This is a genomic window from Flavobacterium indicum GPTSA100-9 = DSM 17447, assembly GCF_000455605.1.
Classification (GTDB): domain Bacteria; phylum Bacteroidota; class Bacteroidia; order Flavobacteriales; family Flavobacteriaceae; genus Flavobacterium; species Flavobacterium indicum.
The window spans coordinates 1,614,803-1,672,473 of sequence record NC_017025.1 but is presented as its reverse complement, the minus strand read 5'-3'; the positions used below and the strand labels follow the sequence as shown (position 1 = coordinate 1,672,473).

The window sequence follows — 57,671 nt, the reverse complement described above, 5'->3', positions numbered from 1 at the left end:
TCATTTTACAGAACAGCAATGACAGGAGGTCATAGAGATTTGAATTCGGCCTTTGGAATTACAAATGCATCAAGTAATGATAACTATGCAATGGGTTTAAGTCGTGAATTTCCTATTGCTGGAAGAGGTGGTACTAAAACAAAAAAACAAGATAATGGTAAGCCAACTTTTTCTGCAGGGTTAGGATTAAGTTTGAATCTTGGAGGTAATAATTCTGAAAATCAATCTTTTATTGATATAAATGGTGATGGATTAGTTGATATTTTTAATGTGGAAAGCGGTAATAAAATTAAATTTAATTATGGAAATTCATTTAGTTTATCAAATGAGAATTTTAATTATGTATCTCCTGTTTTGTCTAAGCCTTCTCCATTAAATGCCCCATCTATCAACATTGGTTTTTCTGGAAATGGAAATATTCCTTTTTCAGTTTCTGTAGGGATGTCTTCAACTTCAGGTAATACAAATAACTTTTTTATTGATTTAAATGGTGATTCATTACCTGATTTATTGACGTATGATACAGCAACTGCTTCTGTGAGATTTAATTTAGGGAATAAATTTTCAGATACTCCATTAAGTATTAAATATGATACTATTTCACCACTTCTAAGTATGTTAAATAATAATAAATTAACATCCCTTTCTGCGCAAGGAAGTTTTTCAAAATTTTGGGGTAGATGTATTTTTTATTTATGGATTCCAATAGGATGGTTTGTTATACCAATTCCGTTAGTGTATTTTAAAGCAGGTTTTACAATAGGAGGTAGTGCAAACTTATCAATTTCAGAAAACAACAAAGAATTTAGAGATATGAATGCTGATGGTTTCATTGATTATGTTCAAAATAATGATAATTCAATTACTGTATATAAATCGAGAGTTGGTAGAACCAATAAACTTAAAACAGTAATTAATCCATTAGGGGGTAGTTTTACAGTGGATTATGCAGTTCAACCTGTAAGTTTTGATAATCCACATGCAAAATGGGCAATGTCTTCAGTTACTGTTAATGATGGAAGAGATTTGGTAAACGATGGAGTTGACAGTTTCACTAAAACATTTAAGTATGAAAAAGGTAAATACGATAGAAGAGAGCGTTCGTTTTATGGTTATGAAACAGTTGAAACTCATGAAGTTTTAGATGCATATACTACAAGAAAATCGGTAGTAAAATATCATAATTCTAGTTATTTCTTAGAAGGATTAGTAAAAGAAAGTGCAGTTTATAAAGTTTCCAACAATGTTTCTGAGTTATATTCTAAAACAGAAAACACGTATCAAGTAAAAGCTACTAATTCTAGTGGGTTATTAGATATAAATGGTACTTATTCTTTAAATTTTGATGTTGGAGGAAAAGAAGGTCGAAGACAAGCGGGGGTACTTTTGACAAAAACAGTTAAAAAAGTTTATGAATTTGGTTCAACACCATTAACTTCCGAAATTGAATTTAAATATGATGGTTATGGTAGAGTTGAAGAGTATATCAATAAGGGAGATATTACAAATTCAAATGATGATTATAAATCGGTAATAAGCTACCAAACAGGTTTAAATAATAACCTTATTACTATTCCTAAAAAAATACAAGTATTTACAGGTGGTACATTCGCCAATTTAGTAAGAGAACGAGAAATAACTAATGTGAATGCAAATACAGGAGCAATTTTGTCTTTAAAGAGTAAATTGAATAGTACTGATTTTGCAATAACCAATATGACTTACGATGCTTATGGTAATTTAAAAACTATTTCAGGTCCTTCTACAAGTTTTGGTCAAATGACTTATACTTATACTTATGATAATATACTTAATAAATATTTGATAGGTGTTGAAGATGCTTTTGGTTATCATTCTTCTACTCTTTATGATTATAATTTTGACACTGTATTAAAAAGTACCGATATAACTGGTAATGAAATAAATTATACTTATGATAACCTTGGACGTTTAATTAAAATAATTGCACCAAAAGAAGCTGGAAATACAGATCCTTACACTATTGCATTTGAGTATATGCCAACGTACTCACAAGTTGAAGCTAATGAATTAGATAGTTTTGTATCAACAACTAATTTTATACCTTTTGCTGTAACAAAGCATTATGATGCACAACATCCAACGGATCCAATTGAGACAATAAATTTTGTTGATGGTTTAGGTAGTAATATTCAAGTTAAAAAGGATATTGAAGTTAATATAGGAACTTCACAATTGCCTGAATACGAGCAACAAATGTCTGTTTCAGGTTATGTAACTAAGGATATTCGAGGTAGGGTAATTAAAACATATCAACCAAGAAGTGAAGGTAAAGATGAAACAATAAATTATTTGATTAATCAAGCGGCAACTCCAAACACTTCATTTAATGAAGTTGAGTATGATGTTTTAGACAGAACAACTAAAACTATAGATATGGAGGGTAATGTAAGCACTATGAGTTTTAGTATTGAAAATGATCCTTTTGGAATTTTATCATTTAAAACGAAAAGTATTGTGGATCAAAATGCAAGTGCGCAATTAATTAATGAAACGTTTACTGATATTAATGGTAGAAATATTTCTACATTGAATGCAGGTACTATAAAAACGAAATTTAATTATGATGCTATTGGACAATTAACGTCTTACACTGATGATCAAAATATTAGTACTTCATATATTTATGATTTAGCAGGAAGAAAAATACAAGTCAATCATCCAGATAACGGTACAACTAAATATATTTATGACGTAGCTAGTAATTTGGTTAGATTGCAAACAGCTAATTTGATAGCACAAAACAAATCTATAGAATATACTTATGATATTAATAGAATAATACAAATTAAATTTCCAGATTTATCTGGTATAGATAATATTGCTAACGTAACTTATAGTTACGGATCGTCAACTAGTGGTAATAGTGCAGGTAAAATTATTGAACAAAATGATGCTACTGGTAAGCAAGAATTTTCATATGGTAATATGGGAGAAACTAATGGAATTAAAAGAACAATTGTAGCTCCAAACTTGCCTACACGTGTCTTTATTACAAAATTCAATTATGATAGTTTTAATCGTATTCAAGAATTAACTTATCCTGATGGAGAAAAAGTGGAATACTATTATAATTTAGGAGGTAATTTAAATAGAATGTCAACTTTACTTAATGAAGAAGGATATGATTATATTAAACAAATTGATTATGATTATTTTGAGCAAAAAACCTATATGAAGTATGGTAATAATACAGAAACATTTTATACCTATAGTCCAGCGCAGAGACGTTTGCAAAATTTAAATGTAAAAACGGCAAACGGACAAAATATGTTTAGCAATAATTATAGCTATGATAAAGTTGGTAATGTTATAAATATTGATAATTTGGCTACCTACAATACAGGAAATAAAATGGGTGGTGTATATCATAATAAATATGAATATGATAATTTAAATAGGTTAACATACGCGGAGGGTAATTTTGAAGGTTTTATTTCAAGAGGTACTGGTTTTAATAGAAAGGCATATAATACTTCAATGGTTTACAATACTACTCATGGTATTGTTAAAAAACGACAATTACATACTTCGCATGGATATATGCCAATTTATGACAATAGTTATACCAATAATTATGACTATCAAAATGGTTCACATAAAGTAATTAGAATTACAAATGTGGAAAATAATACTTCAGAGTATTTTAAGTATGATAGTAATGGTAATATGATACAAAATCAGAATGATAGTAGCTACAGAAGAATGTATTGGGATGAATTTAATCGATTGAGAGTAGTTTATGATAATGAACAATTGATGCAACATTATATATATGATGCAGCAGGTGAGCGTGTCTTAAAAGCAAGTTCAGAGGTTGAATCAGTTTTCGAGAATGGTCAAATAGATGGAGTATCTGCTACAATGGGATTATATACAACTTATGTTAGTCCTTATGTTGTTATTGATGCCAATCAACACTATAGTAAACATTACTTTAATGGTACACAACGTGTAGTTTCAAGATATGGTGAACAACATGTTAGTATCTTTGAAGAAAATAATTTACTTTTAGCAGCGCCAAATAACTTAAGTGAGAAAAATAAAACCTAAAGCGCAACTAGTTTTGATGATTTAAAAGCCAAACAAATTGCTGATTTTAATTATTATTTAGGAAAAGATTCATCGTCTTCAAAAAAGAAAGTCAAAGTACAATATAAGGACTATAAGAAAACAGATCAACCAATAGAAAATAATACAGAAAAAGTAGCAGAGCAACAAATACAAGCTGCGCCTACTTATGTAGAAATGTATTATTACCATAGCGACCATTTAGGAACAGGAACATTTTTATCGGATACTTATGGAAATCCTTATCAATTTTTCTTAAATTTACCATTCGGAGAAACGATGATGGAACAACATAGTTATACAGGAGATTATACCAATAGGTATAAATTTAACGGTAAAGAACTAGACGATGAAACAGGATGGTATTATTACGGAGCAAGATACTACAACCCACGCACGAGTCTGTGGTTAAGTGTTGACCCACTAGCGGAGAAATATCCAAGCTGGTCGCCGTACTGCTATACAATGAATAATCCTATAAATTTAGTTGATCCTGATGGACGTGAACCAAAAGACCCTCCGAAAAGAGGCGTGCGCATTGTTTTGAATTTAGGTGGAGGTGCGTTAATAAATGCTGCAGCAGATACTAGAATCGAACAGATAAAAAAGAATAATCCTCATGATAAATTAATAGTAATAACAGATGACAATTTAGGAAATCTTAAATCAAATGTAGCAAGTGAACTTGCTAAAGCAAAAAAAGAAGGTTTTGGACAGACTTTAGAATTAGCTGTTTTTTCTCATAGCGCAGGAGATGGACCAATTGGTGGTTATTATGAAGATAATTCTAAAGATTTAAGTAAAGAGCCCGGAATGACAATAACTGAAAGAGGTCAAATGAGTAAGGAAAATTGGGGTGCAGTAGATTTTAATTTTAATAAAGATAATAGTATTGCGACTTTTTATGGGTGTAATTCTGCTTCTTGGGCAGAACAATTTTTCAATATTAATACTCAGGTCAAGCATACAGCAGGCAATTCAGGTCCTGCAATTGGAATGGAAACCACAAAAGGTGAAGTTGATAAAGCATTTTTTACAAATCAAGATGTTTATTTAAGAAGTTTTGATGATGAAACCAATCAAGTTTTACCAATGTTTTTATATACAAGAGGTCAAAATACTGAAAAAGAAGTGTATGGTAATCCAACAGTTAAAAGTAATCCAAAAAAATAAGGCATGAAAAGTTATTTTAAATTTTTACTATTTGTTACATTAATATATTTAAGTGTTTTTTACTTAATAAGTTTGAAATACGGTTTACCTCCATTTAATTTTGGATATACAATTGGATTTCCTACAATGTATTATCAATTTGAAACAAGAAATGATACACATCATGGTTTTATGGGCTTAATGAGTGTTTTTTGGAATATCTGTATTATTTCTGTAATCAGTTATTTGACAATGGTGATAAATAAAAAACTAAAGAAGCAATAGCACCAGATAACTATGGTTTTAGCAAATAATAAATGTTAAAATTTTGCTTTATTTTTTGCGAATAATTTAATAACTTTAAACTAAACAATAAAAGCAAATGCCACGAAAGTGGCATTTTTGTTTTATAACGGATATTTATCAGGATCTTGAGAAGTATGAAAAACAGAATAAATATACACTATATTTTCATTTTCATAAACTTCAAAAAACACTAGAAAAGGTAGTGTTTTAAATGGAATGGCTCTAATTTTTTTATATCTAAACTGAAAGAACGGATTTAGTTCTAAAGTGTCTAAAACTTGATTAAGTTGTAGTTTAAAGTTATATTCACCGTTTTCAGATTTACTGCTGTAGTATTCAATAGCTTTTTCAATTTCTTTATCTGCAATATCAGAAAATCGAATGCTATAAGTTGTATTTTCTTGTGATGTCATCTCTAGAAATAAATGTTTTTTTGTCTTGTTCTAATGCTTTATCTAATACTTTTTTTTGTTCTTCAGAAACTTCAAAAAAGTCTTCATTTTCATTAGGGATAATAATGATTTCAACACTTTTAGCGTTAAAATCTTTTGGAAGCGACACATAAAACGAATGGTCTTTTACTTCTATAAATTGTCTGATAGCGTTCATAATATTTTTTTTAAACTGAGAAAGCTTGTTTTGTTTTAAAGTTTTGGATTACGTTATCTACTAAAAAATATAAATGCTCTTTAGTGTTTTTATCCAATTTGTCTATGTCTTCTATGCGTTTCATTACTTCTTTATCGTAAGAAGATAATTCACCCTCACCAATTAAATAATCAACCGTTACATTAAATGTTTTGGCTATTTTAATTAATACTTCAATAGATGGTGTATTGGTGTTTCTTTCATAATTACCAATAATGGTTCTAGAAACATTAATCTTTTTAGCAAGTTCATCTTGCGAGAGATTAAATTGTTTTCTTAACTGTGTTATTCTTTCTCCAATGTTCAACATACTTGACTAAAATTAAGTTAAATGATGAATTTTGAACAAATTTAGGTAAAATATTTTGACAAAAGAAATATGTATTTGTTGTTTAAAAGAAAAACAATATATACATTTGCCAAACAAACTTGACAATGTTAAATTTTTAAAAAAGTTTAAGTATGGAAATATCAGAAATAAAACAAAACTTAACCATCGCCAACGTATTGCATTATTACGGCTTAAAAACCGACAAACAAAGTCGTTTAAATTGTCCGTTCCACCAAGACAAAACCCCAAGTTTTCAAGTGTATTACAAAACACAAACGGCATATTGTTTTAGTAGTAGCTGTAAAACCCACGGCAAAAGTATGGATGTGATTGATTTTATATTGCACAAAGAAAATTGCACTAAAGCAGAAGCCATTAACAAAGCCAAAGAAATTTTAGGACATCAGGAACCTAATAAAAAAGAACGCTACCAACAAGATTTAAGCAGAGAACAGTTTTTAACGAATATGTTTCAATATTTTAAAAATGCCATTAGTAACTCAAAACCAGCCAAAGAATATCTACAAAGTAGAAGTTTAGATTTTAAAAAAATAGAAGTCGGCTATAATGGTGGTCAGTTCCATCACGGAGCAAGAAAAGACGAAACCTTAATCAATCAGTGTTTAGAATATGGATTACTAATTGATAAAAATATTTTAGGTCGCACAGGCGAGAAAGCGTACGGCGTTTTTGGTAAATGGTCAATCTGTTTTGCTTTAAGAAATAGAGAAAATAAAGTAGTATCATTATACTTTAGAAGCACGTTAAACGATGATAAAGCCAAGCATTACTACTTAAAAAATCGACAAGGTTTATATCCCAATTATCCAAATGTAAATACTAAAAAACTGATTTTAACGGAAAGTATAATTGATGCAGCTTCATTACTTCAGATAAAAAATATTGAGGAAAATTACAGTTTACTAGCGTGTTACGGAACCAACGGACTAACGGAAGAACACATCAAAGCTATAAAAGAACTCAAACAATTAGAAGAAATCATCTTTGCTTTTGACAACGATACCGCAGGAAAAGAAGCTATTACAAAATATGCCAACCTACTTTTAGAAGAAGTACCAGGAGTAAAAATAAGCGTGTTAGAACCTATAAACAAAGACATCAACGAAACACTACAACTACACAACGAAGAAATATTTATTGAACTTTTAGACAAAAGACAACCATTTATTTTTTCAAATGAAAATAAAAAGGAAGAAATATCCACAAAGTTAGAAACTCCCCCTTTGGGGGTTGGGGGGCTTGACTTCTTAAAACGAAAACATCTACTAAAAAACTTAAATATAGAAATCGGCAAAGCAGGCATCGTTGGAGAAGAAAACAGCAGAATGTTATTATTTTTAATCATCATTAGTTATTTAAACAAAAGCCCATTACACGCACTAGTTCAAGGTTCCAGCGGAAGCGGAAAAACACATATAATCTCAAGAATTGCAGACCTTATGCCTCAAGAAGACGTGTTAAGATTTACACGAATTACAGAGAGTAGTTTATACAATTGGGGTGAGTTTGACTTATTCCAAAAGGTAGTAATTATTGAAGATTTAGACGGTTTAAAAGAAGATGCACTATATGCTTTAAGGGAATTTATAAGCAATCAAGTATTACGAAGTTCTGTAACTATCAAAGACAAAAAAGGAAACAATAAAAGCAGTCATAAAATAGTAAAAGGTCAGTTCTCCAGTTTATCAGCCACAACAAAAGGCGAAACCTACGAGGATAATATGAGCAGAAGTTTTTTAATTGCAGTAGATGAAAGCAAGGAACAAACCGCAAGAATAATCGAATACCAAAACAAACGCAATGCTGGAGAAATAGACCCAAACGAAAGTCAAAAAGCAATAGGATTTATACAAAGTATGGTAAGAAATTTAAAGGTTTATGAAGTTATAAATCCATACGCAACACAATTACATTTACCTGAAAAAGTCCACAAAATAAGACGATTAAACGAAATGTATCAAGCGGTAATAAAACAAGTAACCTTCTTAAATCAATACCAAAGGCGGATAGCATCCGCAGGCAATTATTTAATTACTGAGATTGAAGATATTGAACAAGCAACGGAAATATTATTTGAATCTATAGTTTTGAAAGTAGATGAATTAGACGGCAGTTTAAGACAGTTTTTTGAGAAGTTAAAGAAATATTTAAAAGAGCAAAGTAAAGAATTTACTCAAAGAGAAATAAGGCAAGAATTTAACATCAGTAAAAGCCAATGTTCAAGGTTTTTTATTCAGTTGGCAGAATTAGAATATATCACGGTAAAATACAGCGGAAATCTTCGGTTACAAAAATATAGAGTTGAATACTGGGACAATCATCAAAAGTTAAGAGCAGAGATTAAAGACTTCTTAATGAATCAGATACAGCAAATAAAGAATAGTGATAGTAAATGAATATGATTATGAGTTGGGACAATGTGAGACAATCTTGGGACAATAATTTTATGTTTAATATTTTTATTTTCAATTGATTACGTTTAAAAAAATGTGATTGTCCCAAATCCCAAAATATTGAGTAAGCAAAAGCATCATAAACCTTAAAAACATCGTAAGTATGGGTGCTCCAAGTAAACACAAAATCTACACGGAATACTACCAAACAGAAGCCATAAACTACAAAAAACATTTAGATATTTTAGGATTAAATCCCGAAACCACACAAGCAAGATATTTATATCTGAAGGAGTTTTTTAGTTGGTTAGAGAATGTGAAAATATTTGAAATAGAAAAAGTTACACCAAAAGAAATAGCAAACTATAACAACTATTTAAAAGAAAAAATTAGTCAAAGAACTAAACAAAAACTAAAGCAGAAATCTATTCATGATAATATGCGAAATCTTCAACAATATTTAGGGTATTTATTAGAATTAGGAAGTATAAAAAGCAGTCCAGCATCACATTTAAAATTTACTCCAATCAATGAAAAAGTAGAACGATTTATTTTTAACCAGAACCAAATACAAGAACTCTATAAAATAGCCAATTTAGAAGAAAAAGCGATATTAAATATTGGTTATGGTTGTGGGTTAAGAGTACAAGAAATGAGCGACTTAAACAAAGAAGATATTAGATTTAGTGAGAATTTAGTAATAGTTCAAAAAGGTAAAAACAGCAAACGCAGATTAGTTCCTATAAGTGATAAAATCAAAACAGAATTAGAAGAATTTATTTTTTCAAATGAAAATAAAAGAAATGAAGTTTTTCTACATAGCAAAGGACAACGAATGCAGTCGGGAACACTCAACAAACGATTAAAAAAGCTTATCCATAAAGCAAAATTAAATATAGATGAAACTCAATTAAACACCATCGGAATACATAATTTAAGACATAGCATCGCAACACATCTACTACAAAACGGAATGAAACTCGAACAGGTTCAAAAATTTTTAGGACATAGCCACATTGAAACCACAGAAATGTACACGCACGTCAGTGCAGACCAAATAAAAAATGTGGTTCGTGAACACCAAAAAGAAAGCGAAGCCACTAAAAAACACAGTGAACAAAGTACAGAAATTTACACACATATAACTCAAAATCAACTAAACGAGCTTGTTAAGCGAGTGGAATCTTGAACACCTATAAAAACAATAAAAATGAGTAAAAAAATTAATAACATGAAATGAGAATTGAAGAATATCTACAGAAAAAATACAGCAAAAGCACCTTATCCAGTAATCTATATTTGATAAAAAGATTTACAGATTACTACGATAAAAAAGCGCCAAAAGCCACATTTAAAGACGTTTTAAATTACATTGAACACTTACGAAAGAATTACGATTTAAGTCCAAAAACATTACGACATTGCTTGTATGGAGTAAAAATTTACTTCAACTATTTATTAGAAATTGGACAAAGAAAGGATCATCCTTGCAGTGAATTATTTTTAAAAGATAAAATAGATAGACAAATACAAGTCGACTCGCTTTATAGCCCAGAAACACTAGAAACCTTTTTTGAAACCTACCAAATTAAAAAGAAAAAGTATTTAGAAAATAGAAATAAAATTATCATTAGTTTATTGATTTATCAAGCCTTAACCGTCAAAGAAATAGCAGAATTAGAAGTTGAAAACATCAATTTAGAAAAGTGTGAAATCTACATCAAAGGAAGTGAAGAAGTTACTTCAAAAAGTCCACAAGCAAGAACATTACCACTACAAGCCAAACAAATATTATTGGTTTATAACTACTTAAATGAAGATAGAATTAAACTGCTGAAATACAATAATAAAAAAGAAAGTAGCATCTTTATTTTAGGACAATATGGAGAAAAAATAAATGCACACGGAATCAGTAAAATGATAAACGAACAAAAACCAAAAACCGAGCAAATACAACCAATGAAAATTAGACAATCTGTAATTGCCAATCTTTTAAAAAAAGAAAACGACACAAGAATAGTACAAGTATTTAGCGGACACAAACGAGCAAGTACAACAATCCAATACAAACAAACTGAATTTGAAATCTTGCAAAATGCTGTAAACAATTACCACCCAATTAGATAGAAAATAATTAAAGAAATAGGAACACCGCCGAAAAAGGCGGTTGAGTTATTTAGTCCCGCCCGTCCTGACTTCCCACCGCCATGCTGTTTTTTTGCCCACGCTCCATGTCCTTGTTTTTCCCACAGTAAGCCAATAAAAAAAGGATTTTTGTTTTTCCATTGCCTCGCTCACAAAATCTCCTTTTTTTATCCACTTACTTCCATCCCGAAGTTTCGGGACAATAAAACAAGCACTTCCCGAACGAAAAACAGCCCCAAGCTATATTTACATAATGCATCGAGCATTATAGTTCATAAAAAAGTGTTTATTGATTTTTAAAGGATTTTTTATGAAGCTATAATTTGCACTATGTAAAATAGCCGCACGCCAACGCTCCCACCCTGAAAGCGGTAAGTATTTTCATTTGCTCAATCGTCGCAAAACCTCTATTCAATTGAAAATAAAAGATTGTCCAACGCTCGAAAATCCGAAGCTTTAAATCTTTTTTTTTTCAATTGAGTACCCTTGACTGAAGAAGAATAAACAACAGTCCTAAATTTTGAAGTTCGTGCCTTAAATCCATCGGAAAATCGAAATATAGAAATGAACTTTTTTTTCAATTGAAAAAGAAAAATATTACTTTTGGAACAAATGGGATGTTTACAGCTGACATACGAACCAAAATTGAAAATCGTTCACTCGCACGAGGCAAAAGTTGTGCAGATGTGGTTAAGTGTTGACCCGCTGGCGGAGAAATATCCAGCTCATTCTCCTTATAATTATTGTTTTAATAATCCTATCAGTTATATAGACCCTGATGGTAAAGATCCAACGCCATTTGAAGCAGCTTTAATGGCATCACATGTCTATGATGGAAAAGTTAAATTAGAGGGTGGGTGGCAAGAATCTTTTTTATGGCAATATAATGTGGATGGAAATAATAGAATTGGATTAAAAGCAATGATGTATGAACGTATAAAAGAGGATGGTGTGAGAGAATACGCCTTTGTTTTTGCTGGTACAGAGGATATTGAAAAAGATGGAGTTGAAGATATAAAGCAAATAATAGGTAAATCGGAACAGTATTTAATTGCTGCTTTATTAGCGGCTAAGATGTCTGAATATATAGGGAGTGATAATTTAGTTTTTGTTGGACATTCATTAGGCGGAGGATTAGCTAATATGGCGTCATATTGTACTGGACGCTCTTCAATTACCTTTAATCCTGCATGGTTATCAAATCAAATGAAGAGAAAAGTAAAGAAAGCGAAACCAAAAAAAGGTAGTTACAATATAAATTATATCCATGAAAGTGATCCATTAAACAAATTACAAAAAGAAAATGCGAAAGGCGGTATTATTTCGCCATATGGTACTAATAAAATGATAGAAGGAGGGTTCTTTTCGAATATATTAACAGGACATTTAATTGGTACTATGCTTGAAAGAATGCAAGCAAACGGTCAGAATAAAGTTCATAAAGGAAACAGAGAAGATGAGTTAATTCATGCTTCTCCTAGAGATTTTTAATATGGGGTTAATAATTTTTTTATATTTAATATTTGTTGCGATAATTAGTTTGATATCTTTTATTTCACTTGTTTTTCAGATAATTAATACTGGAATTAGACTGAAAGATGTTAGTTGTGGTTTGATTTTAGGAACAGTTTTATATTTTTTAATTCTATTAACTTATATTTCACTTGATAAGGTCTATGTGTTGAGTCCATATTTTGTCTTCCCCTTTTTTATGATAATAATGCCTTATGTTTTTGGTTTATTTTTGGTTTTAATAAAATTAAAGTTTAAAAATATTACACATCCGATAATTTTAAATTATTGTGTGTGTTTTTCAAGTGGATTTATTTTGTTTTTTCCGAAATATACATTTCATATAATAGATTTATTTAATTTATCAAAGTGTTACTAATACAATGTTCCAGCTCCGCAAAGAGTTCTAATAAAAACTGAACAACCCGACCGCTCGGATTTCTCACCGCAACGCTAGCGCAGATTTGAAATCTGTGCCCACAAAGTGAGGAAAAATGAACTAAAACCATTCAGAAATTATAAATTAAAATAAGATTAGTTAACTAGTTCGCAAAAAATTAAACGGCATTGCTATATGATTCAGAAATGCCGTTTTTTATTAGTAAAAACAAAAAATCCTAACCGTTGAAAAGTTAGGATTTTGTTTATAAAATATTAAATTTGACAAACGTTCTTAAAAAATTAGAAGAAACCGTAAGGTTCATCGAACACAGATAAAACCCTTATTATCCCTTTGGGTTAAAACATCAGAATTATAACATTGATAGATTAGATTTTGATAATTTCCCTGAAACAGGAGTTGAAATTGTTCCTACTGATAATCCAATGTACAAGTACAAGTTCAATGGAAAAGAGTTAGACGAAGAAACTGGTTTCTATTATTATGGAGCAAGGTATTACAATCCAAAGTTTAGTGTTTGGTTGAGTACTGACCCGTTGGCGGAGAAGTATCCAGATTTTAATCCATATAACTATTGTATGCAGAATCCGATTAATTTGATTGACCCTGATGGACGATATCCTAGAAACCCAAGAATTAGAGGTTATGCTATAAATGTAATTGAAGTAAAATCTTATATTAAAGGAACTCAAACACCAAATTCATATAAATTTTCATCTTCAGCATCGCATTTACTTTCATTAGTTTCAGGTGTTAGTGAAAAATCTATTCGCAATTCTACTTTAACTTTTAAAAATTATGGAGGAGGTGCAATGACAACTGGTGATGATGCGATGCATAGTAATATTACTTATTATCATGTAAAAGCTAATTCTAAATATTTTTTAGAGTTAAGCGCTCATGAAGTAGGGCATATACCTCAATTAGATGATTATGGTGGAGCATCTCACATTGCAAGGTCTGTAGGTGCATATATAGTTTCTGGAATAATGAATCTTGATGCTATTAATGAAAAGGACTATCAAACTATTGTACACGATGATTCTCCATTAGAACAACAAGCAGATGTAGGTTCTAAAGTTTTTGTGGATTTTTCTATGTTTGTTGATAAACATTATGGAAATGGTAAAGAAAATATGATACAAAAATTATTTAATAATAAACATAATAATGATAAGGTTATCAATAGTAGAATTGATAAATGGTGGAAAGCATATAAAAGTGAAAAATATGAAAAAATTGATTATTCAGATGTTCCAAAGGATTAAAGTATTAATGATATTCTTTTTAGTATTATCGTGTCAATCAACTGATATTTATTTTGATATCAAATCACAATCTATTGTAAGTTGTAATGACAGAATTTTAAAAAGATTAATAATTGAGTGTGATAGTTTGAATCCTAATAATTCAGATTGTGTTTTTGATTTATCACTAAAAGATAAGAAAACTAAAGATAGTAGAATAGAAATTAATGAAATAGTAAAATTGTATAGAGTTAAAAAGAAGGATACTATTTTTTATCCAAATAATTGTTATAAAATTACATTTATAGGTAGTGGAGATGATGGTTATACAGAATTAAAAATTTGGTTCGACAGTTATGGCAAAGTTTATAAAACAAATAAATCAAACTGTAATTAATATTGTGCAAATGTTGTGGTAAAGTATAAGATTTGTTGATGTATAATTATTTAATATAACATTTCGGTAATGTTTTCAATTAGGACATAGCTTTCACGTACACACCCGACAATCAAAACCAGTAAGTGACAATCATAGATAGCTTACTGCTCGTATAATGTAAATTAAAACAATAATCCTAACCGTAAAAAAAGTTAGGATTTTTTTAATTTTTTATAAGAAGTATCTTTATCTGCTAATATAACCCTATGGCACGGATTTGCAATCCGTGCTTTATTTTCTCGTATAATCTAAAACCAAACAAAAAGAGCTATACTATTACCATAGCGTCCATTTAGGAACAGGAACATTTTTATCGGATACTTATGGAAATCCTTATCAAATGCTTTGCATTCATCGAACGCCAAAAAATATTAACCAGTGAGATAATTTTTCTTAAATTTACCATTCGGAGAAACGATGATGGAACAACATGGTTACACAAGAGATTATACCAATAGGTATAAGTTCAATGGTAAAGAATTAGACGAAGAAACTGGTTTTTATTATTACGGGGCAAGGTATTATAATCCAAAGTTTAGTATTTGGTTAAGTGTAGACCCACTAGCGGAGAAGTTTCCGAATGTAAATCCATATGTGTATTGTAATGATAATCCAGTGAATTTGGTTGACCTAGATGGAAGAGCTCCTTCAGATTGGATAAATTTAGGAAGTAGATATTTTTTTGATCCAAAAATTACAAGTTCAACAGAGGCTGTTACTAAATATGGATTTGGTGCAGTACATATGGATGAAGGTTCTAAATTGGTCGGAACTGTTAGAGGTACAAATGAAGTAATTTATGAATATACTTTTCATGATAATGGTACCGTTACAGATGGATTAAATTTAACAATAAATAGTTCAACAAATTTAATAACTAAAGGAGGTTCTACAATTGAAGCTGTTAATTATGATATGGGCAAAGGTATAAATGATTTTACCAAGTATCATGGTCTTCTTAATAGTTTTCAATCAGGTTATCTAACCTATAATTATGATAATTTAATTAGAAATCCTGATGGAACATTTAATATTAATAAATTTTCAAAGTATATTTCTATTAGAAATACTACTCAATTTGTTGGTGGTAGCTTAAATGCATTAAGTTATTTTGAAAGTGCTAATGATTTTTATAATCAGAATTACTTAAAAGGAACAACAAGTGCGGTTCATAATACTATTGGAATATATGCTTCAACAACACCAATAGGTGCTTTAGGATGGTATATAGGGACATCATTTGGGGAGAATTTAATAAATACAGAATTATACAATAGGATTATTTTTGGAGAAAATTCTTCAACTTATAGAAGTAGACAGTACAATTGGTATAAGAGTAAAATTTTAAAAGAATAGAAATATGAAGTTATTTGATATTATATATTTTTCATTATATAATGATATTGTTATTAATAAAAAAAATACAAGTTTTGGAGTGCTTTTTTTTGCTTCATTTATATATATGAATTTAATAAGCACATTTTTAAATTTATTATCCATTTTAATAGATTACAGAATATTAAAAAATGTAAGCTATAATTTATTTATATATATATTAATTTTTATTATTAATTATATAATATATGAGAAATTTAATAGAATAAAATCAATCAAAATTAAAGTAATTAAATCTTTATTTATAAATATTTTATTTTTTGTTTCTGCTTTTTTGTTTTTTTTTACTATTTATTTGAACAACGAGGTATTTAATTAATAATCAATAGAAAAGCTTGCGGAGAAATAAGAGAATTTTAATCAGTATTAGAATTGTAATGATAACGAATTAAATTTTATTAACCCTGACGGTAGAAAAGTTATGAATCCTGGAGATAGGTTTAAAACATTAAGAGAGGCGGCCCCCGCTACCCCGCGAATCCTTTCGCGTGGTATTAAAACTAGTATGTACCAATCATAACTTACTGCTCGTATAATGTAAATCAAAACAATAAATCCTAACTGTTAAAGTTAGGATTTTTTTATTTTTTATAAGAAGTATCTTTATCTGCTAATATAACCCTATGGCACGGATTTGCAATCCGTACTGTATTTTCTCGTATAATTTAAAACCAGATAAAAAGAGCTATACTATTACCATAGCGACCATTTAGGAACAGGAACATTTTTATCGGATACTTATGGAAATCCTTATCAAATGCTTTGCATTCATCGAACGCCAAAAAATATTAACCAGTGAGATAATTTTTCTTAAATTTACCATTCGGAGAAACGATGATGGAACAACATAGTTACACAGGAGATTATACCAATAGGTATAAGTTCAATGGTAAAGAGTTAGACGAAGAAACTGGTTTTTATTATTACGGGGCAAGGTATTACAATCCGAAATTTAGTATTTGGTTGAGTACTGACCCACTGGCAGAAATGTTTCCAAGTCATAATCCATACAATTATTGTATGCAGAATCCGATAATGTTGACAGACCCTGATGGAATGTCGCCAAAACCGCCAAAACTTACAGCAATAACTAATATAGCCAATGTTCTTAAAGGCAAGCAATGGGTAGATTACAGAAGTACTATAACAATAACAAAAACATTTCTTGGCTTTGAATATAGTAGAGAAAATAAATCCACTAAAGAAAAAACATTTCAGTGTGCAGATTATAGCAGATTACAAGTAGAAAAAGGTGGAGATTATACTGCAGTAGGTGCTAAAAGTAGAGTTGATATGTATGTTGAGAAAGGTGGAGATAAATCAAAGTTAGATTTACAAAAAGGAATAGATACTATTGTGGAGAATTTAAAAGAAGGTAAAGCTGTAATGGCTGGAGTAATGTATAATCCAGATAAAGAAACAGGAAATGCAAATGGTGCTACTAATCATTATGTTACAATAGTTGGAATGGGAAAAGATGAAAATGGCAATACTTATTTTTCATATTACGATAACTATTCTGACAATAAAGGGAAAAGTGTTTGAACTGATACAAAGAATAATAGATTTACATTGCAAGTTGATAGTAAGGGTAATTATTATTTTGCTGATGCTGATAACAATATACCTTTAAATGGAAATCAAAATAGACCATTAAATAATAAAGAAGGAAGACCTGCAAGATATATTTTAACAGAAGTAAGAGATAATGAGTAGAATAACTTTTAAATTAGTTTTTTTTGTAATGTTTTTTTTGCTATCATGTAAAGAAAATAATGACATTGATATAGTTGGAAATTATGAAATTGATAAAGTAATAGTTAAAAATCAAACCAATAATATTTCAGATTACAGATTTTTAAAAATTTATGCTAACAATACATTTGAACTAAATTATAATAAAAAAGATACAATAGCTCAAGTAAAAGGAATATGGAAATTAAAAAGGATAAATTCTGAAAAAACTTTAGTTGAATTTGTTTATAATAATAAGAAAATAGAAGGTGTTTTAGATGGAACAATTTTTTATTTTACTTATCCTAATGATTTTCATAATGGTAAATATGAAAGTATTTTATATGTAAAGCTTAATAATGTTCCAAATTAAGGTTAATGTATCAGACGTGTTGGTGGATAATTATTTGAAAAAACATTTCAATAAAATCAACTATTTATATTATTATAGTAATAAGATTAAAACAACCTTCGGGTTGTTTTTTTATTATTTAACATTTTAAATCGAATAAAATGGTTTTAATTGGGAGTTTGTGTTGCAGATGTGTTGGTGAATTAAATACATGATAAAATATGGTAAAACAAAATCAGGTAATCAGCGATATAGATAATCTCCCAATTAGGACATAACTTTATACGTCCACAAAAAAACAACAAACCAGTAAGTCCCAATCATAGATAACTTACTGCTCGTTATGTAAATCAAAACAATAATCCTAACCGTAAAAAGTTAGGATTTTATTTTATAAAAATCATGTGAATTATAGTCCTGATGGTAGTGGTATTCTTTTTTTGTTTGGAATAAGCAAGAAAAAAAGATTTAACGGACAGCAGTAACGTGCGTGTACTGAAAAGCTGTATGTTTGCTTCTAAGAATAAACAAACTCAATTGAAGCTTGAAGTCGGGTGACTTAGCGTAGCTGGGATTATATACAACTTATGTTAGTCCTTATGTGGTTATTGATGCAAACAACATTATAGTAAACATTACTTTAATGGTACGTAATGTGTTGTATCAAGATATGGTTAGCAAGAAGTTAGTATCTTTGAAGAAAATAATTTACTTTTAACAGCACCAAAAACCTTAAATTAGAAAAATAAAACCCAAAGCGTAATACAAATAAACATAAAGGATAGTGAGTATTTATTGCTTATGTGTCAAATTTTAATTAATTTGTACAAAACTAAAGGTTATTTAGTTAAAGAAAAATTAATAATTTTAAAACATTTGAGATTTAATTATTATGAGCGATAAAAGAAAAATAAACATTTTTTTAATTGTTTTTGGATTAATAATTATTCTAATTTCATTTAATATAAACAAATCAAATTCCATTTTTGGTTATATTTTGACATATGTGGGAATATTTTCAATAACAGTTACAATACCTGATTGGAAATTTCTTAGTGTGATAAAATCAATAATATTAATACCTGCTGGAATATTAATGATAATTGGTCCACTATTCAAAATTTTCTTTGTTTTTATTTATGCATATTTAATGCCCTTGGCATTATTTGCACTATTTTATAAATATGTACCAATATATTTCTTTAATTTAGATTTAACTTATGCATCAAATGTTTATCTTACTTTAACTACTACATTTATTTTTACAACACTTTTTAGTGAAAAAATAATGATTTGGTCTAATAAAATTATAAATAACGATAATCCAGAAGAGTTAGTAAATCTTTATCACAATCTTGGAAATCATTTAATAAATAAACAGAGAACGAGATATTTAATATTTTTTGGTTTTTTTCTATACTTGATAATATATTCTATTGCTTCTTTAAATGAAATAGAATTATTTAATATAGAAAATACTAATGTTGCTATAATGCAAACTTTCGGCACTTATATTGCATTTGACAGATTGATTAGTAATAGAGCACTTTTTGATTTTAAACCTAAAACATTTTTACACAAAATATCAAAAATTTGGGTGTTTGACTTTAATCCTAATAAAGATGAAATTAAAAACAATAATGAAAATAATTAATTGATGGAAACAAACATTAGTGCAAATACTTTATTTTAATTTACATACAATAAAAATTCATTATTAAGCATTTTAAAAAATGGTTTATATGTTTGTTACAGCTTGGAAAACTTTGAGAGTTTAATTAACTATAAAGCCGAAATTGTATTTCCAATGACATGCTTTTGTGATATTCCTTTTTCTCATGTAAGAAGGCATACAAATACTTACGGAAAATATGCAATTGGTATATCTAAATCTTGAGGTGTAAAAAATCAGATTAATCCAATTATTTTCCCCCGTTAGCTTGAGCCTCAAACTCGTGCCTAGAAAAATAATCAATATATAAAGTTTAATGTATAATTTAATTTTAAATTTTTGATTAACAAGAGTAGAAAATATAAATTTGGAGAAAAAGTTGGAGTTTATTTTATTTCCTTTGCTAATGTTTATTGGATAGATGCTTTTACTCGAGTTGATTATTTTGACACCCAAATAGAACTATTATATTTTTGTAGGAAAAATAAATAAATGGAAATTTATGAATATTGTATAATGCCAAGTCATATACATTTAATTTTTCGCTCTTAATTAGGTGATCCATATGGGTTAATTAGAGATTTTAAAGGATTTACCTCAAGAAAAATGCACAATATTATTGAAGAAAACCCTCAAGAAAGCAGAAAAGAATGGTTGATTTGGATGTTTGAAAGAGCAGGAAAGATAAATAGTAATGTTAAAGTAAGACGATTGTGGCAACAAAACAACAAACCAATTGAAATTTAGTCATTAAAATATTTCAACAAAAACTAAATTACATACATAATTATCCGTTAAAATCAGGTTTTGTAAACGACCCAATTGATTGGAAATATAGTGGTGCTAGAAATTATGGAAATAATGATCAAACCATTTTGGAGATTGACATGAATTAATTTGGCACGTGCATGATGCTCCCTCTAGCGGGGAATTTAGAGAAAATGTGAAATTTATAAATTGTGATTTAACAGGAGCAACTTTTCCATCGCCAATTCCTTCAAGTGTACAATTTATAAACTGCATAAGAAATAATTAAGAGATGCCTATTGTATTTTATGGGTAATAGTGAGTTTAAATTAGCTGCAATATATAAAATTAATTACAAGTGGAGAGGTTGACCTACAGTTCTTCTCTTAAAAACCGCTTTTATACGTTGTTTTCCTACTTTTATGCCTTTTTTTTACCCTTTTACGGATAACCGTAAAAAGAGCCTATTACTTTTCTCTATTTTTGAGATAAAGGACTTGTAATTTATTCTATATTTTCTTACTTCCTATACCCTTTTTAACTAAAAAAAGTCTTGTTTGTAAGAAAAAATAGTAGTAAGTTTGGGGAAAATCTAATTTCAATTATGACAAATCAAAATCCTGAACAAATTGCTCGAGATGAAATAGATAAGCAGTTATTGGCTTGTGGATGGGTCATACAAAATAAATCACAAATTAACTTAGCTGCCAATATTGGGGTTGCGGTGCGTGAGTACCAAACCAATGTAGGACCTGCCGATTATGTGTTGTTTGTGAATCAAACACCTGTAGGCGTTATTGAAGCCAAACGCTCTGAGTTAGGACAATCTTTGTCTATGGTGGAAGAGCAAGGAGAAGACTATGCCAAAGCCAAACTAAAATACTTGAATAATGATCCTTTGCCTTTTGTGTACATTAGCACGGGAGATATTACCAAATTTACGAATTATAAAGACCCAAAACCAAGAGCACGAGAAGTATTCACGTTTCACCGACCTGAAACTTTGGCTTCTTGGATAAAAAATGAAAAAACGCTAAGAGCGGGTTTATTAGATATTCCGCAATTGCCGATCGATGGTTTACGGGATTGCCAAATTGATACAATTACCGAATTAGAAAAATCCTTTAAAGATTTCAGACCCAAATCATTGGTGCAAATGGCAACGGGTTCGGGAAAAACTTTTACAGCTATTACCTTTATTTATCGCTTGTTGAAGTTTGCCAAAGCGAAACGCATCTTATTTTTAGTAGATACCAAAAACTTGGGCGAGCAAGCCGAACAAGAATTCATGGCGTATTTGCCGAATGATTCTAATAGTAAGTTTACCGAATTGCATCCAGTGACCCGATTGAAAAGCAGTTTCATTCCGCAAGACAATCAGGTGTATATCAGTACGATTCAACGGATGTATTCCATTTTAAAAGGTAATGAAATGGATGAAAGTGCCGAAGAATTGAATCCGTATGAATATGTACAAACGAAAGAACCTTTGCCTGTAGTGTACAACGAGAAAATACCGATTGAATTTTTCGATTTTATTGTGATTGACGAATGTCACCGCAGTATTTACAACTTGTGGCGACAAGTATTGGATTACTTTGATGCGTTTCAAGTGGGCTTAACCGCTACGCCTGATAACCGTACGTTTATGTATTTCAATCAGAATGTAGTTTCGGATTATGGTTATGAAAAAGCGGTGGTAGATGGTGTTTTGGTGCCCTATAATGTATTTACTATTGAAACTAAAATATCCAAAGAAGGTGCTGCAATTGGTGTAGGCGAACAAGTAGACAAACGCGAACGCTTAACCCGAAAAAAGTTTTGGGAAACCGTAGATGAAGATATTGCTTATTCGGGTAGACAATTGGATAAAGATATTGTGAATCCTAGTACCATAAGAACGATTGTAAAAGCCGTTCGTGATAATTTACCGAATATGTTTCCTGACCGTTTTGACGAACATGGCAATTTTGAAGTTCCCAAAATGCTAATTTTTGCCAAAAGTGACAGTCATGCCGAAGATATTATTGACATTGTTCGAGAGGAATTTGGCGAAGAAAATAAGTTTTGTAAAAAGATTACCTATCAATCTACCGAAGACCCCAAAAGCATTTTGAGTCAGTTTCGTAACGAATACTATCCACGTGTAGCCGTTACGGTAGATATGATTGCAACAGGAACCGATATTAGACCGCTGGAAGTGTTGTTGTTTATGCGAGATGTGAAGAGTAAAAGTTACTATGAACAAATGAAAGGTCGTGGTACGCGTACTTGTACGTTAGAAGAACTACGTAAAACAGGAACGCCAACTGCGAAATTTAACAAAGACCATTTTGTGATTATTGATGCCATTGGTGTTGAAAAATCACAAAAGACCGATAGCCGACCTTTAGAAAAAGCCCCTGGTGTGGCATTAAAAGATGTGTTGGGCAATATTGCAATGGGCAATCGCTCGGAAGAAATGTTAACAACTTTAGCCAATCGTTTGATTCGTTTAGACCGTCAAATTAACCCAAAAGAAAAAGAAAAATTTGCCGAGTTAGCCAATGGTTTAGAGATTAAGCAAGTGGTACAAAAGTTATTGCAGGCGTACGACCCAGATGTAAGAGAGCAATTAGCAATTAGCTGTCAGCAAAAAATGTTAGGACAAGCGCCAGCCGTTATAGAACAAGCCATTGAAACGGAGCACCGTGCTATTATAGAACAAGCGGTTGCGGTGTTGCATAATCCTGATTTACGCAATTACATTATAGACGTACGTAAAAAATACGACCAAATTATTGATACCCTCAATATTGACGAAGTAACCAATATGGGTTGGGTAAAAGACGTTACCGAGCAAGCGCAAAGCATCGTAACTGCTTTTGAAACTTGGGTAGCCAATAACCAAGACGAAGCCTTAGCCTTGCAAATTTTTTATGATGAACCGTACCGAAGAAGGGAATTGACCTATAAAATGATACGCGATTTATACGAGAAATTGGTATTGGAACAACCTACCTTGAACGCACCTAAACTTTGGGATGCTTATGCTGAATTGGAAGACAACCAAGACAAAGACAAATTCGTAAAACGAATGCCGAGAACCGAAAAACCTAAACAAGATTTGGTACTCTTGGTTTCTGTGATTCGTAAAGCCTTAAAAATAGATGAGTATTTAACGGCTTATGACAAAACGGTGGATAGAAACTTTCAAGAGTGGATATTTAAGAAAAATGCGGGGCAACACAATACCTATACGGAAGAACAAATGCAATGGTTGCGCATGATTAAAGATTATATTGCCAACTCCTTCCATTTAGACACCGAAGATTTTGAACTGAACCCGTTTAACGCATACGGTGGTTTAGGGAAGTTTTACCAGTTGTTTGGCAACCAGTATATAGAAATTATAGAAGAATTAAACGAAGTATTAGCGGCATAGATTATGACAAAAACAGAATTTAAAAAACTGATTTCTAATTCTACGAACCCGACTTGGTTTAAAGAAAAAAAAATAGAATTAAATTCAGCAAATGCTAATGAATTTAAAATATCATTTAATGATGTGAGTTCATTCTATGATTTTTTATTTAATGAAGTTAAAAAATGGAATGATTTTCAAGGTGAAATACCAACTGAATTAAATGATTCAAAAGCTTATTTTGAAAGAAATAAAAAGGCAATTGAAAATTTTGTTATTTCTTTTTCAGATAAAGAATCAAATTATTATGATTTAAATTGGAATTCGGTTTCAAGAAATTTTAGTCTAGGCATTCCAATTTTTAATTTTGATACTATTGAAGTTACTTTTTTATTGGATTTGTATAATAAAAATAAAACATACTATCATGGTGCATATAGTTTCATAACTAACAATTTGAGAGAAGTAAATAGTAATAAAAATAATTTTATAGGTGCAACCTTAGCTAATGATTTTATAAATAAAGAAACTTTTTTAAAATATTCTAGAAAAGAAAGTGAACAAAAAATTTTTGGTAATTTAAAAAATGAATTTCAATTAGCAATTGAAAATGCTACTAAAGATGTTACAGAACATCTAACTAATGCCAATAATGATTACAAAGAATATGTAAAATCTTTAGATGAATTAAAAAATGAAAAAGACTCTTCTTTTCAACATTGGTTTGCTACTTCTAAAAATGCCTTTGACAATTTTAATACAACATCAGCAAAAAGGATTGAAGAATTAAAAAAACTATATGAAGAAGAATTAGCCCTTAAAGCTCCTGCACAATATTGGGAAGAACGTGCCAATGAAATGAGAATTCAAGGTCAATGGTGGTTAGTAGGTTTAACTTTATCAATTATTATTGGAGTTATTTGTTTATATAATCTTCTAAATTCAATAGGTGTTGGGGAATATGAAAAAATGTTTAAAAATACAGGTAGTTCCATAAAATGGTCGATTGTTTTCATAACTTTTATAACATTTTTAGCTTTCTTGATTAGAGCATTTACAAAACTTACTTTTAGTTCATTTCACCTGTCAAGAGATGCTCAAGAACGAAAACAATTAACCTATGTGTATTTAGCACTTAAAGAAAATAATGCGGTTTCTGATATCGATAGAAACATAGTTTTACAATCTATTTTTAGCCGTGCTGATACTGGATTACTAAAAGAAGATTCATCGCCAACTATGCCTAATTCAATTATTGAAAAAGTAGTAAAACCAAGTTAATGAAATGTGTCAAACAGAATTACCAATTTATTAGCAATACATAAATAAATTTATAAAAGTATTAAATGAATAGTTAGCGGCGTAAATTATGGCAAAATTTAAATTAAGGAAATCTTATCAAGTTGGTTCACCAGATGCTGAAACGGATGAATATGTGTTAAATGCATTTATCAAGATTGATAATCTGGATGAAATTCTAGACACAAAAAATCAAAAATCAATTTTATTAGGGAGAACTGGCTCTGGAAAGAGTGCAATAATAAAATATATTAAGAATACACAAGAAAATGTTTGTGTTATTGAACCTGAAGCTATGTCTTTGAGATTTTTAAGTAATTCAACTATTCTGAGATATTTTAACTCAATTGACGTTAATTTAAATCTTTTTTACAAAGTGCTTTGGAAGCATGTATTTATAGTTGAATTGTTAAAAATGTATTTTGATGAAAATTTAAATTCATTTAAACAGAAAACATTTTTTGAAAGAATAAAAGAGAAAATCTCAAAGGATAAAAAGAATTTTTCCAGAAAAGAGAGGGCTGTAAAGTACATGGAAACATGGTCAAATGATTTTTGGCAACAAACTGAATTATTGGTAAAAAGTTTTGAAGAAAATATTCAAAGAAAATTTGCTGACTCTGTTAATATTGATATTGAAGCAATCAAATTAGGATTGTCAGATGAGAAATTCAGAAATGAATCTTTTGTTTACGAAGCTAAAAATAAAGCAGAATCAATAATATCTAATTCACAAGTTATAGAGTTATTGGATATAATTGACATTATGAAAACTGATTTATTTAATAATCACCAAAAAAAATATTATATAGTTATTGATGATTTGGATAGAGAATGGGTAGAAGATTCTATTAGGCTTGATTTGATAGGAGCTATGATTGATGTTATTAAAGAATTTCGTCAATTATTAGGAGTAAAAATTATTATTTCTTTAAGGGAAAACTTAAATGAGATTGTTTTTCTTAAACATGAACATAAAGGTTTGCAAAGAGAAAAGCTTAAACCATTATATTCAAATTTGTCATGGAATGAGAAAGAATTAAAAAATCTAATAGATAAAAGATTAAAAATTTTATCTGAAGACCAGTTTAATGTTAAGGAAGCATTTTATGAAGAAAGGCGAGGTCATAAAAAAGGGTTTGATTATGTTTTAAAAAGAACATTTTACAGGCCTAGAGATATTATATCATTTTTAAATCATATTATAGAGAATTCAAACAATAAAGCATACTTTACAAATGATATTATTTCTAAAGCAGAACCATCATACTCGTTAGACAGATTTCAGGCTTTAGAAGATGAGTGGAATGAAAATTACGGTAAAATTTCTTACTTATGTAACTTCTTAAAAGGAAGTCATAATGGATTTAATTTAAAATCTGTTAGTGAAGAAAAATTTGCTGACATATATTTAGAAGATAAATATAAAGATTTTTTTAGAGGGGATTTAAAGAAAGCAGTTAATGATTGGAAAAGTGATTTAATTAACTTTCAAAGTTTTCTCAAAAAAGTGATATTTATTTTATACAGAATTGGTATTATTGGTGTTAAAAAAGGACCAAGTTTTCAGACTGCATTTTATTATTCAAAAGAGATTCTAATAGAAAAGTCAGATATATCTAATAACAGTAAATTTTACATACACCCATCTCTTTACTCTTATTTTAAAGTTAATGTAATTGATCAATTACCAGATGATTATGAACAAAAATAAAACATGGCAAACAAAAAAACTTGGAGAAGTTTGTTCAATACAAACGGGTAAATATGATGCAAATCATTCAAAGCCAAATGGTAAATATAGGTTTTATACATGTGCTTTTGATTATTTATACTGTGATACAAACAGGTTCAAGGGAGAATGTATAATATTACCAGGGAATGGGGCGAATGTTGGTGAAGTTTTTTATTACAATGGTGAATTTGACGCATATCAAAGAACTTATGTTTTAAATGAAATTAAAACAAATGCCAAATATTTATTTTATCATTTATATGGTAATTGGAAAACAAGAAATAAAGACAAACAATTTGGCTCGGCTACGAATTATATTCGTATGGCAAATTTCACTGATTATGAAATACCCGTTCCCCCACTAGAAATCCAACACGCCATCGTTTCCAAAATAGAAGAACTTTTTAGCGAGTTAGACCAAGGTTTAGCCGATTTAAAAACCGCACAAGCGCAACTAAAAGTGTACCGCCAAAGTGTGTTAAATTTATTGGCAACAAATGAAAATCTAACACCAATTGAAAAAATAATTAGCAAATTAGACCAAGGCTGGAGTCCCAAATGTGAAAATAATGCATCTGTAGATAAAACTCAATGGGCTGTAATAAAAACAAGTGCTGTTCAAAAAGGATATTTTGTTGAAATTGAAAATAAAATATTACCAAATAATTTAATTCCAAAAGAGCAACATGAAATTGAAGTAGGAGACATTTTAATTACTCGTGCAGGTCCAAGAGTTAGAGTTGGTATTTGTTGTATGGTTAAACATACAAGACCAAAATTGATTAATTGTGATAAGGTCTATAGAATTAAAGTTAATAAGGAACTTATTCTACCTGAATATTTTGAATATATAATCAATACGCCAAAATATCAGGATATAATAGAAAAAATGAAATCAGGGATTAGTGATAGTGGTTTAAATTTAACACAAAAAGTTTTTGTTAATATTACAATACCACTACCACCAATCGAAGAACAGCACCTTATCGTTCAAGAAATTGAAAGTCGTTTAAGCGTTGCCGATAAAATGGAGGAAAGTATACTAGAGAGTTTACAAAAAGCAGAAGCTTTAAGGCAAAGTATTTTGAAAAAGGCGTTTAGTGGGGAGTTGATTTAAAAAATAAGATTATGAAAGTTTATTCATTTCCACCAATATCTAATAAAAATTCTAAAATTTTAATTTTAGGAACAATGCCAGGTATTACTTCTTTAGAATTGAATCAGTATTACGGTCATCCAAGAAATGCATTTTGGAAATTATTGTTTGAAATTTTTAATGAACCATTTTCTACAGATTATGAAATCAGAAAAAAAATGGTTCTAAAAAATAATGTTGCTATATGGGATGTTTTACAAGCTTGTGTAAGAGAAGGAAGTTTGGATAGTGCCATAGAACAAGAAATTCCTAATGATTTTACTAATTTTTTAAATGAACATCCAAATATTGATACAATTGTATTTAATGGACAGAAAGCAGCAAAGTTTTTTCAGAAATATGTTAAGGTTTCAAAAACTATTCAATATGTAAATTTACCTTCAACAAGTCCTGCAAATGCTGGAATTTCGTTTGATAAGAAGTTGGAGGAGTGGAGGAAGTTTTTTAATTAATACTCATTTAATTTATGTATTATTATTACTATAATAAGTATTATCCTCAAGATGTTTTAGTTGTAATTGAGGAAGTTAATTGGAAAGAAAATTACATAATTTTTGATTTTTTAGATTCTGAAGAATTTTTAAAGTTTGATACTTTTTTAGAAATTCAGCATTTAGAATCAAAAACTTCAATGGTAAAAATAGTTAACTACTCACAAAAAAGAGTAAGAGAAAATACTATTTATGCAATAAATAAAGAAGTTTTTTCAAATTTGAATGATAGTATAGAGATTATTGAAGATTCTTATTTATTTGGATATACCATCAATCTGTCTCAAAACAGTATTCCATTTTTTTTACAATCAGTATCTTTTAATATTGAAGAGAAATTTAATATAGGAGCTATAGCAAGAGGAAATCTTTCAACAAATTTTCTGGATATAAAGTTAAAAGACAATATTGAAGTGAATGTTAGAGATGTTGGACAAGGTAACTGGAACGAAATTATTAATGATAAAATAGTTAAAGTTGTATATGATGTTGGAGCTCCTATGAATGCAAGTAAAAGCATAGTCAGAGGTTACATTGGAAATAAAACAATTGAATATTCTCAAAATAAGCCAATTTTAGTTTTATCTCATTGGGATAAAGATCATTATCATTCATTAATTGGTATGACAAATTTAGAACTTCAATGTTTTTCTAGTTTTATATGTCCGTCGTTTCTTCCAAATATTACGAGTAGAATATTATTTTCAAGAATTGTTTCAGCTATTGGTATAAATAATGTACTTACTATCCATAATCTACCGAAACTAAGAGGAATCCCACCAATTTTAGATTTAATTTCACCTCCTAATAATAAATTGAAAATTTTTAATTCGACTGAAAATAAAGATAGAAATAAATCAGGTATTGTACTTGCAATTGTTACTAGTAAATCAAGTATAATTATGCCTGCTGATTGTCATTACGAATTGATTTCAAATTTTATATTGCCGTTAATTAATCATACAAATTTACACAGTTTGATAGTTCCCCATCATGGAGGAAAAGCTGGCTTATATAATTATAATTTATCACCAGGTTCAAATCCTAATCTTGCACTTATTTCTGTTGGTAAAAATAGATATGGACATCCAATGGCACATTATACAAATTCTTTAACTTTAGACGGTTTTAAAGTTATATCAACACAAGATTTAACTAATGATATCTTAATTCAATTATAAAATGAGCAACACAAATTCCACTATAGTAAGTAAAGTATGGGCCTTTTGTCAAACCTTAAGAGATGATGGTGTAGGTTATGGCGATTACCTGGAGCAGTTAACGTATTTACTGTTTTTAAAAATGGCACACGAGTACAGTTTGCCGCCGCATAACCGTAACTTAAATATTCCAACCAATTTAAACTGGGAAAGTCTTTTAAACAAAAGCGGAGAAGAATTAGAAGTGCATTATACGAAAATGCTACGTGAGTTGGGACAAAGCAAAGGAATTTTAGGTCAAATTTTTACCAAAAGTCAAAACAAAATACAAGACCCTGCCAAGCTTTTCAAACTCATCAAAATGATAGATGCCGAAAACTGGGTCATGATGGGCGTAAAAGACAAAGGTGACATTTATGAAGGCTTATTAGAAAAAAACGCAGAAGATACCAAAAGTGGGGCTGGGCAGTACTTTACCCCTAGACCATTAATTAAAGCGATGGTTACGTGTTTGAATCCGCAACCTATGAAAACCATAGGCGACCCCGCTTGTGGTACAGGAGGTTTCTTTTTAGCAGCTTACGACCATTTAACCGAGCAAAACTTAGATAAAGAACAAAAGCAGTTTTTAAAATACCACACGTTTAGAGGTAATGAAATTGTAGCCAGTACGCGTCGTTTAGCACTAATGAACTTGTTTTTACACAACATTGGCGATATCGATTCGGATAATTTTATTTCCCCAAACGATTCGTTAGTAGCCGATAATGGTGACCGTTTTGATTATATTTTAGCGAATCCGCCTTTTGGTAAAAAGAGTAGCATGACCATTACCAACGAGGCAGGCGAACAAGAGAAAGACGATTTAACCTATAGCCGTCAGGATTTCTGGGTAACTACGAGTAACAAGCAGTTGAACTTTGTACAGCACATTAGAACCCAATTAAAAGAAGACGGTAAAGCGGCAGTAGTACTTCCTGATAACGTTTTGTTTGAAGGAGGTGCAGGAGAAACTGTGCGTAAGAAGTTGTTAGAAACGACTAATCTCCACACGATTTTACGTTTGCCAACGGGTATTTTCTATGCCAATGGCGTAAAAGCGAATGTGTTGTTCTTTGATGGTAAACCAGCGAGTAAGGAAGTACAAACCAAAGAAATTTGGGTGTACGATTACCGTACCAATATTCACCATACGCTTAAGAAAAATCCTTTAAAATATAGTGACTTACAAGAGTTTTTAGACTTGTATTTAGAGGGTAATACGGCTAAGAGAAAAGAAACCTTTTCCGAAACGAATCCGGAAGGTAGATGGCGTAAATTTTCGTATGATGAGGTGATTGCAAGAGACAAAACCAGTTTAGACATCACGTGGTTAAAAGACAAATCCCTAGCTGATTTAGATAATCTACCTGACCCTGATGAGTTAGCAGAAGAAATTGTAGAAAATATTGAAGCCGGTTTAGAGAGTTTTAGAGCAATTATTGCGAGTTTTAAGAATTAAGATAAAGACATTATTAATCTTTTGGACTTTCTATTTAATAGTTGAAGACTTACTTTTCTACAAGTTAAAAAGCAAAAAACAACGAATAACTTGTAAAAATGATTGTTATTTCAAACAAAAACATTAATTTTGTTTGAAATAACAATCATTTTTGTATGAATGCTAAAAAGCAAACTATTTTTCCTAAGTACAATTTAGTATTGGAAAAAATGGGAGAAAACATAAAAATAGCACGTAAAAGACGTAAATTAACCACGATACAAGTGGCTGAGCGTGCGGATATTTCTCGTTCTACATTGTACCTGATAGAATCGGGAAATCCTAGTGTTGCAATGGGAGCTTACTTTAATGTATTACGAGTATTAGGACTTCAAGATGATTTTTTAAAATTAGCTGCCGACGATGAACTAGGTAGAAGATTACAAGATCTAGAACTTTTAAAGTAGTAGAAAATGGCACTTAATAAAACGGATATTTATGTGTATGCTCATTGGTTAGGAATGCAAGAGCCAAAATTAATTGGCATATTGTCAGCGCAACAAGCTAAAGGTAAAAAAGCATTTAGTTTTCAATATGATGCGCAATGGCTTAAAACAGGACAAAAGTTTTTGCTTGACCCAGATATTAGTTTGTTTTCAGGTTCTCAATATCCAAATCAAAAAGAAAACTTTGGAATTTTTCTAGATAGTATGCCTGATACATGGGGAAGAACTTTAATGAAACGAAAAGCAGTACAAGCGGCTAAAGAGAACAACACTAAAGCACCAACACTTTACGATATCGATTTTCTTTTAGGAGTTTATGATGAGAGTAGGATGGGAGCATTGCGTTTTAAAATAGACCCCGAAGGTGATTTTCTAGATAATGATAAAATTACTTCAACACCACCTTGGTCCTCAATTAGAGAGCTTCAAAATGCTGCAGAAAATATTGAAGACGATAAAGATAATGATGAGGTTAAAAAATGGTTGTCAATTTTAATAGCACCAGGTTCTTCACTAGGTGGAGCTAGGCCCAAAGCCAATATTTTAGATACAGACAAAAGTTTATGGATTGCCAAATTTCCATCAAAATCAGATACAATAGATAAAGCAGCGTGGGAATATTTAGCTTATGAATTGGCTATTAAAGTAGGAATCAAAATGGCGCCATGCAGAATAGAGAAAATCATGGGAAATTATCATACCTTTTTTACGAAGCGTTTTGATAGGGAAAATGGAGAGCGAATCCATTTTGCATCAGCCATGACTATGACTGGAAATAACGAAGAAACAATAAAAAATCAACATCCAAGTTATTTAGAAATAGCTGAATTTATTAGCAATCATGGAGTAAATATTGATGAAAATTTACACCAATTATGGAGAAGAATTGTTTTTAATATTAGTATTTCAAATACTGACGATCATCTTAGAAATCATGGTTTTATTTTAACAAATGAAGGGTGGATTTTAGCTCCAGCGTATGATTTAAATCCATCTATCGACAAAGACGGTTTATCATTAAATATTGACATGGACAATAATGAATTAGATTTTGAATTGGCTAAAAGTGTTGGTGAATACTTCAGATTAAATGAAATACAAATGAACGCCATAATTGATGAGGTTACAAGTGAGGTAAGTAAATGGAAAGATATTGCAAACAAAATCGGAATATCAAGAAGTGAGCAACAATTAATGCAAAAAGCATTTAATTTCTAAAACTTAGGAATTTTCATTTTTATAAATACTTCGAATAATCCTCAGGAATATAAGCATTTATTTCCCTCAAGTATTTTCTTAGGGCTGTTTTGCTCGTATGTCCAGTTATTGACATGATATTAGATTCAGCTTCCTCTGGTGTCATCTCTTTAATAAAGGTGTTGTAGAGCTTGGTAATAAAGGTGTGTCTAAAACTGTACAAACCATAATCTTTACCTAATTTGAATTTCTTTTTAACTTCTAAAAAATAATCGGAATAATCATTTCTTCGGCTGGTTTCGTTAGCTTCCCAATACTGTCCAAAATCTTTTCTTCCAAATAAAAATGCATCTTTTGGATATTGAGAAATATTGGGCATTTCATCTATTAGAACTTGTGGAATTCGCTTTAATTTGAAGCCTGTTTTGGTATTAATTTTTAAAATTTTATCATTCAAATCAATATCTCCAATCGTAATGCGATTGACTTCAACTGGTCTTAAAAAGTTGTAAGAAATGAATTTGACATACAAAGAAAGTAACTTGTTGTTTTTGTCCAAATGCTCGAATAATTTAGTTTCTTCAGAACTGGTATAGGATTTATTCTTTTCAGGATTGCTTTTTAAAACAGGAATTTTAAGAATAAAGTTATCTACTATTATTTCGTTATCTGCTAAAACCGTAAATATTGAACTAATATCGGTACGAGTATTATTTCTATTCTTTGCTGAGGTTGCAATTAAAACTTCATTTAGATAAGTTGTAATTACCTTTTTATTGACAGAAGAAATCAATCTATTTTTAAATCCATTTTCATTTAGCCACTTTTCAAAACGCAATATTCGTCCTTCTAATCCTTTGTATGATGTTTCTGCTAAAGTATTTTTTTTGATATTCAAAGCAAATTCAAAAGCCTCTTTAATCGATTTATTATTAGATTCTTCTTCAAAGTTGAATTTGTTATCAGGATTGTATGGATTGAATCCATCTTTTAGAAGCAAAGATAGGTTTCGTTGCATAGTTTTTAGCCATAGCAATCGTTCACGCTTTTCTAAATGTTGGGGAGCATAAATATTGCTTGGAAATCTCTCAAGTGGTCCATCTAACTTCTTTCGAAAAGAAAAATAAACATACCAACGCTTTGATAAATCACCATCAGCATCGTATATTTTTGGTTCTGAATATTTTTTCTTTACTTTCAAAACGTGTTCAAAATCGTGTTCACTTTGCAAATATCGTAATAAATTAGACATAAAAAAAGCAGGATTAAATAGCTCTAATCCTGCTTAAAATCTAACTTTTCGATTTTTTAAAACTCGTAGCGAAGACGGGAGTTGAACCCGTGACCTCAGGGTTATGAATCCTGCGCTCTAACCAACTGAGCTACCTCGCCATTTTTGTTGGTCTCGCATCTGTCTCAATGCGGGTGCAAATATAGCACTTATTCAGTACTTTCCAAATATATTTAAAAAAAAAATATACTTTTTTTTCTGTTAAAAAATATATTGAAATTTTGTGTAATTAATTAAACTTTTTTTATATTTTGCTCAAAAATTAATACTTTTAATACGTGTAAATCTAAAATATTGAATTTTAGCTAATTAGTTTTAATTTTGAGATTTTTAATGTGTAAAAAAGCTAAAAAAAGAAAAAAATGAAGCAAAAAGTAAAATATGAACTTGAATTCCCCATCCATTCTTCACCGCAATTATTGTATCAATATATGCTAACTCCATCAGGTTTATCTGAATGGTTTGCGGATAATGTTAATTCTAGAGGGGAATTTTACACTTTTATGTGGGATGACTCTGAAGAAAAAGCCAAATTAGCGTCTAAAAAATCTGGAGAAAAAGTTAAGTTTAGATGGCTTGATGAAGATGGAAATGACACGGAATATTTCTTTGAAATGAAAATTCAAGTGGATGAAATTACACAAGATGTTTCTTTAATTGTGACTGATTTTTCTGAGCCGGAAGAAATTCATGAATCAAAATTATTATGGGAAAATTTAATTTCCGATTTAAAACACGTAATTGGTTCGGTTTAGTCTAAATTATAAAGTATATTTGTCCCGATTTTTATCGGGATTTTTTATGATTAATTTTAACGGTACACTACAAGACAATAGTGCTTTATATATTGAAACTAATAGAGGGTTTTTATTTGGAGATGCAGTTTTTGAAACGGTGAAAATCGTTAATTCAAAAATTGTTTTTTTAGAAGAACATTATTTGCGATTAATGGCTTCCATGCGAATTTGTAGAATGGAAATTCCCATGTTATTGACAATGGAATATTTTGAAGAGCAAATAGTATCATTATTACAAGCATTAAAATTTGTAAATGCAAGAGTACGATTCACTGTTTTTAGAGATTCGGAAGGTTATTACACGCCAAATTCAAATGATGTAAAATTTGTTATTATGGCCAATGAGTTAAATAACACATTTTATTCTTTTTCAAATGAACCTTATGAAGTTGAATTGTTTAAAGATTTTCATTTGAGTAAGCACTTGTTATCAACAATAAAAACTAACAATAAAATGATACATACTTTAGCTGGAATTTTTGCTAAAGAAAATGATTATCAAAATTGTTTATTAATTAATGAAGATAAAAATATAGTAGAAGCAATTCAGGCAAATATTTTTATGAAAATGGGAGATGTAATTAGTACGCCTCCAATTTCAGAAGGTTGCCAAAATGGCATTTTAAGAAAACAAATAATTAAACTAATAAGTAAAAATACGAATATAAGATTTGAAGAAAAACCAATTTCACCTTTTGATTTGCAAAAAGCTGATGAATTATTTTTAACAAATGTTATTATAGGTATTCAGCCTATAACTAAGTATAGAAAAAAAATGTATGTTAATGATTTTGCAACTCAGTTATTAGAGGAATTAAATTGTTTGCTTAATTAAGAGAAGGATTTTCGGGAGAATTAGAAAACAATAGGTAATCACCACCTAATTGATTCATTTTTTCTTTCCAGAAGTTTTGACTATTTTTCCCGATAATTTTTTCTTTTAACTCGTTTTCTACAATAATCCATGAATTTTCTTCAAGTTCGTATTCCAGTTGATCCGTTTCCCAACCCGTATAACCTAAGAAGAAACGAATATTTTCTTTTAAAATAATTCCTTCATTGATTAGATTTTTTGTGATTTCAAAATCTCCTCCCCAATAAATTCCATTAGATATTTCGATACTATCAGGAATTAAATTAGGAACATTATGAATGAAATACAAATTATCTTGTTCCACAGGTCCACCGTTGTAGATAATAAAACTTGCGTTAATCTCAGGGATTAAATCATTAATCGTATGGGTAAGAGGTTTGTTAATAATAAAACCTACACTACCATCTTGATTGTGTTCAGTTAATAATATGACCGCTCTATTGAAAGAAATGTCATTTAAAATAGATGGTTCTGCTACAAGCAGACAACCTTTTTTGGGTAACATTGATATCATATAAGCTTCAATTTTGATTTGAATATAGTTAAAAAAAGTCAGAAAAACAAATTTTTACGATAAATAACAAAAAAAACCTCTCAAATTTGAGAGGTTTCTTTATTTTTCAAAAAATTATATCGAATTATTTTTTGTTTACTGATCCTTCTAATTCAGCACCTGCTTTGAATTTAACTACGTTTTTAGCAGCGATTTTGATAGTTTTACCAGTTTGAGGATTTCTACCTTCTCTTGCAGCTCTTTTAGAAACTGACCAAGAACCAAATCCTACTAATGAAACTCTTCCACCTTTTTGTAACGTTCCTTCAACGCTTTCTAAAAATGATTCTAAAGCTAATTTAGCAGCAGCTTTAGTAATTCCAGCAGAAGCTGCCATTGCATCGATTAATTCTGATTTGTTCATAATTAATGTTATTTAAATTGGGTTAAACTTAATTTTCTATTACAAATTTAGAATTATCATTGAATTGTGCAAGTATTTACACGTATTTTTACAAAAAATGTTGATAAATACGATGAAATGTTAATAAATCCGATGAAAAACCTAGTGAGTTCGTAGGAATTACTATAAAACATGGGCTTGCGAACTGAATTGAATACCGTTTAAAAGTTCATGAGTCAACATTCTTTTTTTGGCTGGAAATTGTAAACTGTGTACTTTTAACCATCCATCTTTTAAAGCAATTTTCATTTCTTTTTTGGTGGTATGAATACTATTTATCTTTTCTGTATGTTGTTCTTGAATAAATTCAACATCATATAGTTTTACATTCCATTCGTTTTCTCCATCTTTGATATAGGTCCAAGCAGCCGGATAGGGTGATAGTCCTCTAATTTGATTATGTATTTCTTTTCCCGATTTTGACCAATTGACCTTACAGTTTTCTTTATTTAATTTGTAAGCCGTTTTTAAATCGTCATTTTCTGGTTGAATAACCGTTTTTACTTCACCATTTTGAATTAAAGCTAAAGTTTCTAAAACAGTTTCTCCGCCTAATTGCATTAAACGATCATGTAAAGTTCCAGCATTTTCTTTTTCATCAATAGGAGTAGAGCGACTTAAAATCATGGCACCAGTATCAATTTTATCATCAATAAAAAAAGTAGTAACGCCTGTTTCTTTTTCTCCATTAATAATAGCCCAATTAATTGGTGCAGCTCCTCTATATTGAGGTAATAATGAAGCATGCAGATTAAATGTTCCGTATTTTGGCATTTTCCAAACAGCTTCTGGTAACATTCTAAAAGCAACAACTACTTGTAAATTAGCATGATAAGATGCAAGTTCGTTTAAAAAATCTTCATTTTTTAAGTTTGTTGGTTGTAATAAAGGTAATTGTTTTTCTAATGCATAGGCTTTCACCGCACTAATTGATACCTTTTGACCTCTACCTGCTGGTTTGTCTGGTGCTGTAATTACAGCTGCAATTTCATATCCTGCAGTATATATTCTATCAAGGATACCTACTGCAAAATCAGGTGTACCCATGAATATAATTTTTAATTTTTCCATTACTTAATTTGGTATTTTTTATTTTGATTTAAGAAAATTATATCATTTTCCAATAGTGTTTGAAGTGCAAAGATAAGTGCTTCATTTGATAGTTGTGAACTATGTTGTAATTCTTGTGAAGTCATTGCGCTTTTTTGAAGTAAATTCGTAATGACTGAAGTACTATCTTTTAGATTATCTTGTTTTTGTTGTAAACAAGTAGAACAAATTCCGCATGCTGTCTCGTTTTCTTCACCAAAATAGTTCGAAATTAAAACTGATTTACACGTTTTTTTATCGTTTACAAACGCAAGAATTGCTTCAAATTTTTCAATTTTTAATTGATTTTGATTGTTTAAATGTTTACTAATTCTATTTATTGTATAATCGTCTTCTCGAGGTTCGTTAAATATAATTTTACTGTCGTTTGAAAATAAGTGTAATTCAATAATGTCTTGTTGTTGTAACTTTTGCAAAAGAACAATTATAGTTTCTTCAGTTGTATTTGATTTATTGGCTATTAAAATTGTATTTATTGCGGTTAGTTGTTCAAATATACCAGGATAAGTTCTTAGGATAGCATTTATAATTGGCTCGTCTTTAGGATTTAAACTAATGTATCGAATTATTTCACGGCTTTCAATTAAAAATTGAATTTGAGCTTTATCGTTAGTTTCATTATTAAATGTTAAAATACCTTCTCGGTCTAAAAACTGAATGCAGCTAAAAGTTTTAGAAACAGGGAAATTATACTTTTGACAAAATATTTGTAGATTAAAAGTAAAGATTGTTCCAGTACCTTCGCCATAAGCAATTTGAAAATAATTATTTAAAGCATGATAAACTTTATTTAAAAAAGATTTATCGGGTAAAGAAGTGATAAATTGTTCTCTTGTTTTTTTGATATCAAATTCGTGAGTTAATAAAAGAGCATACGCTTTTTCACCATTTCGACCAGCTCTTCCAGCTTCTTGATAATAATTTTCAATATTTTCTGGTACTTGAAGATGAATTACAGTTTTTACATTGGGCTTGTCAATTCCCATTCCAAAGGCATTGGTGGCAACCATTATGAATGCTTTTTCTTCCATCCATAATTGCATATTTTGTGTTTTTTCTTTACTTTTTAGTCCGCCGTGATAATACGTTGCAGAAAAACCTAATTCATTTAATTGTTTACTAATTTCTAAACAAGCTTTTCTGTTGCGAACATAAACTATGGAAGGCTGAGGATTTTTTGTAAAAATCTGTTTTAATTTAGTTATTTTATCCTCTGTATAGATAACATGATAACCTAAATTGAATCGGTTAAACGATTTTTTAAAAACTTTTGTATTTTTAAATTGTAATAGTGAACAAATATCTTCTTGTACTTTTTCAGTAGCTGTTGCAGTTAGAGCAATAAAAGGTACATGAAAATGTTCTTTTAAATTGCTGATTTTTAAATAAGCAGGACGGAAGTCATGTCCCCATTGACTAATACAATGCGCTTCATCAATAGCAACTAAATTGATGTTTAATTGTTTGATACGTTCTAAAATCCAATCTTGTTGCAAACGTTCTGGTGAAACATATAAAAATTTATAACCTCCAAATGTACAATTATCTAGTAATTGACTGGTTTCTTCAAATGAAATACCACCAACCAAAGCGAGTGCTTTAATGTCTCTATTTTTTAAATTTTCAACCTGATCCTTCATTAAAGCAACCAAAGGAGAAATTACCAAACAAAGTCCAGGTTTTAATAAGGCTGGAATTTGAAAGCAAATTGATTTTCCGCCACCAGTTGGAAGCAATGCAAAGGTATCATTTCCTTCTAAAACACTTTGAATAATGGCATCTTGAGGAACACGGAAGGAATCGTAATTCCAATGTTTTTTTAAAACTTCTAACGCACTATTCATTACTTTGTTTATAAATGATCAATGATAAATTGGTATCTATTTTCAACAGAAACCTTAGGTATTTCAATTAAATCATAACCATATTTAGTGTACGTATCAACTAAAAAGTCGTGAATTTGCATGGCTTGTTCATAACTTTCATAACGTTCACTATCACTAGTATAAATTTCTTCCCACGGAGGAAGTAAGAATATTTTATCGTATTTGTACTTTTTACAAGCTTCAATGAATTTTTCTGGATATGTATCACCAATAAAATCCATATAAGCAACCACATCAGGGATTCCTCTATCAATGAAAACCGTTTTTTCTTCCTTTAAAGCATTTTCAAATTGCTCTATTCTTCCATCCAAAAGCATTTCACTAAAAAGCATTGGATTGGTTAAAAAAAGTTGGTCAATACCTTGCTCTCTGGCTTTTAACGTAACTTCCCTTGATATTTCTGGATAACAAATATAACCTTCTTCTTCAAGATGATTAATTAAGGTGGTCTTACCAGAACTTGGTCCACCAATTAATAATATAATTTTTTTATTCATTTTTCTACTAAAAAGGCCAAAAATACTATTTTTTTGAAATTATTTAAACGTTTCTAATTTCTTTCCTATTTATTATTTTTAATTAATGGTTTATAACTGTATATTTGTGGTTTTATATACTTTTAAATGATGGATAAAAAAACGGAGGAATTTTATATTAGATTAAAAGGTGAATTAGAAGAGTCAACACAATGGCCTTCCAATTATTTGTATAAATTTATTGTTCCAACAAATAAAGAGAAAATTGAAAAAGTTGAAAATGCATTTGATAATTTAGGTGCTGTAATTGAAACACATACATCAAAAACAGGAAAATATACAAGTGTTTCAATTCAAGTGATAATGAATAATGCAGATCATGTAATTGAAAAATATAAAGAATTATCAACAATAGAAGGAATTATATCATTGTAATATGACGTATCAATCAGAGGAATCTATTCAACATTTAGAATACAATTCGCAACGTAATCATTTAATTATACCAGAATATGGTAGACATGTTCAAAAGTTAATTGATGAAGTTACAAAAATTGAAGATAGAGAAAGAAGAAATAAAGGAGCAAAATATATAATTTCAGTATTAGGTACTTTAAATCCTCATTTACGAGATGTGCCTGATTTTCAGCATAAATTATGGGATCAGTTGTTCATTATGTCCGATTTTAAAATCGATGTTGATTCACCTTACCCAATTCCAACACGAGACGTGATTACACTAAAACCGGAACGTTTACCTTACCCTCAAAATTTTCCTAAATACCGTTTTTATGGAAATAACATCAAATACATGATTGATGTGGCTTGCAAATGGGAAGATAGCGAATTGAAAAATGCTTTAATTATTGTGATTGCAAATCATATGAAAAAAAGTTACTTAAGTTGGAATAAAGAAACTGTTACCGATGAAGTAATTTTTGAACATTTATATGAGTTATCTAATGGACAATTAAATTTATTGAAAACAGATGAAGAATTGTCTACCTCACAAAATTTGATGAAAGTAAATAAAAAACAGTCTAATAAAACGCAGTTTTTTTCAAAAAATAATCAAAATCAAGGGCAAAGAAATAATTCGAATAATAATAAAAATTTTAAGCCAAAAAATAATCAAAATCAAAATCAAAAAAATAATAACAGAAAAAATAACAATAACTAAATGGGAACATTCAAAATTGAAGGCGGAAAGCCCTTAAAAGGAGATGTGCAGCCACAAGGTGCCAAAAATGAAGCGTTACAAGTTTTATGCCCTGTATTATTGACTTCAGAAAAAGTTAGAATTACGAATATTCCAGATATTATTGATGTTAATAAATTAATTGCATTACTAGGAAACTTAGGTGTAAAAATTAAAAAAAATGCACCCGGAGATTATACTTTTCAAGCTGATGAAGTAAATGTTGATTATTTAGAAACCGATGCTTTTAAAAAAGAAGGTGGGTCATTAAGAGGTTCAATAATGATTGTGGGACCGTTGTTAGCTCGTTTTGGAAAAGGATTTATTCCTAAACCAGGAGGAGATAAAATTGGTCGTCGTCGTTTAGATACTCACTTTGAAGGTTTTATAAATTTAGGAGCGAAATTTAGATATGTTAAAGAAGAACATTTTTATGGTGTTGAATCTAAAGGTAAATTAAAAGGGACTTACATGTTGTTAGACGAGGCGTCCGTAACAGGAACTGCTAATATTGTAATGGCAGCTGTTTTAGCTGAAGGTATAACAACAATTTACAATGCCGCTTGTGAACCGTATTTACAACAATTGTGTAAAATGTTGAATTCAATGGGTGCGAAAATCACAGGTATTGGATCTAACTTATTAACGATTGAAGGAGTGGATTCATTAGGTGGATGTGAGCATAGAATTTTACCAGATATGATCGAAATTGGTTCTTGGATTGGACTAGCTGCCATGACAAGAAGTGAAATTACGATTAAAGACGTGAGTTGGGAAAACTTAGGTCAGATTCCAAATGTTTTTAGAAAATTAGGTATCACATTAGAACAAAAAGGCGATGATATTTATATTCCTGCTCATAAAGATGGATATGAAGTTAAAACCGATATTGATGGATCTATTCTAACCATTGCTGATGCGCCATGGCCTGGATTTACTCCCGATTTATTAAGTATTGTATTAGTAGTTGCTACTCAAGCCAAAGGGGATGTTTTAATCCACCAAAAAATGTTTGAAAGCCGCTTATTCTTTGTAGATAAATTAATTGATATGGGGGCTAAAATTATGTTGTGCGATCCTCACAGAGCAGTGGTAATGGGACATGATTTTAAATCGCAACTAAAAGCTACTACCATGTCTTCACCCGATATTAGAGCTGGGATTTCATTATTAATAGCTGCTTTGTCGGCTAAAGGAACAAGTACCATTCAAAATATCGAACAAATTGATAGAGGTTACGAAAGAATTGACGAGCGTTTAAGAGCATTAGGTGCTAATATCGTTAGAGTGTAAATATAATAAAGCAACATTAAAAAGACCTGACAAGTTATTAAACCTGTCAGGTCTTTGTTTTTTTATCATGTTAGCATTGAGCCGCAAATACCTAAACCTACAATCAAATAGAGCGTCGCAAAAATAAAAAATGTTTTGGCAGTATTAGGTGACTCTTTCTTGATAAGAAATCCTATTAGTGTTAAAGCTAAAGGAGGACCAAACATTACTACTAATATGATAATTAATAAACCATCTAAATTTCCTACTTCTAATGCTATCATATTTAAAATTTTATATTGTTTCTTAATTCTTCTAATTTAATTTGTTTATCATCTCTATAAAACAAGTTCATCGTTTCAAATGGAATAATTTTATTGTCTTTATTAACAATATGAACACATGATTTTTTAATTGCTCTTACGTCAAAATTATAAGCATCAATAAATTGCATGATAATAATCCTAAATAAATTGTCGTAACCTAAATTAGGTGCATCTATATTAGGTAAACAACACATAATTGATTTTAAATTTTCTTCAGCAACTTCTACGGAATTTCCAGTGCTGAACAAGTTTATCATTTTTTCTTTTAAAACATTATCTTGTTCATATATAATTGTGTTTTTACTATTGTCTAACAAGTCATTCGGATTGATGTATCTTGTTAAAGGAAAAACAGAATTATCTAATTTTAAAGCGTAACCCATAACTAGAGCATCTGGATTACAAGGGACTGGTAATAAATCATCAGGATTGAAAATTGTAGTTTGTTCCAAAATTTTTCTTCTTACTTCAGTTAAAGTCATTCGATCAGTTTCTGGATTAAAATTTTCTAATCTTCCGGCAATTTGTGTGGGTTGAAATGTTACCCCTCTAACACATTTTTGTTGCAAAGCGAAATCTATTATTTTTCCAATTTCGTTGTCATTGAGTCCCTTTTGCAAGGTTACAACTAATGTGGTTGACAAATTTAATTCGTTTAAATTTTCAATGGCGTTCTTTCTAATATCCCATAAATCAGCACCTCTTAATTCTTGTAAAACTGAATTTTCAAATGAATCAAATTGTAAATAAATTTCAAAATCTGGCGAATAGCTTTTAAGTTGTTTTGCGAATTCTTTGTCTTTTGCAATTTTGATTCCATTGGTATTTAGCATTAAATGTCTAATTGGTAGCGACTTAGCATAATCTAAAATTTTAAAAAAATCAGGATGTAGGGTAGGCTCACCGCCGCTTATCTGAACTACATCAGGTTCTTTTTCATTTAATACAATTGTATCCAACATACTTTTAATTTCATCTAACGAACGATGTCTGCCATAAGTTGGAGATGAACCTGCATAGCAAGTAGGACAAGTTAAATTGCACCTATCAGTAACTTCTATTACCGTTAAACAAGAATGTTGTTCGTGATCGGGACATAAACCACAATCATAAGGACATCCATAATCTGTTTTAGTATTAAATTTATAAGGCGTTTCAGAAGGTTTGTTGTAATTTCTTATGTTTTTATAATACTGAATATCGTCTGCAATTAAAACTTTAGATTTTCCATGCTCAGGACAACGTTTCAGCATATAAACCTTATCATTTTCAAAAACAATTTTGGCATCAATTCGTTTTAAACATTCAGGACAAAGGCTTAAAGTATAGTCGTAATAGGTGTAATTTCTAACGGGCATTTTTAAATAAAATTAAAATTGTTTTATGATAATATAGTAAGCAAAGTAAGCATAAAAGTTGAATAGTGCTCAATCCGCAAATAAAAAACACATTAGGTTTTAAGAATTCTATACACAATCGAAAAGTAAAATATGCAATCATGAAATATTGGAATAATAATCCCGCTTTTAACTTTTTAGTTTTCTGCTTTTGTAAAAAAATAAATAAAAAAAAGAGAAAAATTAATTCATACAGTGCAATAGGATGTCTAGGTATTCCATCGCCAAGATTCATTCCGAGAAAAAAGGAAGTTTCTTTTCCATAAGTGAATTCATTTGTTCCGGATAAAAAACATCCAATTCTTCCAATAAAAATTCCAAGAATTATAGGAAAAACAAACAAATCGCCTGAAGATTGTTTTTCCCCAATAATTTTTTTAGCAATTTCTACACCCAAAAGTCCACCAAACAAACCACCCATAATGGTTTTTGAATTTAAAAAGCTAATAAGACTTGAAAAATTTGTTGGCATAAAAGGATTTTCAAGTATGGCAAAAATTCTTGAACCTAAAAATGCACCTATCATGGCACCAAGTATTATAGAAAGTTTATTTATTTTTGGAATAGTATCAAGATTTTGCTTCTGCAAATAAACGTAGTATCTAAATGCCAAAAAAAATGCTAAATACTCTAAAATTAAGTGAATATTAATATGAATTCCGAAAATTACTGGTTCAAATGGTAATTTCAAATTTATTAAGTTTAGGAATTGAAAAAAATAGTGTATTCTGTAAAATTAGTAGATTTATTCAATTATAATTTCTTTTAAACGATCTCTATATTTTTCTAGGATATCGGATTTATGTAAAAAACCAATAAATTGTTTATCTTGAATTACAGGTAAAATACTTTGTTGGGATGTTTCAAATTTATCCATAATAACATCAACAGTATCATTGAATTGAATAACTGTTTTTATGGGCTGAACTACTTCGTGTATTGAAGTATATTTGATTTTAAAAGCAGAAAAAATGATTGGTCGAACATCATCTAAATGAATTAATCCAATAAGATCATTTTTATCATTCAATACAGGAAATAAAACATCATCAGAATTTTTAATTTTCTCAATTAATTCGTCTAATGTTTTGGAGTCTTTTACAGGGCTGAATTTCGTATCAATCAATCGTTTAAAATCAATGGATTGTAATATGTTTTTATCTTTATCATCTGTAAAAACTTCTCCTCGATCGGCCAAATGTTTAATGTCAAACGAATAAGGCTCAAATCGTTTTGAAATTGCATACGAAATAGAAGAAACTAACATCAACGGTACCATTAATCCATAACCGCCGGTAATTTCTGCAATTAAGAATATAGCAGTTAGAGGCGCATGAAATAAACCACTTAGTACTCCTGCCATTCCAACTAAAGTAAAGTTTCCAATTGGTAATTTGGTTATTCCTATGTAATTAAAAAAATAGGCAACACTAAACCCTAAATAGGAACCAACAAATAGGGAAGGAGCAAAGTTACCACCATTGCCTCCAGAACCCAATGTAATCCCCGTAGCAAAAACTTTAATTAGTAATGTTGCACTAATAAATAATAATAAAACCCATTTTTTATCACTAAAGACTTCAAAAATTGAATTATTAACTAATTTTTCGGGTTGATTATCAGCTAATAATTTGATGCTTTCGTACCCTTCACCAAAGAGCGTTGGAAAAATGAAAATAAGTATCCCTAATACAATAGAACCAGTTAATGCTTTTCTAAAACTATTCGTTTTTCGTTTAGCAAAAAAAGCTTCAATTCGTCTAAAATTCCGAGCATAATGAATAGATACAAAACCAGACAATATTCCTAATAAAATATAATAAGGAAGGTTTCTGTTTTCAAACTCATATATTTGTTTAAAACTGAATAATATGTCTTCCTTTAAAACAATAGACGAAACGATGGCACCCGTGGCGGCACTAATAATTAAAGGCGTAAATGCAGTTATACTTATTTCTGCTAAAACAACTTCAATAGCAAATAAAACTCCAGCAATGGGAGCATTAAATGCCGCAGCAACTCCGGCAGCAACTCCACAAGCTAGTAATAAGGTTCGGTCTTTATAACTTAAGCGGTAATTTAAAGCATAATTACTTCCAAAGGCAGCTCCTGTTATAGTAATAGGCGACTCTAAACCGGCACTACCACCCATACCAACAGTTAAGGAACTAGTTATGATTTGGGCATACATTTGTTTAGACGGAATCACGCTTCTAGTTTTAGCAACTGCGTACATAATTTGTGAAGTACCTTTATCAATACTTCCTTTTAATACTTTTTTGATTACTAAAACAGTCAGCAAAATACCTATAATTGGTAAGGTACTGTTACTGTAAGGTAAATGTAAGATTCCGTCTAAATATTGAGAAAACTTATAAACAGAATGGGCAAATGTTTTTAATACAATTACAGCTAAAGCCGCTGAAAGTCCGACTAAAACACTTGATATATAAATAAATTGTCTTGGGCCAACGATGGTTTTAACTTTCATAAAAAACAATTCAAAACGTCTGAATGTTCTAAAGAATATGTCGGAAATTTTGTTGTTTTTGATCATTTTTACGGATTTATAACAAAGGTACTATTTTAGATTTTAATTATAAAAAGTATCTAATTTTAAGTTATTTTTCTAAGTGCTTCTTTGACCGTCAATGGTTTAAAGTTATTTTCATTAACAAATTGAAGGACCGCTTGAGGGTTTGTTGCACCATAATCTCTTAAAGCCCAACCCATTGCTTTTTGAATAAAAAATTCATTCGAATTACTATTTTTTAAACATTCTGCTTTTAACAATTCAAAATCGGTCTCTTTTTTAAATCCCAATTGAAAAATAATCGCCGTTCGGTTTAACCACATATTGTCAGAATTCGAAAATTTTTCGATTAAAGAAAATTTTTCATCAGGAAATACTTTTAAATAACCGCCAATTCCATATTTAGCAATTGTATCAACACTATCCCACCATGAATTTTGAATTAGTAAGGATTCTAAAAAAAATTTATCTTCTCGTTTAAAATCTTTTTTTATAAATCGTAAAACTAAATCAATAGCACATTGGTGTACTTCACGGAATTTACTTGCATATAATTCGAGGGCTAATTTTCTGTAATTCTCTTGAACTTCAGTGTAATGCTTAAGCAAGACATTTTTTAATATTGTTCGTCTTGATTCTGTTTTTATGCCTAGAAATTTGAAATTATTTTTCATGTAATTTTCCATAGGAATGGTATTTTCTATACTACTATTTTTTTCTAGTTCATGTAGTAATTCTTCTGTAAAATTCATTTATTTTGAGCTATATAGCGTTTACATTCTTGTTGTAGTTCTTCAAAAAACAAGGTGAATTCATCTTCAAATTCCTTATAGTATTGTTTTAATTCAACTACAGATTCATCCATGTTTACTCTATGGTTGGTTCTATAATCCATCTGAAATAATATCATGCTTATTCCTTCTAAACTGGCATAGGAAACAAGCCAATTTCTTCCAATCATATAAGGCATCATTTTTTGAATTTTCTCAGTTAAAATGGCATGATTATCTTGTAGTAATTGATAAAAATTTTGAGCATAAATTTCTAATTTTTCATTGGAATAGTTAGACCAATTTTTAGCTAAAAAATGATCATAAAAAATATCCATTATAACTCCAGAATAATGTCCGTATTTTTCATGCAATCGGTGTTTACTTTTTCTGTAAATAGTATGATTATCAGTATACGAATCTATAAAACGATGGAGTAAAATTCCTTTTCTAATTTCATTAGGGTAGTTTTCATAATCATGACCTTTAATACTATCTGCCATAAAATTTCCAATTTTGATAAAATCGTTAGTTCCTGATAAATAGATATGTGCTAAATAGTTCATGAAAAAAAAGAGGTTGTTTTTCGTAAATATAGAAAAAAAATAACAAATACTAGATTTCCTAAGTTCATATAAATTATATTTGTGTAGCAAAACAAACTTAATATTTATATGACATTAATAAAATCTATATCGGGTATTCGTGGGACAATAGGTGGTAAAGTAGGGGATAATCTTACTCCAGTAGATGCAGTAAAATTTGCATCGGCTTACGGAACTTTTTTGAAAACAAATATAAACGTTGATAGAAAATTAAAAGTTGTAATTGGTAGAGATGCACGAATTTCTGGACCAATGATTCATAATTTAGTGGTAAATACTTTAATTGGTTTGGGAATTGATGTTGTTGATTTAGGTTTATCAACTACACCAACCGTTGAAGTTGCTGTTCCTTTAGAACAAGCCGATGGAGGAATTATTTTAACAGCTTCTCACAATCCAAAACAATGGAACGCCTTAAAATTATTAAATGCAAAAGGTGAGTTTTTAAGTGGTGCAGAGGGTGCCAAAATTTTAGAAATTGCCGAAGCAGAAGCCTTTGATTTTGTTGATGTTGATTCTTTAGGAGAAGTTACTGAAAATAATGCTTACATGGATATCCATATTGACGAAGTTTTAGAATTGCCTTTGGTTGATGCAGAAGCTGTAAAAGCAAAGAAATTTAAAGTTGTAGTTGATGGTGTTAACTCTTCTGGTGGAATAATTATTCCTAAATTATTAGAAGAGCTTGGCGTTGAAGTGGTAAAATTATATTGTGAACCTAACGGACATTTTCCTCATAATCCAGAGCCTTTAAAAGAACATTTAGGCGATATATGTAAGTTAGTTGTGGAAGAAAAAGCCGACTTCGGAATTGTTGTAGATCCAGATGTAGATCGATTAGCTTTTATTTCAAACGATGGAGAAATGTTTGGAGAAGAATATACCTTAGTGGCTGTTGCTGATTATGTTTTAAGTAAAACTCCCGGGAATACTGTATCAAATATGTCTTCTTCAAGAGCATTACGTGATATTACAGAAAAACATAATGGATCGTATCAAGCAAGTGCGGTAGGTGAAGTAAATGTAGTGAAATTAATGAAAGCTACTCAGGCAATTATTGGAGGTGAAGGAAATGGCGGAATTATTTATCCTGAGATTCATTATGGTAGAGATGCTTTAGTTGGAGTTGCCCTATTCTTAACCTATTTAGCAGGTCAGGATAAAACTGTAGCTGAATTAAGAGCTTCTTATCCGCAATATTTTATGAGTAAGAATAAAATTGAATTAACGCCTCAAATTGATGTTGATGCGGTTTTAAAAGCGATTTTCGAAAGATACCAAAAGGAGCAAATATCAACGGTAGATGGTGTTAAAATAGATTTTGCTTCTGAATGGGTGCATTTAAGAAAATCTAATACAGAGCCAATTATTAGAATTTATACTGAAGCTCCAACCCAAATAGAGGCCGATGTTTTGGCTGAACGATTTGTAAAGGAATTAAAAAGTATTGCTGGAATATAAAAATATAAACTATAAATCCCGCTTATGCGGGATTTTTTATTCTTGTGGTTCATCAAAATTTACCATCCAATGGATACCAAATTTATCGGTGAACATTCCAAAGTATGCGCCCCAAAATGTTTTTTCCATAGGCATGATTACAGTTCCACCAGCTGATAAGCCATTGAATAAATTGTCGGCTTCTTCTTTCGAATCGGCATTAATAGAAACAGAAAAATTGTTTCCAAAAGTAACATCTCCACTAAAACTAGTACTATCACTCGCCATTAATACGGTCTCTTTACTAATGGGAAGACTCACATGCATAATTTTATTTGCTTCTTCTTCAGATGGAGGTGGACAATTTTCATCTGCAGGCATATCTTTAAATCTACCTATGTAGCTAAATTCACCTCCAAAAACTGATTTGTAAAAATTAAATGCTTCTTCTGTAGTTCCATTGAATGTTAAATACACATTTACTGTTGCCATAATTTATTTGTTTAGCTTGTTTTATGTATAATTTCTCTAATAATTTTTAAATGATGATTCGAATGAATTTCTAAAAATTTAATCATTTTAATTTTGTTTATATGTCCAAAAATTGGATGATTAAAATATTGATTTTTCTTTAAATCATTGATGATTTTTAAGTTTTCTGTAGTTTGTTTAATGTGGATTTCAAGTGAATTTTTATCAAATAATTCAGGGCGAACAATTTTAGGAGCTTTTACTTTTCCTCTTGGTATTTTTTTAGTAGTAAAAACAATTAATTTCCAAATTGAAAATTTAGGTTGGTAGTTTGAATCAATCGATTCTTCACAATTTTTTATAACCTGATTGATTGTGAGTAAAATATGTTCTATTTGCCAACCTATTGTTGAATTAGAAATGGATAAATTTCTTTTTTGATGATCAGGTAAATATGTTGTTAGTTCATTTACTATTGATTCTAATCTCATTTTTAATTAAATTTAAGTAAATATACAAAAAATCTGCTAAGTCTCCCTAGCAGATTTTCACCCAATAAATAGTATTTACCCCAAAATTACTATTTACTTTTAATGTTTTCCTTTGCCATTTCCATGACCATGACCATTTCCATGACCGTGACCATGTCCATTGTTTTTAATTTTTACTTTTTCATAATGATGATGGTCGTGATCGTTATCAATTACAATTACCCTTGGTTTTGATTTTTTAACTTTAACTACCTTATATTTTGTACAGTGCTCCGTGTTGTAGTAATAAGGGTAAGTTCCGTAATAGTCTAATTGTACTTGTGTGGCTCTTCCTAAATTAATATTAATAAAAGGTCCAGGAATTGAAACACTTATCGTCCATGATCCATTGTTTAAATAAAAATAGGATCTTCTTTGTAAGTCATAATAAAAATTATGCTCAGGAAAATAGATATACCTAGTTTTTGCTCTATATCCGTGGGCAGGTGCCCATTTTGGTGGTTGAGCAAATGTTGTTTCAGGTGTTAAAAATACACTAACAAATAATAGAACGGTGATTAATTTTATTGTTTTCATAACTTTTAAATCTTAGTTAAACTTATTTATGTAAAATTATAAAACACAATGTGCATGTCATTATATAATTTTTAGTAAAAATTACAGAATTATTATCTGGTTACTTTTTGCTTTTGTTTTTCTTGTTTTTTAAAATATCCTTTAAAGAAAAAATTATGTTTTAAAGCTTCTAAATTTTGATTCAATCTAATACTAGCTTCATTAATATTTATAATAGTTGAATCAATTTTTTGAACTAATTTGGGATTATTGGATAAATAATTAATTGCACCTTTTCCATTTTTTGCATTATCAATTGTGGTATTTAAATTATCAACAACGACATCAATTTTTTTGCTAGACTTTTCTAAATTAATCACTATACTTTTTATTTTATTTGCAACTGCTGTGTCGTTAACTACACCAATTACATTTTCTTTTTGATTGAGTGAGGTTATTAATTTATTTAAATTTTGAATTGATTCCGTAGTACCTTGACTTGTCATTTTTAAATAACGCATAGTTTCTTTTAAGTCGTTAGCAATTTGAGTATCGTTCAATAATAAGCCAACTGTTCCTTTTCCTTCAGAAATATCTCTTGTTATTTTTATTAAATTAGCGGTTAAAATAGCGGCGTTTTCATTTGTTACGCTAAGTGTTTTAAGCATATCTTCAGTTCGTACTTTATTAAACGATTGAATTACATCATTAGGTTGAATAGGAGCAGCGACTCCTTTTCCTGGAATGATATTGATTATCATATTTCCTACTAATCCATCGGAGCTAATTGCAGCAATTGCATCTTTTTTAATATGTGGTAAAATTTTTGTTTCAATCGCCATGTCAACTTTAATCATGGTATCATTTATCATTTCTATATTTTTTACAATACCGATGTTTATTCCAGCATAGCGTACATTATTTCCTAATTGTAAACCATTTACATTATTAAAAATAGCACTTATAGGTGTTGTTTTACCAAACATATTTTGTTTATTTCCAATAAAATAAATTGCAATAATAAATATTGTTATACCTGCAAGTACAAAAACTCCGAGTCTGATTTTTTCAGTATTTGTTTTTTCCATAATACATTTATTTAAAAAAGGCTTTTACTTTAGGATCTTCAGATTGTGCTATTGAATTAAAAGTTCCTTCTATATAATTTTTTCCATCGATGAGTAAAATCATTCTATCTGCAACTACACGTGCACAATCAATATCATGTGTAATAACAATTGAAGATGTTTTATACGTTTTTTGAATAGATTTCATTAATTGAATAATTTCTTTTGAAGTGATAGGGTCCAAACCAGTAGTAGGTTCATCATATAAAATTATTTTAGGTTTTAATATTAAAGTTCTGGCCAAAGCTATACGTCGTTTCATTCCACCAGATAACTCGTTAGGCATTAAATCTATTGCATTTTCTAAACCTACACTTTTTAAAGCTTCAAGCACCATAGGTGTGGCGTCCTTTATTTTTCCAAATTTTTTAGTATGTCTTCGTAAAGGGAATTCAAGATTTTCTCGAACCGACATGGAATCATATAGTGCACTTCCTTGGAATAAAAAACCAACTTCTGTTCTAATTTCATCTAATTCCTCTTGTTCAAGAGTCATCATATTTTTACCCATTATTTCAATTGTGCCAATATCAGGTTGCACTAGTCCCACTAAACATTTAATCATCACTGATTTACCAGAACCTGATTTTCCCATTACAACTAAACTTTCACCTTCATATAATTCTAAGTGAAAATCATCTAATACTTTATTTGTACCAAAACTTTTTTTAAGATGTTGTATTTGAATGATAGGTGTGCTCATAAATGGTAAAATATATCGGTTACAAAAACTGCAATAAAATCGATGACAAACAGTAACATTGATGTGTACACTACGGCTGAATTGGCTGCTAAGCCTACACCAGCTGTACCTTTATTACAATAATATCCTTTATAACATCCTACTAATCCAATTGCAAATCCAAAGAAAAAAGATTTTATAGTTGCAGGTAATAAGTCACTAAATTCTAGAGCATCAAAAACCTGATTGAAGTAAAGGGTAAAAGAAACATTTCCTTTTATATTTTCTACTAAATAAGAACCATAAATTGCAATAGAATCTCCAATTAACACTAATAATGGAAGCATTAAAATTGTAGCCGAAATTCTTGTTATAACTAAATATTTAAATGGGTTAGTTCCTGAAACTTCCATGGCATCAATTTGTTCTGTTACACGCATTGATCCTAGCTCGGCACCAATTCCAGATCCAATTCGACCAGCACAAATTAATGCGGTTATTATTGGACCAATTTCACGAATAATAGAAATACTTACCATTGAAGGCATCCAAGAAACAGCGCCAAATTCCTGTAAAGTCGGACGTGATTGTAATGTGAATACTAATCCAATGATGAATCCTGTTACACTTACTAGTAATAGGGAACGATTTCCAACTTGATAACATTGTCTTAAAAACTCTTTAAATTCGAAAGGGCTTTTAAATACTTCTTTAAAAAACCGACCTGCAAAATAGGAGAGGTCTCCAATTTCAATTAAGAATGTTTGAACCGAACGTTCTATTTTATTTAAAATTGGGATCATAATAGGAAGAATTATTACTTTCAAATGTAGTAATTCTATTTAAAAAAACAGAATTTTATTGCTGCTTAATTTTTAAATATTTTATCAATTCTAAAACAATTAACATAATGGAAGCGCTTAAAATAGATGGTCCAAAATGATTTACGCCTGGATTCTCAAAATTGAAAATAGTAACCAAGTAAGGTTGAGTAATTGTTAAAATTAAAACTAAAAAAGCAAAGAAAGAAATTAAGAAAACAGCCTTATTTTTTTCTTTGAGAATAGAAAATATCGATCTTGTTTCAGAAAGGGATGTTAATATTAAAAAAACATTACCAATGATTAATGCGCTAAAGGATATTGCTCTTACTTCACCTTCTGAATGCCCTTCCGTAATAGATAGAAAATAAACCGTAATAACTGCTCCCATCAACAACAATCCTTTAAATATACTGAAAATAATTTTTTTCCATCCAAAGAACAATTCATTAGGCTTTCTTGGGGGGCGCTTCATAATGTTTTTCTCTTCTTGTTCAGATTCAAAAGCCACCGCACAAACCGGATCTATTATTAATTCTAAAAATACAATATGTAAAGGCATTAATAATATAGGTAAAGAAGAAAAGAAAGCAGGCATTAATACTAAGGCAATAATAGGAATATGAATAGCAACAATATAAGACATTGCTTTTTGAAGGTTATCAAATATTTTTCTTCCTTGACGCATGGCTTGAACTATAGATATAAAATTATCATCTAAAAGTACAAGTGAAGAGGCCTCTCGCGCAACATCTGTTCCTCTTAAGCCCATTGCAATACCAATATCTGCGGCTTTTAGTGCAGGAGCATCATTAACTCCATCTCCAGTCATTGCAACAATTTCTCTATTGGCTTTCAATGCATTTATGAGTTGTAATTTTTGTTCAGGAATAATTCGAGCAAATACTTGTGTAGTTTTAATTTTTTCCTTCAACACGGATTCATCCATGTTTTGTAAATCGGAGCCAGTAATGATTTTGTTTTGATGTAATATCCCTATTTGATTTGCTATACTTCGTGCTGTTTCTGGATAATCTCCCGTAATCATAATTACTCTAATTCCTGCTTCATTGCACTCTTTAATTGCATTGGGTACTTCGGGTCTAATTGGATCTTCAAAAGCTACTAATCCTAACAATGAAAAATTAATATTTCTTTGATCTGCTGGTAGTTCATCTGAATGTAATGAAGAAAATGCACAAGCTAAAATTCGGTAACCCTTTGAAGCTAATTGACTTACAATTTCATTTTGTTTTGCTAGTTCAGAAGCATCAAGTTGACACAGTTCAAATACGGCTTCGGGAGCACCTTTACAAAAGGCACTATTTTGATTACTCGCTTTATCTTCATATACCCGAGTCATAGCAAAGAGTGTTTTGGATAAAGAATATTCTTTTAAAAGCACATATTCTTTTTTCGTCTGATGTAATGCATAGAACTCCTGATGTATTGCTTTTTCCATTGGATCTATGGCATGTTCAGCAGAGGCCCAAAACAAACCTTCAATTAAAGGAAAGAAGGTATTTACATGTTCTTTAAATTCCTGATTATAATATATTCTTGATTGGTAATGCAATTGTACAATTTGCATTTTATTTTGTGTAATTGTTCCTGTTTTATCACTACATAAAACCGTAGCGGCACCTAATGTTTCAATAGCTGAAGGTTTACGTGTTAATACTTTATTTTTTGATAATCTCCATGCTCCAAGAGCTAAAAAAATTGTTAATACAACAGGAAATTCTTCGGGTAATAAAGCCATAGAAGCGGCTAATCCAGTTAATAAAGCGTTTAAGATGGATCCTCTAGTGTAATAAAAAGCTACAATAACACCTATACTTATTAAGGCTCCAATAGTGAATAAATTAAAAATTAATTTTTTCATTTCAATTTGTAAACGTGTACTTTCTTTTTCGATTTTGTTTAAAGAAAGACCTATTTTTCCAAATTCGGTATTTGTTCCTGTGTTTGTTACTTTGGCATAACCACTTCCTTGAACCACCAAAGTTCCGCTATAAATTGTATCCGGTTTATTTTCATTTTTATTTACTGGAATAGCTTCTCCTGTTAACAAAGATTCATCAATAGTTAAATTGGTACTTTCTAGTAAAATGGCATCAGCAGGAACACGATCGCCTTCATTTAAAATTATGATATCATTGGGCACAATTTCTCTTCCTGTTATTCTAACTTCTTGATTATCGCGAATAACTAAGGCACGAGGAGAAGAGAGTTGTCTTAGTGCTTCTAAAGATTTTTCTGTTTTTCTATGCTGATTAAAGGTTATGAAAATAATGATGAATACTGATGAAAATAAAATGACTCCTTCCGTAGTGTCTCCTAGAATTAAGTATAAAGAGCTACATGCAATCAACAACAAAAATAAAGGCTCTTTAAAAACTTCAACCGCTATTTTAAAAATTGACTTAGGTTTTGATGTAGGTAATTCATTAAAACCAAATGTTTCAAGGTTTTGTTTTGCTTGTTCTTGGGTTAATCCGTTCCAAATAGTATTCATTTTTGTTGTGTGTTTTCTAGGATGCTACATTTACTGCCTTTGTGAAACCAACTAATAAATGGATTGATGTGTTTTATTTTTAATGCAAAAGCTTGTTAGTCAAAGATAATTAATTGTTAGGAACATTTTCTGACAAAGCTATAATATTTTGTTTAGTAATTGTAAAAAAAAAAAATCCGTTAAGTAAATTTAACGGATTTTCAATTTTAAAAATTTATTCTTATAAGTGAATCACTTCACCATAAGCATCAGCTACAGCTTCCATTACAGCTTCACTCATAGTAGGGTGTGGGTGAACCGCTTTTAATATTTCGTGACCAGTTGTTTCTAATTTACGAGCTACAACAGCCTCTGCAATCATATCTGTTACACCAGCACCAATCATGTGGCAACCTAACCACTCGCCATATTTTGCATCGAAAATAACTTTTACAAATCCATCTGGAGTTCCAGCAGCTTTTGCTTTACCAGAAGCTGAGAATGGGAATTTACCAACTTTAATTTCGTATCCTTTTTCTTTTGCAGCTTTTTCAGTTAAACCAACAGAAGCAATTTCAGGAGTTGCATAAGTACATCCTGGTATATTACCATAATCTAAAGGTTCAACATGTAATCCAGCAATTTTTTCTACACATAAAATACCTTCAGCAGAAGCAACGTGAGCTAAAGCTTGACCAGGTACTACATCTCCAATTGCATAATAACCAGGAACATTAGTTTGGTAATACGAATTTACTAAGATTTTATCTCTATCAGTAGCAATACCAACATCTTCTAAACCAATATTTTCAATATTTGATTTAATTCCAACTGCAGATAAAACAACATCAGCTTCTAAAATTTCTTCCCCTTTAGCGGTTTTAACAGTAGCTTTAACACCTGAACCAGAAGTATCTACTTTTTCAACAGATGCATTAGTCATAATTGTGATTCCTGATTTCTTCAAAGAACGCTCAAATTGTTTTGAGATGTCTTCATCTTCAACCGGAACAATGTTTGGCATAAATTCTACAATAGTTACATCTGTTCCCATTGAATTATAAA

The 57,671-nt window shown here is 30.0% G+C and carries 51 protein-coding genes, 1 tRNA gene and 3 pseudogenes (2 of these 55 running past the window's edge); 31 read left to right on the top strand and 24 right to left on the bottom strand.

From position 1 onward, the window contains the following. The 3 genes from KQS_RS07595 to KQS_RS07585 all read left to right on the top strand — a co-directional run. Nucleotides 1-4,092, top strand: the 3' end of a protein-coding gene (locus tag KQS_RS07595; RefSeq protein WP_041252045.1) for a SpvB/TcaC N-terminal domain-containing protein. It extends 4,299 nt beyond the left edge of the window; the window shows 4,092 of its 8,391 coding nt (coding positions 4,300-8,391); the start codon falls outside the window, past its left edge; it ends in the stop codon at nt 4,090-4,092. A gap of 195 nt (nt 4,093-4,287) precedes the next feature. Continuing rightward, a complete protein-coding gene (locus KQS_RS14005) occupies nt 4,288-5,283 on the top strand; it encodes an RHS repeat-associated core domain-containing protein (RefSeq protein ID WP_051149666.1) in 996 nt (331 codons plus the stop codon). 3 nt (nt 5,284-5,286) lie between these two features. Next, nucleotides 5,287-5,547, top strand: coding sequence for a hypothetical protein (locus KQS_RS07585; protein ID WP_014388607.1), 261 nt, complete (start codon nt 5,287-5,289; stop codon nt 5,545-5,547). 122 nt (nt 5,548-5,669) lie between these two features. Here KQS_RS07585 and KQS_RS07580 read toward each other — a convergent pair whose 3' ends face one another. The 3 genes from KQS_RS07580 to KQS_RS07570 are packed head-to-tail and all read right to left on the bottom strand — an operon-like array spanning nt 5,670 to nt 6,526. Then, the gene (locus KQS_RS07580) at nt 5,670-5,981 is read right to left on the bottom strand and encodes a type II toxin-antitoxin system RelE/ParE family toxin (RefSeq protein WP_014388606.1); all 312 of its coding nucleotides are present in this window, start codon (nt 5,979-5,981) and stop codon (nt 5,670-5,672) included. After that, on the bottom strand, nt 5,953-6,177 hold the full coding sequence (locus KQS_RS07575) for a hypothetical protein (RefSeq protein WP_014388605.1): 225 nt from the start codon (nt 6,175-6,177) through the stop codon (nt 5,953-5,955). The genes KQS_RS07580 and KQS_RS07575 overlap by 29 nt, the downstream gene beginning before the upstream one ends. A 10-nt stretch (nt 6,178-6,187) precedes the next feature. Further along, complete coding sequence (locus KQS_RS07570; RefSeq protein WP_014388604.1) at nt 6,188-6,526, bottom strand: helix-turn-helix domain-containing protein; 339 nt, start codon at nt 6,524-6,526, stop codon at nt 6,188-6,190. Nucleotides 6,527-6,678: 152 nt separating this feature from the next. Between KQS_RS07570 and KQS_RS14205 the strand changes: the two genes are divergently transcribed. The 22 genes and pseudogenes from KQS_RS14205 to KQS_RS07465 all read left to right on the top strand — a co-directional run bounded on the left by KQS_RS14205 (nt 6,679) and on the right by KQS_RS07465 (nt 33,052). Then, entirely contained in the window at nt 6,679-8,964 is a 2,286-nt protein-coding gene (locus KQS_RS14205) for a toprim domain-containing protein (protein ID WP_014388603.1), read from the top strand. A gap of 160 nt (nt 8,965-9,124) precedes the next feature. Beyond that, complete coding sequence (locus tag KQS_RS07555; RefSeq protein ID WP_014388602.1) at nt 9,125-10,150, top strand: tyrosine-type recombinase/integrase; 1,026 nt, start codon at nt 9,125-9,127, stop codon at nt 10,148-10,150. Nucleotides 10,151-10,197: 47 nt separating this feature from the next. Then, a complete protein-coding gene (locus KQS_RS07550; RefSeq protein WP_014388601.1) occupies nt 10,198-11,088 on the top strand; it encodes a tyrosine-type recombinase/integrase in 891 nt (296 codons plus the stop codon). Nucleotides 11,089-11,751: 663 nt separating this feature from the next. After that, nucleotides 11,752-12,597 carry a hypothetical protein gene (locus tag KQS_RS07545; RefSeq protein WP_157868407.1) on the top strand — a complete coding sequence of 282 codons (846 nt, stop codon included), beginning with the start codon at nt 11,752-11,754 and terminating at the stop codon, nt 12,595-12,597. Nucleotides 12,598-13,443: 846 nt separating this feature from the next. After that, on the top strand, nt 13,444-14,286 hold the full coding sequence (locus KQS_RS07540; protein ID WP_041252042.1) for an RHS repeat-associated core domain-containing protein: 843 nt from the start codon (nt 13,444-13,446) through the stop codon (nt 14,284-14,286). Further along, a complete protein-coding gene (locus tag KQS_RS07535) occupies nt 14,249-14,662 on the top strand; it encodes a hypothetical protein (protein WP_041252041.1) in 414 nt (137 codons plus the stop codon). Before KQS_RS07540 ends, KQS_RS07535 begins: the two co-directional genes overlap by 38 nt. A gap of 456 nt (nt 14,663-15,118) precedes the next feature. Further along, nucleotides 15,119-16,060: pseudogene (locus tag KQS_RS07530) on the top strand (RHS repeat-associated core domain-containing protein); the annotation flags it as partial. Nucleotides 16,061-16,930: 870 nt separating this feature from the next. Then, a pseudogene (locus tag KQS_RS07525) lies at nt 16,931-17,644 on the top strand (RHS repeat-associated core domain-containing protein); the annotation flags it as partial. 27 nt (nt 17,645-17,671) lie between these two features. After that, a complete protein-coding gene (locus tag KQS_RS14395) occupies nt 17,672-17,815 on the top strand; it encodes a hypothetical protein (protein WP_157868406.1) in 144 nt (47 codons plus the stop codon). Nucleotides 17,816-17,843: 28 nt separating this feature from the next. Then, nucleotides 17,844-18,206 carry a hypothetical protein gene (locus KQS_RS07520; RefSeq protein ID WP_157868405.1) on the top strand — a complete coding sequence of 121 codons (363 nt, stop codon included), beginning with the start codon at nt 17,844-17,846 and terminating at the stop codon, nt 18,204-18,206. A 1,036-nt stretch (nt 18,207-19,242) separates the two neighbouring features. Further along, the gene (locus tag KQS_RS07515) at nt 19,243-19,839 is read left to right on the top strand and encodes a hypothetical protein (RefSeq protein ID WP_157868404.1); all 597 of its coding nucleotides are present in this window, start codon (nt 19,243-19,245) and stop codon (nt 19,837-19,839) included. 102 nt (nt 19,840-19,941) lie between these two features. Continuing rightward, nucleotides 19,942-20,082 carry an abortive infection system antitoxin AbiGi family protein gene (locus KQS_RS14725; protein WP_084642285.1) on the top strand — a complete coding sequence of 47 codons (141 nt, stop codon included), beginning with the start codon at nt 19,942-19,944 and terminating at the stop codon, nt 20,080-20,082. A 114-nt stretch (nt 20,083-20,196) separates the two neighbouring features. Continuing rightward, nucleotides 20,197-20,753, top strand: a pseudogene (locus KQS_RS14550) (transposase). Nucleotides 20,754-21,208: 455 nt separating this feature from the next. Continuing rightward, complete coding sequence (locus KQS_RS07505) at nt 21,209-24,028, top strand: type I restriction endonuclease subunit R (protein ID WP_014388595.1); 2,820 nt, start codon at nt 21,209-21,211, stop codon at nt 24,026-24,028. Nucleotides 24,029-24,031: 3 nt separating this feature from the next. Then, nucleotides 24,032-25,288 (top strand): DUF6161 domain-containing protein, encoded by a 1,257-nt coding sequence (locus tag KQS_RS14000; RefSeq protein ID WP_014388594.1) that lies wholly within the window; start codon nt 24,032-24,034, stop codon nt 25,286-25,288. A gap of 88 nt (nt 25,289-25,376) precedes the next feature. Continuing rightward, nucleotides 25,377-27,020, top strand: a complete 1,644-nt coding sequence (locus KQS_RS07495) for a P-loop ATPase, Sll1717 family (protein ID WP_014388593.1) — start codon at nt 25,377-25,379, stop codon at nt 27,018-27,020. Further along, nucleotides 27,007-28,158, top strand: coding sequence for a restriction endonuclease subunit S (locus KQS_RS07490; protein WP_014388592.1), 1,152 nt, complete (start codon nt 27,007-27,009; stop codon nt 28,156-28,158). The genes KQS_RS07495 and KQS_RS07490 overlap by 14 nt, the downstream gene beginning before the upstream one ends. Nucleotides 28,159-28,169: 11 nt before the next feature. Further along, on the top strand, nt 28,170-28,649 hold the full coding sequence (locus KQS_RS07485; protein WP_014388591.1) for a DNA-deoxyinosine glycosylase: 480 nt from the start codon (nt 28,170-28,172) through the stop codon (nt 28,647-28,649). A gap of 14 nt (nt 28,650-28,663) precedes the next feature. Continuing rightward, on the top strand, nt 28,664-29,869 hold the full coding sequence (locus KQS_RS07480; RefSeq protein ID WP_014388590.1) for a ComEC/Rec2 family competence protein: 1,206 nt from the start codon (nt 28,664-28,666) through the stop codon (nt 29,867-29,869). A 1-nt stretch (nt 29,870) separates the two neighbouring features. Further along, nucleotides 29,871-31,349: a class I SAM-dependent DNA methyltransferase gene (locus tag KQS_RS07475; protein ID WP_014388589.1), complete on the top strand. Its 1,479-nt coding sequence runs from the start codon at nt 29,871-29,873 to the stop codon at nt 31,347-31,349. A 155-nt stretch (nt 31,350-31,504) separates the two neighbouring features. Beyond that, nucleotides 31,505-31,795, top strand: a complete 291-nt coding sequence (locus KQS_RS07470) for a helix-turn-helix domain-containing protein (RefSeq protein WP_014388588.1) — start codon at nt 31,505-31,507, stop codon at nt 31,793-31,795. 6 nt (nt 31,796-31,801) lie between these two features. Then, complete coding sequence (locus tag KQS_RS07465; RefSeq protein ID WP_014388587.1) at nt 31,802-33,052, top strand: type II toxin-antitoxin system HipA family toxin; 1,251 nt, start codon at nt 31,802-31,804, stop codon at nt 33,050-33,052. A gap of 19 nt (nt 33,053-33,071) precedes the next feature. On the opposite strand, the gene KQS_RS07460 is transcribed toward KQS_RS07465, so the two are convergent. Both KQS_RS07460 and KQS_RS07455 read right to left on the bottom strand, forming a co-directional pair. After that, nucleotides 33,072-34,283: a tyrosine-type recombinase/integrase gene (locus tag KQS_RS07460; protein ID WP_014388586.1), complete on the bottom strand. Its 1,212-nt coding sequence runs from the start codon at nt 34,281-34,283 to the stop codon at nt 33,072-33,074. Between the two features lie 66 nt (nt 34,284-34,349). Next, nucleotides 34,350-34,423: transfer RNA gene (locus KQS_RS07455), tRNA-Met, on the bottom strand. A gap of 261 nt (nt 34,424-34,684) precedes the next feature. On the opposite strand from KQS_RS07455, the gene KQS_RS07450 reads away from it, so the two are divergent. Beyond that, the gene (locus tag KQS_RS07450; protein WP_014388585.1) at nt 34,685-35,077 is read left to right on the top strand and encodes an START-like domain-containing protein; all 393 of its coding nucleotides are present in this window, start codon (nt 34,685-34,687) and stop codon (nt 35,075-35,077) included. A gap of 46 nt (nt 35,078-35,123) precedes the next feature. Then, nucleotides 35,124-35,954 carry an aminotransferase class IV gene (locus KQS_RS07445; RefSeq protein WP_014388584.1) on the top strand — a complete coding sequence of 277 codons (831 nt, stop codon included), beginning with the start codon at nt 35,124-35,126 and terminating at the stop codon, nt 35,952-35,954. Here the strand turns inward: KQS_RS07445 and KQS_RS07440 are convergent. The 5 genes from KQS_RS07440 to KQS_RS07420 all read right to left on the bottom strand — a co-directional run bounded on the left by KQS_RS07440 (nt 35,947) and on the right by KQS_RS07420 (nt 40,442). Then, nucleotides 35,947-36,507, bottom strand: coding sequence for a YqgE/AlgH family protein (locus KQS_RS07440; protein ID WP_014388583.1), 561 nt, complete (start codon nt 36,505-36,507; stop codon nt 35,947-35,949). The genes KQS_RS07445 and KQS_RS07440 overlap by 8 nt on opposite strands. A 124-nt stretch (nt 36,508-36,631) precedes the next feature. Continuing rightward, complete coding sequence (locus tag KQS_RS07435) at nt 36,632-36,910, bottom strand: HU family DNA-binding protein (RefSeq protein ID WP_014388582.1); 279 nt, start codon at nt 36,908-36,910, stop codon at nt 36,632-36,634. Between the two features lie 162 nt (nt 36,911-37,072). Beyond that, entirely contained in the window at nt 37,073-38,020 is a 948-nt protein-coding gene (gene fmt, locus KQS_RS07430; RefSeq protein WP_041252037.1) for a methionyl-tRNA formyltransferase, read from the bottom strand. Next, on the bottom strand, nt 38,020-39,903 hold the full coding sequence (locus KQS_RS07425; RefSeq protein ID WP_014388580.1) for a RecQ family ATP-dependent DNA helicase: 1,884 nt from the start codon (nt 39,901-39,903) through the stop codon (nt 38,020-38,022). The genes fmt and KQS_RS07425 overlap by 1 nt, the downstream gene beginning before the upstream one ends. 8 nt (nt 39,904-39,911) lie before the next feature. Continuing rightward, nucleotides 39,912-40,442, bottom strand: a complete 531-nt coding sequence (locus KQS_RS07420; RefSeq protein ID WP_014388579.1) for an AAA family ATPase — start codon at nt 40,440-40,442, stop codon at nt 39,912-39,914. A 129-nt stretch (nt 40,443-40,571) separates the two neighbouring features. Here KQS_RS07420 and KQS_RS07415 point away from each other — a divergent pair, with 129 nt between their 5' ends. From KQS_RS07415 to murA, 3 genes are read left to right on the top strand one after another with little or no spacing between them, the layout of a single operon-like run. Further along, nucleotides 40,572-40,856 carry a DUF493 family protein gene (locus tag KQS_RS07415; RefSeq protein WP_014388578.1) on the top strand — a complete coding sequence of 95 codons (285 nt, stop codon included), beginning with the start codon at nt 40,572-40,574 and terminating at the stop codon, nt 40,854-40,856. Nucleotide 40,857: 1 nt separating this feature from the next. Next, nucleotides 40,858-41,601, top strand: coding sequence for a DUF4290 domain-containing protein (locus tag KQS_RS07410; protein WP_014388577.1), 744 nt, complete (start codon nt 40,858-40,860; stop codon nt 41,599-41,601). Next, on the top strand, nt 41,602-42,912 hold the full coding sequence (gene murA / locus KQS_RS07405) for a UDP-N-acetylglucosamine 1-carboxyvinyltransferase (RefSeq protein WP_014388576.1): 1,311 nt from the start codon (nt 41,602-41,604) through the stop codon (nt 42,910-42,912). It abuts the gene before it with no gap. A 65-nt stretch (nt 42,913-42,977) separates the two neighbouring features. Here murA and KQS_RS07400 read toward each other — a convergent pair whose 3' ends face one another. The 6 genes from KQS_RS07400 to KQS_RS07375 are packed head-to-tail and all read right to left on the bottom strand — an operon-like array spanning nt 42,978 to nt 48,483. Then, a complete protein-coding gene (locus KQS_RS07400) occupies nt 42,978-43,175 on the bottom strand; it encodes a hypothetical protein (RefSeq protein WP_014388575.1) in 198 nt (65 codons plus the stop codon). 2 nt (nt 43,176-43,177) lie between these two features. Further along, nucleotides 43,178-44,575, bottom strand: a complete 1,398-nt coding sequence (locus KQS_RS07395) for a radical SAM protein (protein WP_014388574.1) — start codon at nt 44,573-44,575, stop codon at nt 43,178-43,180. Beyond that, a complete protein-coding gene (locus KQS_RS07390; RefSeq protein WP_014388573.1) occupies nt 44,565-45,305 on the bottom strand; it encodes a prolipoprotein diacylglyceryl transferase family protein in 741 nt (246 codons plus the stop codon). Before KQS_RS07390 ends, KQS_RS07395 begins: the two co-directional genes overlap by 11 nt. A 54-nt stretch (nt 45,306-45,359) precedes the next feature. Beyond that, complete coding sequence (locus tag KQS_RS07385; RefSeq protein ID WP_014388572.1) at nt 45,360-47,171, bottom strand: chloride channel protein; 1,812 nt, start codon at nt 47,169-47,171, stop codon at nt 45,360-45,362. Nucleotides 47,172-47,230: 59 nt separating this feature from the next. Beyond that, nucleotides 47,231-47,899 carry a DNA alkylation repair protein gene (locus tag KQS_RS07380; protein ID WP_014388571.1) on the bottom strand — a complete coding sequence of 223 codons (669 nt, stop codon included), beginning with the start codon at nt 47,897-47,899 and terminating at the stop codon, nt 47,231-47,233. Further along, the gene (locus KQS_RS07375; RefSeq protein ID WP_014388570.1) at nt 47,896-48,483 is read right to left on the bottom strand and encodes an acyl carrier protein phosphodiesterase; all 588 of its coding nucleotides are present in this window, start codon (nt 48,481-48,483) and stop codon (nt 47,896-47,898) included. The genes KQS_RS07380 and KQS_RS07375 overlap by 4 nt, the downstream gene beginning before the upstream one ends. A 108-nt stretch (nt 48,484-48,591) precedes the next feature. Here KQS_RS07375 and glmM point away from each other — a divergent pair, with 108 nt between their 5' ends. Continuing rightward, complete coding sequence (glmM, locus tag KQS_RS07370) at nt 48,592-49,983, top strand: phosphoglucosamine mutase (RefSeq protein WP_014388569.1); 1,392 nt, start codon at nt 48,592-48,594, stop codon at nt 49,981-49,983. A 36-nt stretch (nt 49,984-50,019) separates the two neighbouring features. Here glmM and KQS_RS07365 read toward each other — a convergent pair whose 3' ends face one another. The 8 genes from KQS_RS07365 to lpdA form a co-directional block, all read right to left on the bottom strand. Continuing rightward, on the bottom strand, nt 50,020-50,454 hold the full coding sequence (locus KQS_RS07365) for a VOC family protein (protein WP_014388568.1): 435 nt from the start codon (nt 50,452-50,454) through the stop codon (nt 50,020-50,022). Between the two features lie 11 nt (nt 50,455-50,465). Next, nucleotides 50,466-50,924, bottom strand: coding sequence for a hypothetical protein (locus KQS_RS07360; protein ID WP_014388567.1), 459 nt, complete (start codon nt 50,922-50,924; stop codon nt 50,466-50,468). 99 nt (nt 50,925-51,023) lie between these two features. Beyond that, nucleotides 51,024-51,500: a hypothetical protein gene (locus KQS_RS07355; protein WP_014388566.1), complete on the bottom strand. Its 477-nt coding sequence runs from the start codon at nt 51,498-51,500 to the stop codon at nt 51,024-51,026. Between the two features lie 92 nt (nt 51,501-51,592). Beyond that, a complete protein-coding gene (locus KQS_RS07350; RefSeq protein WP_014388565.1) occupies nt 51,593-52,567 on the bottom strand; it encodes an MlaD family protein in 975 nt (324 codons plus the stop codon). 7 nt (nt 52,568-52,574) lie between these two features. Next, the gene (locus KQS_RS07345) at nt 52,575-53,309 is read right to left on the bottom strand and encodes an ABC transporter ATP-binding protein (protein WP_014388564.1); all 735 of its coding nucleotides are present in this window, start codon (nt 53,307-53,309) and stop codon (nt 52,575-52,577) included. Continuing rightward, on the bottom strand, nt 53,306-54,091 hold the full coding sequence (locus tag KQS_RS07340) for an MlaE family ABC transporter permease (protein WP_014388563.1): 786 nt from the start codon (nt 54,089-54,091) through the stop codon (nt 53,306-53,308). The genes KQS_RS07345 and KQS_RS07340 overlap by 4 nt, the downstream gene beginning before the upstream one ends. 55 nt (nt 54,092-54,146) lie before the next feature. Then, complete coding sequence (locus KQS_RS07335) at nt 54,147-56,627, bottom strand: cation-translocating P-type ATPase (RefSeq protein WP_014388562.1); 2,481 nt, start codon at nt 56,625-56,627, stop codon at nt 54,147-54,149. Nucleotides 56,628-56,847: 220 nt separating this feature from the next. Then, on the bottom strand, nt 56,848-57,671 hold the 3' portion of the coding sequence (lpdA, locus tag KQS_RS07330; RefSeq protein WP_014388561.1) for a dihydrolipoyl dehydrogenase. The gene runs 565 nt beyond the window's last position; 824 of the gene's 1,389 nt are visible here — the last part of the coding sequence; its start codon lies beyond the right edge, outside the window — the gene reads right to left on this strand; the stop codon is at nt 56,848-56,850.

Coding starts and splice junctions, on each gene's coding strand:
- KQS_RS14005 (WP_051149666.1), top strand. CDS start 4,288: ATGTATTATTACCATAGCGACCATTTAGGAACAGGAACATTTTTATCG.
- KQS_RS07585 (WP_014388607.1), top strand. CDS start 5,287: ATGAAAAGTTATTTTAAATTTTTACTATTTGTTACATTAATATATTTA.
- KQS_RS07580 (WP_014388606.1), bottom strand. CDS start 5,981: ATGACATCACAAGAAAATACAACTTATAGCATTCGATTTTCTGATATT.
- KQS_RS07575 (WP_014388605.1), bottom strand. CDS start 6,177: ATGAACGCTATCAGACAATTTATAGAAGTAAAAGACCATTCGTTTTAT.
- KQS_RS07570 (WP_014388604.1), bottom strand. CDS start 6,526: ATGTTGAACATTGGAGAAAGAATAACACAGTTAAGAAAACAATTTAAT.
- KQS_RS14205 (WP_014388603.1), top strand. CDS start 6,679: ATGGAAATATCAGAAATAAAACAAAACTTAACCATCGCCAACGTATTG.
- KQS_RS07555 (WP_014388602.1), top strand. CDS start 9,125: ATGGGTGCTCCAAGTAAACACAAAATCTACACGGAATACTACCAAACA.
- KQS_RS07550 (WP_014388601.1), top strand. CDS start 10,198: ATGAGAATTGAAGAATATCTACAGAAAAAATACAGCAAAAGCACCTTA.
- KQS_RS07540 (WP_041252042.1), top strand. CDS start 13,444: ATGTACAAGTACAAGTTCAATGGAAAAGAGTTAGACGAAGAAACTGGT.
- KQS_RS07535 (WP_041252041.1), top strand. CDS start 14,249: ATGAAAAAATTGATTATTCAGATGTTCCAAAGGATTAAAGTATTAATG.
- KQS_RS07520 (WP_157868405.1), top strand. CDS start 17,844: ATGTTTTTTTTGCTATCATGTAAAGAAAATAATGACATTGATATAGTT.
- KQS_RS07505 (WP_014388595.1), top strand. CDS start 21,209: ATGACAAATCAAAATCCTGAACAAATTGCTCGAGATGAAATAGATAAG.
- KQS_RS14000 (WP_014388594.1), top strand. CDS start 24,032: ATGACAAAAACAGAATTTAAAAAACTGATTTCTAATTCTACGAACCCG.
- KQS_RS07495 (WP_014388593.1), top strand. CDS start 25,377: ATGGCAAAATTTAAATTAAGGAAATCTTATCAAGTTGGTTCACCAGAT.
- KQS_RS07490 (WP_014388592.1), top strand. CDS start 27,007: ATGAACAAAAATAAAACATGGCAAACAAAAAAACTTGGAGAAGTTTGT.
- KQS_RS07485 (WP_014388591.1), top strand. CDS start 28,170: ATGAAAGTTTATTCATTTCCACCAATATCTAATAAAAATTCTAAAATT.
- KQS_RS07480 (WP_014388590.1), top strand. CDS start 28,664: ATGTATTATTATTACTATAATAAGTATTATCCTCAAGATGTTTTAGTT.
- KQS_RS07475 (WP_014388589.1), top strand. CDS start 29,871: ATGAGCAACACAAATTCCACTATAGTAAGTAAAGTATGGGCCTTTTGT.
- KQS_RS07470 (WP_014388588.1), top strand. CDS start 31,505: ATGAATGCTAAAAAGCAAACTATTTTTCCTAAGTACAATTTAGTATTG.
- KQS_RS07465 (WP_014388587.1), top strand. CDS start 31,802: ATGGCACTTAATAAAACGGATATTTATGTGTATGCTCATTGGTTAGGA.
- KQS_RS07460 (WP_014388586.1), bottom strand. CDS start 34,283: ATGTCTAATTTATTACGATATTTGCAAAGTGAACACGATTTTGAACAC.
- KQS_RS07450 (WP_014388585.1), top strand. CDS start 34,685: ATGAAGCAAAAAGTAAAATATGAACTTGAATTCCCCATCCATTCTTCA.
- KQS_RS07445 (WP_014388584.1), top strand. CDS start 35,124: ATGATTAATTTTAACGGTACACTACAAGACAATAGTGCTTTATATATT.
- KQS_RS07440 (WP_014388583.1), bottom strand. CDS start 36,507: ATGATATCAATGTTACCCAAAAAAGGTTGTCTGCTTGTAGCAGAACCA.
- KQS_RS07435 (WP_014388582.1), bottom strand. CDS start 36,910: ATGAACAAATCAGAATTAATCGATGCAATGGCAGCTTCTGCTGGAATT.
- fmt (WP_041252037.1), bottom strand. CDS start 38,020: ATGGAAAAATTAAAAATTATATTCATGGGTACACCTGATTTTGCAGTA.
- KQS_RS07425 (WP_014388580.1), bottom strand. CDS start 39,903: ATGAATAGTGCGTTAGAAGTTTTAAAAAAACATTGGAATTACGATTCC.
- KQS_RS07420 (WP_014388579.1), bottom strand. CDS start 40,442: ATGAATAAAAAAATTATATTATTAATTGGTGGACCAAGTTCTGGTAAG.
- KQS_RS07415 (WP_014388578.1), top strand. CDS start 40,572: ATGGATAAAAAAACGGAGGAATTTTATATTAGATTAAAAGGTGAATTA.
- KQS_RS07410 (WP_014388577.1), top strand. CDS start 40,858: ATGACGTATCAATCAGAGGAATCTATTCAACATTTAGAATACAATTCG.
- murA (WP_014388576.1), top strand. CDS start 41,602: ATGGGAACATTCAAAATTGAAGGCGGAAAGCCCTTAAAAGGAGATGTG.
- KQS_RS07400 (WP_014388575.1), bottom strand. CDS start 43,175: ATGATAGCATTAGAAGTAGGAAATTTAGATGGTTTATTAATTATCATA.
- KQS_RS07395 (WP_014388574.1), bottom strand. CDS start 44,575: ATGCCCGTTAGAAATTACACCTATTACGACTATACTTTAAGCCTTTGT.
- KQS_RS07385 (WP_014388572.1), bottom strand. CDS start 47,171: ATGATCAAAAACAACAAAATTTCCGACATATTCTTTAGAACATTCAGA.
- KQS_RS07380 (WP_014388571.1), bottom strand. CDS start 47,899: ATGAATTTTACAGAAGAATTACTACATGAACTAGAAAAAAATAGTAGT.
- KQS_RS07375 (WP_014388570.1), bottom strand. CDS start 48,483: ATGAACTATTTAGCACATATCTATTTATCAGGAACTAACGATTTTATC.
- glmM (WP_014388569.1), top strand. CDS start 48,592: ATGACATTAATAAAATCTATATCGGGTATTCGTGGGACAATAGGTGGT.
- KQS_RS07365 (WP_014388568.1), bottom strand. CDS start 50,454: ATGGCAACAGTAAATGTGTATTTAACATTCAATGGAACTACAGAAGAA.
- KQS_RS07360 (WP_014388567.1), bottom strand. CDS start 50,924: ATGAGATTAGAATCAATAGTAAATGAACTAACAACATATTTACCTGAT.
- KQS_RS07355 (WP_014388566.1), bottom strand. CDS start 51,500: ATGAAAACAATAAAATTAATCACCGTTCTATTATTTGTTAGTGTATTT.
- KQS_RS07350 (WP_014388565.1), bottom strand. CDS start 52,567: ATGGAAAAAACAAATACTGAAAAAATCAGACTCGGAGTTTTTGTACTT.
- KQS_RS07345 (WP_014388564.1), bottom strand. CDS start 53,309: ATGAGCACACCTATCATTCAAATACAACATCTTAAAAAAAGTTTTGGT.
- KQS_RS07340 (WP_014388563.1), bottom strand. CDS start 54,091: ATGATCCCAATTTTAAATAAAATAGAACGTTCGGTTCAAACATTCTTA.
- KQS_RS07335 (WP_014388562.1), bottom strand. CDS start 56,627: ATGAATACTATTTGGAACGGATTAACCCAAGAACAAGCAAAACAAAAC.